We start from the raw sequence: 57209 nt of genomic DNA, 5'->3' as shown, positions 1-57209 counted from the left end.
GTCCCTGCCCTTTCGCCCAGCGTCCGTTTCCGTCCATGATGATCGCAACGTGGCGCGGCAGCCGTTCCCAATCGATTCTTTCAAAGAGCGGGGAATCCGCCGCAGGGATCTCAAAGGCCTTATCCCCCCTGCTGAAAATCCGTCTCCACATATTCCTTACCCATTCTATACAAAATAAGCCCCTCCTGCAGCTTCCAAGGAGGGGCCGTTCATCACATCAAGGAGCCTCGATTGCAGAAACCGGGCAGCCCGCTGCGCACGCACCGCATTCAACGCACTTTTCGGGATCGATCTCGTAGTGCTCTGCGCCCTCGCTGATCGCCTCAACGGGGCACGTAGCGGCGCACGAGCCGCATGAGATGCAGTCGCTTCCAATCTTGTAAGCCATTGTGTTTCTTTCCTCCTCTAAGATACGTCCTTTCTCACCTGCTTGCAGGCAACGGTGAGTGAGACTACGGCATCGCGTACACATTCACGAATGACGTAAGGCCTCGTTTCATCTATTTTGAAATAACCACGCACAGGGCGTGTCACTTCCACGTGATAGTTCGCACCGGCCTCTTTCAGGCGGCGTTCCGCCTCAAAAAGCGGGATTCCAACAACATCCGGCGCCATCAGACTTCCATGACCTCTTTTTCCTTCGCCTGCTTCGTCGCATCGATGATCCTGACATACTTGTCGACGAGTTTCTGCATGGATTCCTGTCCCTGCTTTGCATCATCTTCGGTGATCTCCTTGCCCTTTTCGAGCTTCTTGATCGCCTCGTTTCCGTCGCGGCGCACGTTGCGCAAGGCGACCTTCGCCTCTTCCGCCTTCTTGCTGACCGTCTTGACGAGTTCCTGGCGACGCTCCTGTGTGAGTGCAGGGATCGCGAGGCGGATTGCCGTGCCGTCCGAGTTCGGCGAAAGGCCGAGCTCCGACTTCATGATCGCGACTTCGATCTCGTGAAGCATCGTCTTCTCCCACGGCTGGATGCGTATCATGCGCGCCTCGGGAACGGTGACCTTCGCGATCTGATTGACCGGCGTCGACGCCCCGTAGTAGTTGACCATGACCTTATCGAGGAGCGAAGGCGTCGCACGGCCGGCACGCAGCGAGGCATACTCGTGCTTGAGCGCCTCGATCGTCTTCTTCATGCGCTCCTCATTCGACGCCAGTATATCCTTTACCATCACGCTTCTCCTCCCACTGTCGTGCCGATGTCCTCGCCGAGGGCTGCGCGCACGATGTTCTCATGATCGTCGATGTTGAACACGACGAGCGGTATCTTGTTGTCCATGCAAAGGCTCGTCGCCGTCGTATCCATGACCTGCAGGCCGCGGTTCAAGATCTCGATGTAGCTCAGCGTATCGAATTTCTTCGCATTCGGATTCTTGTTCGGGTCGCTGTCGTAGATGCCGTCCGTTCCCTTCTTCGCCATGAGGATCACGTCGGCCTCGACCTCCGCTGCGCGGAGCGCCGCCGTCGTATCCGTCGAGAAGTACGGATTTCCCGTGCCGGCGCCGAAGATGACGACGCGCCCCTTCTCCATATGGCGGATCGCCTTGCGGCGAATGTACGGCTCCGCCACCTGGCGCATCTCGATCGCCGTCTGCACGCGCGTGTCGACGCTCTGCTTTTCCAGCGCATCCTGCAACGCGAGCGCATTCATGACCGTCGCCATCATGCCCATGTAATCCGCTGCTGCACGATCCATGCCCTTTGCCGAGCCAGACAGTCCGCGCCAAATATTGCCCCCCCCCACGACGATCGCGACGTCGATGCCGTAATCACGCACTTTCCGAACCCGCAAAGCGATGTCCTCGACAACCGCAGGATTGATGCCGAAGCCTTGATCGCCCGCCAGCGATTCCCCGCTGAGCTTCAGAACGACGCGTTCGTATTTTGCTGTACTCAAAGCATACTCCTCCATGCAGCCCAGGTTATCTTTTCTCTTTCGTTTCTGATACACTATGGTTCATTATACACTATGTTGCACGAAAAGAGAATCACTTTAATGGATGGATAATCTTCTGCCTTTACTGCGCGAGCTGCCGACGGCTCATCTCTTTGACAAGCTCGACGGCGCCCTTCCCCATGCCCGTCTGACGTGAGACTTCCTCGACGGGAATCCCGCTCAAAAGAAGCGCGCGTGCCCTGTCGGCCGTCGTCGCTTCATGCGGCCCCTCCGCTGTTTTCGGTGCGGGCGCCTCCATGCGAGGCGGGACCGGCGCCGGTTTGATCCCGCGCGGCGCAGGCAGTGCTTCTGCCCCCTTCGCTTCCTTCGCTTCCTTCGCGTCTAAAGGCGGTGCTGACGGGGGGGACACGATTTTTTCCGCTTCGCGCACCTGCCCAATCGTCGAAGCCAGCGGCGTCTTTGAGGTCTCTTCCCCGACCGCATCGCGCTCGATGGAGTTTTGGAGGACCGCAGCGAACTCGGCCGCATCTTCTCGCTCCGTTACGGTTGGGGCAGGCTCCGCAGCGGGCGCGCCTCCCTCGTACGTCGCCGCAGCGCCCATCGGGATGGGCGGTGGTGGCGGAACAAAAGGCACGCCCTGCGCCGGCAAAGCCTGCACCACACGCTCCATGGAACGGATCTGCGCCGCCGATGCCTCCTGCTGCTCACGAAGCTTCTGTACCGTTTCGCGCGCCGCCTGCAAACTCGCTTCGAGTGCCTTGCGGTTCTCCTCCGACTCGCGCAGGAGCGCCTCAAAGACGGAATTCTTCGCGTCCGCCTCTTGGAGCATGCCATCGAGCTGCTCGACGTGCTCTTCCATGCGGGCAACGATAACATCGGCGGAACGCGAAAGCTCTTCCTTGAGCCGCTCCGTCGAAACCACGAGGTTTTCACGCTCTTTTCGCTCCTGTTCGGGCTTTGCCTTGCGGTGCGCGTAAAAGCGTCCAACGAATACGAGAACGGCGCCGACGAAAATCAGCGCCGCCAAAAGTTCTGTCACCATAGTTACTCCATATCGGCGAAACCTGCCGTCTGTCTTCCTAGTTCATGCTGCGCGGGCACGTCCGCATCAGCCGCTGATATCGAGGAGATGCCCGCGCGAGGGGTCCGTTGCAAGGTGCATCGCGGGTTCTGGCTGCGCATCGTCTTTCGCGCGGCCGTGCCTGCCGCCGCCAGCGTAGCCACCCTGCTTCTTGCGCCGGTCGGGATCGTCCTTGATGCGCCCGTCTTCCGGGTTTTCCTTGCCCCGCACCTGGCTCTGCTTGCGTTTGTCATCTGCCTTCTGTTCCAGTGCTTGGAAATCCTGCTGCATGTTGATGGCTTGGTTCATATTGCTCTGCGTCTGCGCTACTTCTGCCGAGCGCGGCACCATCATCTGCAAACTCATCGGACTTACATCCATAAGGAACCACCTCCCAATTAAGCTTTGACGTACGGGGATACATCGAGCACGTTGTCCTTGATCGTGACGAGCGTCGCGGGCATCTGGCGCTCCGCCGTATAGCGCAGCGAGCGAATGGAAAAACACGTTCCTGCATAAACGCGGTCGAGAACGAGAATGCGGCCCGCGCCCGCCCGCTTGATGCGATCCTCCGCCTCGCTTAGCATATTCTCCTTTCGCTTGATGTCGCCTGCGAGCGCGTACTGCTCGTGCGTCATCTTGAGGAACCGTTCCGCGCGGTCCGGCGGCAGCGAAGCGATCTGCCTATGGTCTAGGGACTTCAGCGCCTGCGCGAGACGCTGGAGCTCCCTCTTCATTTCCTTCAGTTCCGCCCGCAGCTCGCTCCGCAGCCGTTCAGCCAGCGGATCGACGCCGACAGCGACTGTCGTCCGCACCGAGCCCGCATTGCCCGTGCTGTTCGCACGGATGAGGACACTCGCCGTTACCGTGCCGCCGATAATCATGCCGCGCTTCTCGACGCAGAGCAGGCTGCCGCCTGCATAGATCTCCGAATGAAGGATCGCGTCGCGGATGTAGATGTCGCGTCCCGCCTCGACAGTCCCATTCGTCGTGAAGAGCGCGCGCACGTCTTCTTTTGCCGTGACCTTGCCGAGTCCCTTCTTCATCGCGCTTCCGCCGACGCCGCCGCTGATGCCGCCCTCGACGAATACGTTGCGCCCTGATACTTCTGCCGCGTCGATGAATCCCTTGATCGAGATATCCCCCGTCGCCTTCACGGCGAATCCACGCGTCACGTCGCCGCCGATCTCGACGCTGCCGTCAAAATCGATATTGCCCGTGCTGACGCCGACGCTTCCTTTGATGACGAGGCAGGGATCGACTTCGATCTTCTTCCCCATATCGACGATCTGTCCGTTGATCGCGGCGCGAACGGTATTCTCCCCATCCGTCTCCGTGTTCTTTCCCTGCGGGAGCGGGCACGGCTTTCCCTTGCGCGGCGCGACCTCCACGCCAAAAACATTGCGCCCCGGCGTGCCGTCCGTCTGCGGGATGCGCTCGGCGAGCACATCGCCCGCTTTCGTGAGCGTGAAGAGATTGAGATCCTTGAAATCGGCACGGTCAAACTGATCGATCTTCGGCCTGCCGCGCACGCCGAGATCGAACTTTCGCTCGATGTAGGCGTCTTCCCCCTTCACAGGCCGTTCCCCGCGCGCCGCGATGAACGGCACGAGGCTCTTTGTCGCGGCACGGATCGCCTCATGGTCAAGACCGAAAGAGATGTCTTTTTCCTTGAGTGCCTCGAGGATCTCTTCTTCCGTCAAGGCATGTGTGCCGTTCGTCGTATCGAAGCTCACGCGAGCTTCCATCTTGTCCGACGAAACATCGACCTTGATGACCGCCTTCTGTACCTCTTTCTCGTTCCGCTTTGTGTTATCGTTATCCGCCATGTTCTTCCCTTCAAACGAGACTTGCCTTCATTCGTGCGAGGTAGCCACGCATGCGGAAAACCGCCTTCGTGTGCAGCTGCGAGATACGCGCCTCGGATAGGCTCATCAAAATACTGATCTCTTTTAGCGTGAGTTCTTCGTAGTAGTACAGCTCGACGACGCGCCGCTCCTTTTCCGGCAGGCGCTCGATCGCCGATGCCAAAGTCTCCTTGAGCTCCTCCTTCTCAAGGCGCTCGGATGGGCCGTCCTGCGTCTCGACAATCGTGTCGGTGCGCAGGTAATCGTCAAGGGGGATAATCGTCGCCGCGCTCGCCTTTTTCTCGATGTTGGCAAGCTCTTCGAGCGACACGCCCATCTTTTTTGCGATCTCCTCATTCGTCGCTGCCCTGCCCGAAGTACCCTCGACTTCGGAGACAGCCTGCTCATAGCGGCGAATCTTCTGCCGAAGCGCCACGGGAAGCCAGTCCTTCGAACGCAGGTAGTCGAGGATCGCACCGCGCACGCGCACGCCCGCATAGGTCTCGAACTTGTTTTTTCGATCCATATCGTAGCGGTCGATCGCATCCAACAGGCCAAAAAAGCCGCTCGACAGGAGATCGTCGCGGTCGACGTGCTGCGGCAAGCTGATGGCGAGCCTGCCCGTCACGATCCGGACAAGCGGCAAATAGTATTCCGCAAGCAGATTGCGCACTTCGATGCTCCGGTTCGCGCGATATTCCACCCAAAGGGACTGGACATCCACGTCGCCACGATCCTCTTCCGTCTGCCCCACTGGACGTCCCTCCTTCCTCCTTCAGGTGAAATTTCTTAGGATTCCGACGGTGTCTCCATGCGGCGCACCCCATCGGCAAGAGGCTTAAAGCCTTCTGCTTCCCGCTTCTCGTCATCCGGCTTGGATGGCGATTCGTCCTTTGCGCTAGAACCGGCCTCTTCTTCCCCGCCTTTCGCCCCTGCCCTAGGCGTCTCGTCGTCCTCAGGCGACTCGCCGCCCTTGGAAGGCTCCGGCATCTCAATATTGGAATCGAATCCGACGATCTGCTTTGCCTCCAGGACCATGGCAACGAGCCATACGACGATGCCTGCGACAAAGAATCCGCCGATGCAGCGCAGGAGGATCGTTCCAATGCGCGCATCGCTGACGAGTCCCGCGATGAATATGACGAGCGCAGCAATCGCTCCCGCGACGAGGGACATACCGAATTTGAACAAATTGCCTCACCTACAAGTTTCAATCGTGTGCTTAGATTTCCTTCTCGCCCTTGTTGATCGTCTTGACCGTATAGACGCCATTTTCGAGGTTGATCTGGACCGTGCGGCCGTAATTCGCGCCCGTATCCTCCGCGATGAGGCGGATGCCGAGCTCCTTGAGCATCTTCTTGGACGCTTCTGCGTTGCGCGCGCCAACGCGCATGATGTCCGTCGAGTTCGCGAATGCAAACATCTGCGCACCGCCCGCGATCTTCGCGACGATACGGCTGCGGACCGCACCGAGTTTCATCACGTCATCGAGCATCAGCGGGATGCCCGTGTCTGCAAACTTCGCAGGATTCTCGCTCTGCTTCGCCTGTTTGCTGTCGGGAAGCATGATGTGCAGAAGCCCGCCCACCTTCGTCTGGGGATCGTACATGGATATGCCGATGCAGGAGCCCAGACCGTAGCTGATGATGGTTGCAGGCGCGCGGCCGACTTTGTAGTCCGCCATGCCCACTCGAATCATTTCTGCCATATTAGTCCACTCCTACTGCATTCATAATCGTTCCCAAAGAACCCGGATCCGGCACGAGGAAGAAATGCCCATTGATGCCGTCGTCCTCTGAGAGGAACTCCGTCTCGATGACGAGAGCCTGATCCCCCATCTGCCCGAGCTGGACGAGAACGACGTTCAGGATAGCGCCTGCCATGTCCATGGCAAGCGCGGGAATCGATGGGAGCATTGCCAGTCCCGTGAAGGTAAAGAACGCGTTGAGGTATGCTCCGGAGAGAATGTTTCCAATCTCCATGAGCGCCGACTCATCCATGAAATCAAGCTGCTGCGTCGTCCCGGGCGGGCGCCCCATCAACGTATCGACGAGATAGAAGGCGCTGTGCTGCGGGAGCAGGAAAAGGATGTTGCCGGGTGCCTTGCCGTAGACGCGCAGGAAAATGCCGACGACGATCGCATCCGGTCCGCCGACGAGATCCGGCACGTCCGTAATGGGCACGAGGTCAACCTTCGGCACATTCATGTCAATGCGCCGATTGATTACCTGCGACAGGGCCGTTGCCGAATTGCCTGCACCCACATTGCCTATTTCACGCAGGGCGTCGAGCTGGTTTGGGCTAAAATCCAGTTCACTTTTTTCTGCCATGTTCTTCTGACTCCTCATTCATTTACGCGAACGGGACGTGCCGATTGAACACGTCCGGTTTTTCCTATGTCGTTTTATTCCTGCGGCAGCCCGACGATTTCGGGGAGGTTCAGCATGATGATGAGCCTGCCGTCGATGTTTCCGATGCCGCTGAGGAAGCGGGAACCCTCTTTGCTGTTGATCGCCTTCTTCGTATCGACCGGGCGATTCTCGAGCGTCAGGACCTCCGTGACCGCGTCGACGAGCATGCCGACGTGAAGGTCGTCGATCGTGACCGTCACGATGCGCGTGCTGTCCGTGTACGGCGTCTCCGCAAGACCGAGCCGCTGCTTGAGATCAATGACTGGGAGGACCGATCCGCGAAGGTTAATGACGCCTTTGATGAAGTCGGCGGAAAACGGCACGCGCGTGATATCCGTCAAATTGCGGATCTCCTGCACGTTCAGGATGCTGATGCCGTACTCCTCGTCGCGCAGCTTGAACGCTACGACCTGCATGTCATCGATGATCTGCTGCTTCGTATCTGTATTTGCCATCGTTCGTTCCTCCTCTTACTGCATCATCGTAGCGACGTCGAGAATGAGCGCTACGCGGCCATCGCCGAGAACCGTCGCGCCGGAGAACATCTTGAGCCCGGCAAAGAGATTGCCGAGCGTCTTGATGACGATCTCCTGCTGTCCGATGAGGTTGTCGACAACGATGCCGGCCTTTGCCTCGCCCGCGTGGACAACGACGACGAAGAGCTCGTCCGAGTCCTTGACGTGCGGCACCTGGAACGTTTCCTCCATGCGGATGATCGGGATGATCTCGCCGCGCAGGACGATGACCTCCTTGTTCTGAACCGTCTTGATATCCGTCGGCTGGATGTTGATCGTGCTGTCGATCGAGCCGAGCGGAATCGCGTACATCTCTTCCTGGATCTTGACGAGCATCGCCTGGATGATCGCGAGCGTGAGCGGAAGCTTGATCTTGAAAATCGATCCCTTGTCGACCTGCGTCTCGACGTCCACGTGCCCAGAAAGCGACTCGATCTTGCTGCGGACGACGTCCATGCCGACGCCGCGTCCCGAAATATCGGTGATCTGTTCGGCGGTCGAGAAGCCCGGCAGGAAGATGAGGCGAACGGCATCCGCATCGTCGAGCTTGTTTGCCTCGTCCTCTGTGATCATGCCCTTCTCAACGGCCTTGCGGCGGATGACGTCGGCATTGATGCCCGCGCCGTCATCCGTGACCATGATGACGACATTGTTCCCTTCGTGGCGCGCGATGAGCCCAACCTCGCCCGTGCGCGGCTTGCCTTTTTTCTCGCGGTCGTCCGGGTGTTCGACGCCGTGGTCGAGGGAGTTGCGCAAAAGGTGCATCAGCGGATCGCCGATCTCGTCGATAACGGTACGGTCAAGCTCGGTCTCCTCGCCTTCGATCGTGAGGTTGATTTCCTTATTGAGTTCCTTGGATACGTCGCGTACCATGCGCGGGAACCGGTTGAATACCGCGCTTACCGGGACCATGCGAACCTTCATGACGATGTTCTGCAGGTCCGTCGTCACGCGATCCATCTGCTCGAGCGTCTCGGTGAGCTCCGCGAGGCGGTGCGTCTGTCCGATCTGTTCGAGGCGGACCTTGTTGATGACAAGCTCGCCCATGAGATTCATGAGCGTATCGAGTTTCTCGATGTCGACGCGAACCGACTGGCTCTGGTGGTGGGTCTTCTTCTGCGCGGGCTTTGCTGCAGGCTTTTTCGCCGCAGCCGCAGGCTTTGCCGCGGCTGCAGGCGAAGCTGCGGGCTTTGCCGCAGGCGCCGCGGCAGCGGGCGCTGCTGCGACAGCCGGCGCCGGCTGCGCATCGGGATCGACTTCCTCGCACTCGACCTTTTCGATCTCCGAAATCGACAGGATCGCGTCCTTGATCGCCTTCGGTTCCGCATCCGTCACGACGAGCACGTCGAAGCTGTTCTCGAACTTCTCCTGCTCGAGGTCTTCTGCCGGCGGGACCGACTTGATGACATCGCCGAGTTCGTCGAGCGTGTTCATGACCATATAGGAGCGAGCCGACTTCAGCACGCACGCTTCCGTCAGCGTGACCTTGACATGGATGCCCTGAAGCCCGCTCTTCTTCGCCTGGCGAATGACGTCGCGGTCGACGTCTTCAAGCTCGATGCCATTCGCCGCCGCTCCGTCTGCTGCAGGAGCAGCGCCCGCTGCCGCGGGCGCCGCATCGGGCACAGGCTCGCCTTTGGAGATCGCGCTGAGCTTCTTGACGAGATCGGAAACGTCTACGAGATCCTCTGGGTCGCCGTTGCCGACGTTGTCGACCATCTGCTCGAGGGAATCGAGGCACTTGAAGAGGATATCGATGATGTTCTCGTCGAGCTTGAGCTGTTCCTTGCGGATGAGATCGAGGACGTCCTCCATCTCGTGCGTAAGCTCTGCGATCTTGTTGTAGCCCATCGTCGCGGACATGCCCTTCAGCGTGTGCGCATTGCGGAAAATATCGTTGACGACCGATACATCGTCCTTGTTTTCCTCCAGCTTCAAGAGACCTTCGTTCAGGGACTGCAAATGTTCGTGTGATTCATCCAAGAACATTTCCATGTACTGATTTTCCATTTATATTCCCCCTAAATAGACGTTACAGCCTTATACATCCAGCCCCTTCGCGAGATCTTCTCGCTGGACTTCAAAGATATAATTGACCACCTTGTTGCTGACGGAGCGCGAGAGATGCTGGAACTCCGCCCCGACATGGTAAATGTAGAGGTCCTCATCGAGATCGAGCGGTATGCGGGTAACGCGTGCGATCCTGCACATGACCTCAAGCGTCCCGAGTCTCGGAATATTATCGATCTCGATGCCCGCCTGCGAACCGACAAGCACTTCATGGGACAGGACGAAGCAGATGCCCTTGCCGCTGAGATCGATCGTCCGCGTAGCGATCAGATCCCCGATCTTGCCCTGCAGATCGACGAGGCGGACACGAATCGGAAGATTGATGTGCACGCGCACGAACTCACGGTTCTGATGGCGTTCGACCGTACCAGGCTTCGTGACATGCCAAACCGGGATGCGTCCATCCTGCCTCGCCGCCCCCTTGAAAACGGTGAAGAAGCGATAGCGGCACTGCTTGCCGACTGCGAGCGTGTAGATGCGCTCCCCCTTGCGCGGGATAACCGGCACGCGCTTGCTGTCGACGGGCATCGCGAGGACGAGAGAATCGTTCGTGATATCCTCGATGCGGCTCGAATAGCGCGTGTCACTGTCCTCCGTGTAGAGTTCGATGCGCTGTCCAACCTTCAGGACTTCTTTCGCTTGTATAATTTCGCCCGGCATGAAAAAGTTCCTCCATGTTTAACATTAAAATCTAAAAATTTGCTTCAAAAATCCTTTCCAGCCGCGTTTTACGGTCATGCGGCTTCCGTACAGCACGCTGTTTGCTAGGCCTTGAATGCAGCGCGCTGCGACGGAATGGGGCTGTACTGCGACAAACGGCTTCTGCTGGCGCACCGATCGCATGACGGCACTGTCCTCAAAGATGTAGCCGAGGCATTCGAGCGGCATGCCCAAGAACCGGTCCGCCGTCTGCTGCAGCTTCGCGACGACCTCGCGGCTCTCCGCCTCGTCGTAGACGCGATTCACGACGAGCTTCAAATTCTTCGTCGCCGTGTACATGCTGTACGCCTTCATGACGGCATAAGCATCCGTGAGCGCCGTCGGCTCCGGCGTCGTGACGAGCACGACCTCGTCGGCAGCGAGAATGAAATCCATGACATTCTTTCCAAGCCCCGCTCCCGTATCGACGAGAATGATGTCGGCGAGCTCCGCGCAAGCCGAAAGCTTGCCCATGAGGCGCTGCCGCTCTTCGTAGGTAAACGCCGCCGCCTTCTCGATGCCGGATCCGCCCGAGATGTAGCGCACGCCGTACGGTCCCTCCTGCAGGACATCCGATAGCTCCGTGCCATCCTCCAGCAGGTTGAGCAAATGTGTTTTGGATCGGCTGCCGAGCACGACATCGACGTTTGCCATGCCGAGATCTGCGTCAACGACCAGCACGCGGCTTCCAGCCATGCCGAGCGCGATCGCGAGGTTGACCGTCAGATTCGTCTTGCCGACGCCCCCCTTGCCGCTCGTCACGGCGATGACGCGTGTACAGAAATTGCCGGCAGACACCTTCTGCGGCACATCGTATTGCTCGTTCCGCGCCATCCCCGGTTTCGCTCCGACCATCTGCCGAAGCCTCGATGCCTGATCTGCCATGTCATTCCCTCAGTAAAACAGCCGCGAGCTCCGCTGGCCCTGCCGGCACGATATCATCTGGTACGCTCTGCCCCGTCGTAAAGTACGAGAGCGGCAGCTCCCGCTTCGCGAGCAGGTTCAAAATAAGCCCGACGCTCGACGTCTCATCCGTCTTCGTGAAGATCACGCGCGTCGGATCGCAGACAGCGAATTTCTCGATGATTTCCGCCGCATCGCGCTCCTTCGTCGTCGCACTGAGGACGAGATGGCGCTCCATATTGGCGTAGACGGCGAGGAAATCCTGCAGTTCCTTCATCTGATAGGCATTGTGCTGGCTTCTGCCCGCTGTATCGATGAGAATGAGATCCTTGTCGCGGTGCTTGTGGATCGCGACCTTCAGCTCATCGGGCGAGTAGACGATCTCGATCGGCAGGCCGAGTATGTCGGAATACGTCTTAAGCTGCTCGACGGCAGAGATGCGGTACGTGTCCGCCGTGACGAGCGCGACCTTGATGCCGCGTTCGAGGACGAAACGCGCCGCGATTTTCGCGAGCGTCGTCGTCTTGCCTACGCCCGTCGCACCGATGAGCGCGGCGACGCGAACGCCGTGCTGGTTCAGTTCGATGCCATCCGAAAAATGCATTTTCCTCGCGAGGTAGTCCGCGACGACCCCATTTGCGCGGTCGTCGAGACTGTCGATGAGCGTGTCGCCCGCAGCGAGTGTCGCCGCCATGTCTTTCAGGATATCCTCACTTACTTCCTGACGCCGCAGCGCCTCCTGCACGGAGACCTGCCCCGGCTCCACATCCTTGCTCATGACCTGTGCGAGGAGCGTCTTCATCTGTGCAAGCTCCTGCTCAAGGCGATGGATCTTCTCGGTGTCTTCCCGCTTTTTTTCCTGCATGGGAGTCTCTTCCTTCCCGTTCTGCTTTGCCGCGCCATCGTCCGCCGTCTCTTCACCGTTCGGCGAAAACGCGGGCACGGGCGCAGCAGGCTGCGAAAAGTTCGGCGGCGAGATCGGCATCTTGGCCATGCGCACGCCCTCTTCCGTTCCATTCGTCCGATACTGCGCGAGGACGCTCGCCGGCTGTGGCGCGAGCTTTACGGGCGGCGCCTCCTCAACCGTTCGCCCGGCGCGCGATGCCGTCGCATCCGGCTCGTCCTCGACGGCTGCCGTGACCTCGACGACCTCCTGCTCGGCTCCCATGCCAAGGATGCCGTTTTTCTCCTTGTATCGTTTCGTATGAAGGATAACGGCGTCTTTTCCGAGCTCATACTTGACTTGCTCCATTGCCTCTTTCATCGTCGGCGCTTTGACTACTTTGATCTGCACCTTATACCTTCACCACCCCTAGGATCTGAATCTCGACATTCTGGTCGATTTCCGCCTGCGACAGGACGATGAGCCCTGGCACGGAACGCTCGACGAGCTTGCGGAAGTAAAGCCTTACGGCAGGGCTCGTGAGCACGATCGGCTGATAGCCCATATTCGTGAGTTTCTCAAGCTCCGTATTGAGCGTTGAGACGATCTGCTGCATCGAATCCGGGTCGAGGCTCACGTACGAGCCATGGTCCGTGCGCTGCACGGCGCCCGCAATGCGGTTTTCGAGTGCCGTATCGAGCGTGACGCACGGCAGGACACCGTTCTGCACGTACATCTGCGTGATCTGGCGCGCCATCGCATGGCGCACGTACTCCGTGAGGATCTCCGTGTCCTTCGTCGCGCGGCCGTAGTCGGCGAGCACTTCGAGGATCGTCGCCATATCGCGGATCGAAACGCGCTCGACGAGCAGGTTTTCGAGTATCTTTTGGATCTCGCCGACAGAGAGCAGGTCGGGCACGACCTCCTCGACGAGCGACGGGTTCGTCTTCTTGAGATTGTCGATGAGGTTCTGCGTCTCCTGCCTGCCGAGGATCTCCGCAGCGTGCTGCTTGATGACTTCCGTGAGATGCGTCGCGAGCACGGAGACGGCGTCGACGACCGTGTAGCCGTTGAGCTCCGCCTGCTCGCGCTCCGCCTCCGGGATCCAAAGTGCCGGCAGGCCGAATGCCGGCTCCTGTGTCTCGATGCCCGGCACTTCCTCGAAGACCGTGCCCGAATTCATCGCGAGGTAGTGGTCGAGCATGAGCTCGCCCTTCGCGATTTCGATGCCTTTGAGCTTGATGATGTAGGCATTCGGTTTGATCTGGATATTATCGCGGATGCGGATCGTCGGCACGACGAGACCGAGCTCGAGCGCGCACTGGCGGCGGATCATGACGATGCGGTCGAGAAGATCGCCGCCCTGCCCCGTATCGACGAGCGGGATGAGCGAGTAGCCGATCTCGAGTTCCATCGGATCGACCTGCAGCAGCGAAACGACGTTTTCCGGCGTCGTCGCCTGACGCTTCTCCTGAACCTTCTTCTCCGTTTTCTCCGACTCGACCTGCACCTCGTTCCTGCGGCGCAGGCTCCAGCCGATAAAGCCGCACAGCACGGAGAGCACGAGGAACGGCACGCCCGGAAGCCCTGGCATGAGTGCCATGAAGACGAGGATCGCGGCCAGGATGAAGAAGATGCGCGCGTTGTGAAAGAGCTGCTTGACGATGTCGCCGCCGAGGTTGCCCTCCGCCGCGCTGCGCGTGACGATGATGCCCGTCGCCGTCGAGATGAGGAGCGCGGGGATCTGCGAGACGAGACCCTCGCCGACGGTCAGCAGCGTGTACTGCTGGAGCGCCTGCTGGGCGTCGAGCCCACGCTGCACCATGCCGATGACGAAGCCGCCGGAAATATTGATCAGGATGATGATGATTGCGGCGATCGCATCGCCCTTGACGAACTTGGACGCGCCGTCCATTGCGCCGAAGAAATCCGATTCGCGCTGGATCTTTTCGCGGCGTTTCTTCGCCTCCGCATCGGTGATCGCGCCTTGATTGAGGTCGGCGTCGATCGCCATCTGCTTGCCGGGCATCGCGTCGAGCGTGAATCGTGCCGAAACCTCTGCAACGCGCTCCGAGCCCTTCGTGATTACGATGAAGTTGATCGTGACGAGGATCGCGAATATGATGATGCCGACGACGGCGTTGCCGCCGACGACGAAGTTGCCGAACGCCGTGATGACCTCGCCCGCGTAGCCCTCCAGCAGGATGAGACGCGTCGAGGAGATGTTGAGCGCGAGGCGGAACAGTGTCGTGATCAAGAGAAGCGACGGGAACACCGACAGATCGAGCGCCTCGACATTGTAGATTGCCGACATCATGACGAGCAGGGCAATCGTGATGTTCAGGCAGATCAACAGATCCAAAAGAATCGTCGGCAGCGGAATGATCATCATGATGACAATCGTGACGATTGCCACGGCGATGAGGACATCGCTGTATCTCTGGATAAGAGAACCGCCGCCGAGCGGGGCGGCAGCCGCCTGTGGTGCAGCCATAAATCATGCTCCTTTTTGGTCTTTTGACAACGATTTGGCATCGATCACGCACGCCTGCGATGTTTGAGGCGGTAGACGTACGCGAGGACCTCGGCCACGGACTGGTAGAGTTCCTGCGGCACGGCATAGCCGATTTCGACCGTCGCGTAGAGCGTGCGCGCGAGTGGCTTGTTTTCGACGATCGCGATGCGGTGCTCCCGCGCGATCGCCTTGATCTTCTGCGCGACGAGATCCTGCCCTTTTGCCACGACGACAGGTGCCGCCATGCCTTTTTTGTACTGGAGCGCGACGGCGAAATGCGTCGGGTTCGTGACGATGACATCCGCCTTCGGGACTTCCTGCATCATGCGCGCCATAGCCATCTGTCGCTGCTTCTGACGGATCTTGCCCTTGATCTGCGGATCGCCTTCCGACTGCTTCATCTCGTCCTTGACTTCCTGCTTCGTCATCTTGAGATCCTGCGTCGTCTGCCATTTCTGGTAGGCGTAGTCGAGGATCGCGATGACGAGAATGACCCCGATGATCTTGAACGCCATCGTGAAGATGATATCCGCAATCTTCGCAAGGCTCGTGCCGAGATCGTAGTAAATGAACTGCGGAATCGTCAGAAACTCATGTTTCAGGACGACGTACAGGAACCCGCCGATGATGAGAATCCTCAGAAGCGACTTCACGAGCTCGACGAGCGACCGCTTCGAGAAGATGCGCCCGATTCCGTTGATCGGATTCAGGTTGCTGAGCTTCGGTTCGATCTTCTCCGTGCTGAAGATGAGCCCGACCTGGAAGAAATTGATCGCGAGCCCTATGAGCATGATGCCGATCATGATGGGAAGCGCCGTCTTCGCGAGAACCGTCACCATGCCGATGAAGAGCCGGACGACGGTCTCCGTGTCGACCGTCTGGTTCATATTCGAGAAGATGTACATCGTGTAGTCGGCGATGCTATGGTATATGTAGTCCCATAACACCTTGAGCGAGAAGAAGCCGACGAGCAGGACGAACGCCGTGTTCATCTCCTGGCTTCTGCCGACCTGGCCTTTCTTCGCCGCGTCGGCACGCTTCTTCGCCGTCGGCTCCTCCGTCTTGTCCCCATCTGCAAAGAGCTGGAGATCGAACGGGAAGCGTGGGCGTCCCAGTGCCTCGCTACTGCAAGGCGCTGAGGGCGATCCGGATATTTCCATACATCTCATTGAACAGCACATCCAAAAAAACGACATAGAACGGCAGCACCATCGAGAGCGTGAGGACGCCGATGGCAATCTGCAGCGGCAGGCCGACGACGAAGATGTTGAGCTGCGGCATCGTCCGCGCGAGGATGCCGAGCCCGACGTTCGTCAAGAGGATCGCAAACGTCACGGGCATCGCGACCTTCATGCCCGTCACAAAAACGCCCGAGACGAAATTCGACAGGATGAGCGGCAGCGAGAGGCTCGGCTGCATCGTCAGGATCGGAAGCGTCCGAAAACTCTCGACGAGCGTCGCGATGAGCATGTGATGCCCGTTGACGGCAAGGAAGACGATGACGCTCAGATTATAAAGAAAGCTTCCGATGAGCGGGATCTGCTGGCCAGATGTCGGATCCATGACGTTGACCATCGCGAACCCGACCTGCATGTCCATGACCTTGCCTGCGAAATGGACGGCAGAGAATGCGATGTACGCCACAAAGCCGATGAGCCAGCCGATGAACAGCTCTGCGAGGACCGCTGCGCCGTAGTAAGCGAGCCCCGAAGGCGGCGTCCCGATGCCGGTCGAATCAACGACTGGAAAGAGCACGGCCGCCATCGCGAGTGCCGCGCCCGCACGGAAGTAGACCGGGATATTCATGCTGCCAAAGAACGGCGAAATGACGAAAATCCCGCTCACCCTAGTGAGGAGCAGGAGAAATACCGCCCAGTGCTCGGCGAGGAGGTCGTAGAAATCCATGCTGTCTCACCCCCTAGCTGATGTACGAGGGCAGGTTCACCAGTATATTCGTCAGGTACTCGACCATGATGCGAAGCATCCACGGGCCGAATATGAGAATGGCGACGAAGACGGCGATGATCTTCGGGATAAACGCGAGCGTCTGTTCCTGAATGGACGTCGTCGCCTGAAACACGCTGACGAGGAGGCCGACGATGAGTCCGAGCCCGAGCATCGGCGCCGAGACGAGCATGACAATCCAAAGAGCTTGCTGCCCGAGCTGAATGACGAGATCGCCTGACATGACTTCCTCCTGCTGCTTGCTACTTAAAGCTGACGATGAGCGACTTGATCAGAAGATGCCAGCCGTCGACCATGACAAAAAGCAGGATCTTGAACGGCAGGGAAATCATGACCGGCGGCAGCATCATCATGCCCATCGACATGAGCGTGCTCGCGACGATCATATCGATGACGATGAACGGGATGTATATGAGAAACCCGATCTGGAACGCCGTCTTGAGCTCGCTGATGAGGAACGCCGGAATGAGCGTGAACGTCGAGACGTCCTCCTGCGACTCCGGCCGCTCCGCATCGGAGAGATTGACGAAGAGCGCGAGGTCGGTCTCGCGCGTCTGCTTGAACATGAACTCGCGAAGCGGCGCGACCGTATTGGTCAGCGCCTCCTCCTGCGTGATCTCGCCTGCGAGATACGGCTGGATGCCCTGCTCATTCGCCTCGCCCCAGTACGGTGCCATGACGTAAAAGGTCAAAAACAGCGAGAGCGCGATGACGACCTGATTCGGCGGCACGTTCTGCGTCGAGAGCGCGTTGCGCAAAAAACCGATGACGACGACGATCCGAACGAATGACGTCGTCATGATGAGGATGGACGGAGCGAGCGAGACGATCGTGAGAACCGCCATGACCTGCAAGGTCACCGCGACGTCCTGCGGGCCGTTCGCCGAGCCGATGCCCACATTGACCGATGGGATAAGCGGCGCTGCCTGTGCAGCATGCGGCAGCAAGACGGCTGCGAGCGCTCCGATGATCGCAAGCGCTACATTGCGGTAAGGCAACGACATGCCACTCCTTCCCCCCAAATACTTCCCACCCTGCCGCTCACTTCCGAAACAGCGGCGGCAGCTTCTGTGCAAGCCCCGAAAGCGCACCGAACTGCTTCGAAAAGACGTCGGGCGCGAGCGGCGAGGCATCTGCCTCGCGCTCAAGCCGCACGATCTCCTGCGGATCCGTGACCTCGGAAAGCAGCGTGATCGAGTGCTCCGTCACGCCGAGCAAGTAGACGCGTCCCGCCATGCGCACGGTGCAGACCGAGCGCCCCGGACCGAGCGGCAGGTGCGTCAGGATGCGCCCGCCCACGGCATTTCCCTGCTTAGCAAAACGACCGCCCAAGAACCGTGCCGCCAAATATGCCATTCCCACCACGAAGGCAAAAATGACAAAAAGGCTGGCAAGGTAAGCAGCGGTCGACCACCAAGAAATCGAGGACGGACGTGGATCTGCATTCTCATATCCGGCAAGATACCCGCCCTGAGCAGCCTCTTCAGCTGCCCGTGCGGGCTCTGCGCCAAGCAGGATGAAGACGGCAAAAGCCAAAAAGCCAATCGACAGAAGTCTTTTTGTATTCATTAGCCTACTGCTTTGCGGACAGCCTCCAGGACGCGGTCAGCCTGGAACGGCTTGACGATAAAGTCGCGCGCGCCGGCTTGGATCGCCTCGATGACCATGGCCTGCTGCCCCATGGCGCTGCACATGACGACCTTTGCATTCGGATCGACTTTCTTGATCTCCTTGACTGCGCTGATCCCATCCATCTCAGGCATCGTGATATCCATCGTGACGAGATCGGGCTTGAGTTCCTGATACTTCTCGAGTGCCTTCATGCCGTTCTCCGCTTCACCGACGATCTCATAGCCGTTCTTCGAAAGAATGTCCTTCACCATCATGCGCATGAATGCAGCATCGTCAACGACCAAAACACGTGTTGCCATCTTTACATCTCTCCTTGTGTCCAATGAACTCCATCAAACAATCCAATTCTCTAGTAAATCATTATATAAGAAAACGTTCCGCGTTACAAGCTGTCTTTTCAGATAAGTCCCTGCTTAGCAGGTGTTTTCCGCATGCAGCACGGCTTACGAAAGGCGCGCCGCACGCTCGGCCGGACTCGCGATCTCCGTGATGCGGACACCGAAGTTCTCATCGATGACGACCACTTCGCCCTTGGCGAGGAACTTGCCGTTGACATTGATGTCGACAGGCTCGCCTGCGAGCTTGTCAAGTTCGACGATCGAACCGTTTGTGAGCTCGAGGATCTCCTTGATCGACTTCTTCGTGCGGCCGAGCTCGACCGTGACTTGCAGGGGAACATCGAGGATCAGCCCGATGTTCGCGTCGTTGACCTGCACGGGCTGCGTGCTGAGCGGTGTGAACTGTGCAGGCGATACTGGCACATTCGTCGCAACGTGCGGTTGTGCAGCCATTCCATAACCCCCTTGCGGCATTGGTGCAGCCTGCTGCGGTGCAGGCGCTGCAGCAGGTGCCGGTGCAGGTGCTGCGGCAGGCGCCGGTGCAGGTGCCGCAGCAGGCGCTGGCGCTGCCACAGGCTCCGGCTCTTCCGCCTGCCCGCTGGCCGTCAGCGATTCCACCATTTCCTTCGCGACATGAACGGGAAGGATCTGCATGATCTCGCTGTCGATGAGCCCATCGACCTCCATGCGGAACGAAATCTTGACGATCGTCTCGTCGTTCCCGACGATTTCCGTGACCTTGTCCTCAGAGCCAAGATCGATGAGATTGACGCGCGGGGGCGAGATATCGATCTTCTTGTCGAACATCGTCGAGAGCGATGTCGCGACAGCGCCCATCATCTGGTTCATCGCCTCGCCGACGGCGCTCATTGCGATCTCGCCGATCTCCGAATCGGGGTTCGAGCCGTCTCCGCCCATCATGAGATCCGCGATGATGCCGGCATCCGATGCCTGGATCGCGAGGATATTATTGCCATCTATGCCGATCGTATAGCCGACCTCGACGATGAGGTACGGCATCGGGTACTGATCCTTGATGGCGCTCATCGTCGCAAGCGAGACGTTCGGCGTCGTGATGTTTACCTTGTTCCCCAAAAGCACGGAAAGCGTCGTCGCGGCGCTTCCCATCGAGATGTTGCCGATTTCCCCGAGCGCATCCTTCTCCATGTCCGTGAGCGCATTCGTATCAATCTGAGATGCATCCGCGGCAGAGGCGTCCGCCGATGCATCGCCTTTCGCTGCTGCGGCGTCCGCATCCGCAGGGGCATCGCCTTTCGCTGCTGCAGCATCATCGCCGCCGCCGTTTAGCAAGGCGTCAATCTCCTCCTGCGAGATCATATCGTCACTCATCCGTTCCTTCATCTCCTTCTTCTATTGTCCGTGTAATCTGAACTGCCATCTTCTTGCCCGATACGCCGGGGCGGCAGTAGAACTTTGCGCGCTTTCCCACGCGGCAGAGAAGCTCGTCCTTCACGCCCGTGTCAAGCTGGAGCACGTCGCCAAATCCCAAGGTCAGGAACTCGTTGATCGAAATGTGGATCTCGCCCATCTCAACGACAAACGGCACATGCGTGCGCTCGATCTTCCGCTGCAGGATCTTGATCTGCTCCGGATCGTCATCCTTCGTGACCGATGCCGCAACCCAAAACGTCGTCGTGAGCTTCGACATGATCGGTTCCAGGACGAGGTACGGGATGCAGATGTTCATCATCCCCTCGACTTCGCCGATCTTCATCTGGATCGTGATGATGACGACCATATCGCTCGGCGGCACGATCTGCGTGAACTGCGGATTCGACTCCGTCGCCTCGATCGACGGATTCATCTGGACCACGTTTGACCACGCCTCGCGGAAATGCTCCATTGTCGTTTCCATGAAGCGCTTCATCACGGCTTCCTCGATCTCCGTCAGCGTGCGCGGCTTGATCGCCGTCTTGCCCTCACCGCCGAACACGCGGTCAATGAAGGCGAACGCGATGCCCGTATTGACCTCCACGATGATGTTGCCCTTGAGCGGCGGCACGGCGAGCACGCTGATAACCGACGGGTTCGCGAGCGACTGGATGAACTCCTGATACGTGAGCTGCTCGACGGATGCGACCTCGACGCTGACCACCGTGCGCAAATGCGTCGAGAGGTAGGTGTTGAGTCCCCGTGAAAATGTCTCATGCAGCATGAACAGCGTGCGGATCTGATCCTTTGAGAACTTGTCCGGCCGCTTGAAGTCGTAGACTTTGACTTTTTTTTGCTCCTCATCCGCTTTGACTTCTTCTGCGGAAACCGATCCATCTGAGAGAGCGGATAGGAGCTTGTCTATCTCAGATTGGGACAGTACGTCTTCTGCCAATCTTCATCCTCCTTCCTTCGAGGTAAGCGCCTCGGGGGTTACTGGAGCATGAAGCTCGTGATGTAGACATCGTAGACCGAGCCTTGCCCGAGTTTGTCGTTCAGCTCGTCCTTGATGCGCTTCTTGAGCTGATCCTGCTTCGTCGCGTCGAACTCGTCGAGCTTCGAGCTTCTGAGGATCTGGATCGTCGTGTCGAGAATCTTCGTCTCGGCCATCGGCTGGAGCTTCCCGTCGAGCATGTTGTCCTTCTTGCCGGGGTTCATCTCGAGAACGATGCCCGCCTTCAGGAACTTGCCCGCTTTCTGCCCGCCTACATTGACAAGGATGCCTTCCTTTGGATCGCCCAGCTTGACGAAGACCCCCGCATCATGATGCTCGCTCACGGCCTCCTTGCTGCCCGTGTCCGCCATCATCTTCGTCGTGATGAAGAACGAAATGCCTGCCGCGAGCACAAGCCCTACGAGCACGAGAACGACGACCAGGATGATCGGGGACTTCTTTTTCTCCGCCGCTTCCTGTACTGCTGGAGCGTCTTTTTTCTCATCCGCCATAAAGTAATCCCTCCATATAATGTTCCATTAACCATTATACCAACTGTTTGGGAAATGTCTACCTGTAAATCCCATCAAAATTGATGGAGCGCCCGACGGTACTTCATGACGCGGCGGACAATTTCATCCATCGGCTCATCGACGATGAGCTTCTTTCCGTTCGTCAGGGTCACGACCGTGTCCGGCGTTTCCTCGATCGTCTCGATGATCTCCGCATTGAGGACGAACTCACCCTTTTGATTGGTCTTCGAGTTAAACTTCGTCAGCATGATCATTTCGCTTGCATCTCCCTGCTATCGCAATTTATACCGTCTACACTTTATTATATGTTCGTCAGGTCTCGCCAATTTCCTTTATTTTTTTAGTGGAATCGAAAAAATTCTTAAAAAAGAAATGAAAACCTCCTTGTGAAATGAAAAAACCTCCCTGAAGGGAGGTTTCAGATCCAAACGCAACCGTTTAGCGCTTCATGCCGATGACGGTCTCGAGCATCTCGTCGTCGACCGTGATGATCTTCGAGTTCGACTGGAAGCCGCGCTGCGTGATGATCATGTCGGAGAACTCGTTCGCGATATCGACATTTGACATCTCGAGCGCGGACGGCGTGATCGAGCAGCCGAGGTCGGACGCCGTCTTGATATTCGCGACGCCGGAGTTGTTGGACTCCTGGTAGAAGTTGCCGCCGGTTTTCGTGAGACCGGACGCGTTGTTGAACTGCGCGATGGCGACCTGCGCCTCGTTGCGCTTGACGCCGTTCGTATACGTGCCCGTGATGATGCCGGACGCATCGACGGAGACTTCCTTGAGCGTGCCGGCCGCATGCCCGTCGGAGTCCGCCTTCTGCGTGTTGCTGCCACTGTACTGCGTGAGGGAGGAGAGATCGACGGTGGCCGTCATCGAGGAGTGGATCGTCGCCGCGCCGCCGCCGGGCGACACGCTTGCCGAGCCCGCGCCATTCGTGAGCGTGAGCTCCGGCGAGCCGCTGCCGCTGACGTACTTGCCGTTGTAGTCAAACTGCAGCTCGACGGGCGTCATCGAGACGGTCGTCGTCGAGCCGTCGGCCTCCTTGATTTCCGTCGCGCCGAGCGACACGCGCCACTTGTCATAGGAGTTCGGCGGCGTCGTTGCCGAGGGAACCTTCTCGAAGTTCAGCAGGACCTTGTGCAGGTTTCCGAGGCTGTCGTAGACATTGGCAATCGTCGTCGCGGGGACACTGTTCCCCTGCTTGACTTCCATTTTCGTCGCCGAGGCAGGGGTGGAATCATACGTGCCCGCAGTCACCGTCCAGGTCGAGCCGTCGGAAAGCGTCAGCGTGAGCGGATTGGTTGCCGAGGCCGTCTGCGAACCGCTCTGCGCAGTACCTGCAGCATTCTTTATCCCCGTTACCTTCAGCGAACTCGTCGAAGAAGCTGGAGCGGGAGTGACAGTGGCCGGCGTGTACGTCACACTCGCATTCTTCGTCGTGATGGTCGTCGTCGTCCCATCGGAGAGCTTCAGCGTCAGCGAGGTGACATTCGTCCCGTCAACTGCCGTCGGAGCCGTGATGGTCTTGCCGTTTTGATCCTTCATCGAGACGATGGTCGGCGTGGAGGAATTCAGATTGCCGTTATAGGAAATCTTCGTCGTCGCAGCCGCGTCCATCGCCTTTCCGGACGGGATCTGGATCGTGCCCGGCGTGCTCGCCGTCGTCAGCGTGCCGTTGGCATCCGCCATCCAGCCTTGGACAAAGCCGCCGTTGCCGTGCATGACGTAATTGCCGAGCGCATCAAAGGTGAAGTTGCCGTCGCGCGTGTAGTACTGGCCGCTGTTCGTCTTGACGACGAAGAGGCCGTTGCCGCTCAGCGCGAGGTCGGTATTCTTACCCGTCTGCTGCGCGCTCGCATCGTTGAAGATGAGGTCCGTCGAGGCGACGGAAACGCCGAGGCCAATCTGCTTCGGGTTCGTGCCGCCCAGGTTGCCCGTCGGCGCGGAGGCGCCTGCCTGCGTCTGCGAGAGCATGTCGGCAAACGTCGCGCGGCTCGACTTGAAGCCGTTCGTATTGACGTTTGCGATGTTGTTGCCGATGACGTCCATGCGCGTCTGATGGGACTTTAGCCCAGAGACGGCAGAGAAAAGGGAACGCATCATAATGAATCTTCCTTTCCTTTATGGCAGAAGAAGTTATGATGCAGCAAATGGGAAGCCGTCTGTCGTTCGGGCTTCCGTAGGATCTCCATTTGGTCCAATCCTATAGTATTGCTGCACTGTCGATGTTGGTAAAGATACTCTCCTTGGCACCTATGCCATCCATGGCGGTTATCACCGTTCGATTGGGAACGCTCACGATGAGCGCGGCATCATGCAGGCAAACGAGCGATTCCTTCGCGCCTTTTGCCGCCATTTTCTCCACGGCTGCGTCGAGCTGCATGAGCTCGCCCTCCGTGAAGGCAATGCCGCGCTCATTTAGCCGCTGCACCGCGTGCTGCGAGAAGCGGACGTATCTTTGCTGTTCCTTTTCGAGCACGCTCGCAAAGGAGCAGCTTGCCGCCGTCTTTCGCTCCTCCGGCAATCTGCTTGCCGCCTGGTGATCTTGGATGGGCAGGAGAGGCTGTGTACCAAGGAATAATTTCCCAGCCTGCATGTTCTGCTCCTTTCCATTCGGTTATGCTGTTGTCAGGGGGCAGGCGCCGTCATGCCCTGCCCGATGCGGTCGAGGTCGCTGATCCTGACCTTGTACGACTTCCCGCCGGACTCGGCCACGATCGACGGCTGTCCGTCCGAAATGCTGACGCCTTTGATCCTGCCTTCGAATACTTCTTTCGATGTCTTCGGCCTTCCCGCCGCGTCGAGGACCGCCTTGCCGTCCCCGTCCAGGACGTTCGTGACCTTCGTCCACTGGACTTCCTTGCCGATCATCGTGCTGAGCTGTCCGACGAGCACGGACGTATCGATGTTGCCGACGAGGCTCGAGACCTTCGAGAGGCCTTCCGAGACATTCGTCATCTGCTCGAGTGCCGAGAACTGCGCGAGCTGCGACAGGTACTGGCTGTTGTCCTGCGGGTCAAGCGGATCCTGATACTGCATCTGCGTGACGAGAAGCTGCAGGAATGCGTCCTTGCCGAGCGCGTTCTTCTTCGCGGCATTCGTGATGCTTGCTGCACTCGCGGCATTTGCCGACGCGCCCTGCATGTTCATCTTGCCGTAAGTCTCGGCATCGTAGGTGACGCCGTTTACCGTGATCGTGTTGAGTGAATTTGGCATAGCTGCCTCCTTATCTTGCTCTTGGACTCAGATTCGATAGTCTACGCCCTGCGTCAGGCCGTGCGGTGCCTGCGCACGATCCGCGCCCAATGCCTGTGCGGCTGCTGCCGCTGCGAGTGCATCGGCTTCGTCTGCGTAGTTCTCGGCATCCATGCCATGGCCTTGGCTGCTTTGCGCGCCGCTGCCTGCGTGTCCCTGCGGATCCTGGTATGCCTGTCCGCCTTGCCCCTGCGGAAGTTGATCGCTCATGCCGGAGAATACTTCGACGTTGTCGACCTTGATGCCCTGGTTGTTGAGATCCTGCCGGAGCTGCACGAGCGAATTCTCGATCGCGGCGCGTACCTCCGCATGCGGGCTGTGGAACGAGGCGCTTACCGCGCCGCCTTCCGAAACGGAAATCCTAAGCGTAAGCTCGCCGAGGTGTTCCGGCTTCAGCTTGATGACCATTTCCGTATCCGCCGCACGGCGGATGAGACGTGCCTGATCGACGATCTGACGCGGGATATCGTAGTCTGCCTGCGGCTGTTGCGGCGGTGCCTGCCGCGTGCCCATGATGCTTTCGTGGAGCGTCTGCTGGAATGCGCTCGGCGCGACCGCCGTGCTCGTCCGAGGCTGCACCTGCGCCGGCGCGTCTGCGCTCTGTGCGCCGCTCCGATCCATGGGAGCCGCATCGCGTTTCGCTTTTTCAGGTGCTGCCTGTGCAGGCGCACCGCCCTGCTGGTCCTGGCTTCTGTCCTGCTGGCTCTCCTTGCCCGCTCCCTGTCCGCCATCCTTTGCGGCCTGCGGGGCGGGCGCGATCGGTGCGGCACTCTGCTGCACGCTTTGTGCGGGCTGCTGCACCTCAGTGCCTGCGCCCTGCTCGCTCGCCTTCCCGGCTTGCTGGATCGGTGCTGCAGCGTGCTGAGCAGCGTTTTGCTGCGCAGCCTGAAGCGGCGTTGCCGCCTGCGCTGCCATGCCCTGCGCATCCGGTTCGACGGCCACGCCCGTGACCATCGCTGCGGCAGGCTGTGCCTGCACCGCTTCGCCTTCTGCTGAAGCGGTCTGCATGGTGCTCGCCTGTACGGCGACATGCGGTGCGGCGTTCGGCATGGGCTGTAGGAGCGCATCGACCGTCTCGCCCGCCTGCGCGAGTCCTGCTTCAAGCGGCGTTGCCGCTTGCACGGACGGCGTCTCCTGTGCCTGCCCTTTCACGGGCTGCATCCAGGCTGGGACTGCTTTTCCCTGCGCCTCCTGCTTGCCCGCGTTTTTGAGCTGCTGCCCGGAAAGCATGGCGAGGAAATCCTGGCTCTTCGCCTGTGCTGCGGCATCCTGCGGCATGAGGCTTTGAAGGCCTGCCTGCGGCGCTGCGGCCTTTGCCGCCGCATCCTGCAGATCGCCTGCTGCGGCAGGCGGATCGGATCCGTCCTCTGCCGCCTTCGGCTTCTCTTCGGTCCTTGCGCCCTGCACCATGGCAGCGGCTTCCGTTGCGACCGCGTCCTCTGCTGCGTCTGCTGCATCGGATGGGCCTGAGTCCTTGCTTCTCGCGGCGGACTTCACATTGCTTGCTGCCGCGTCGTCCTTCGCTGCCTTTACGTCCCTGTCCGTCCGGTCAGCCTTGGCATCCTTCACATCCTTCGTATCCATGCGGCTGCTCCGTGCGCGGCTCATCGCCGCGTCAAAGCTTTGGTCGGTGCTAGCTTTCACGCCAGTGCCCATCGCCCGCGCAGCAGGTTTCGGCGCCTGCCCGTTCGCGCTTGCCCCTGCCTGTGCCTGCGTGGGCTGAATTGTATGTTCCATGCTCTCACCTCCCTTCATTATGTTATCGGATGAATCCAACCATTCCTTAAATAAAAGTTACGCGTTTTCTCAAAAAGAAAAAGCACGGCATGGAGCTATGCCATGCCGTGCTTCGGTTCCTTATTGGTTCTGTGCACTGGCGGATGCGTCCTGCCCGGCGCCGCCGTTTTCCGCCGCTTGTTCCTCCTGCATCTGCTTTTCGATGTCGGCTGCCGTGAGCACGCGCTTTTTCGTTCCCTCATAAAGCATCTGCGTGAGGCGCGCCGTCTTTTGCGGCTCAAACTGCGTGAGAACCTTCGCCGCGTTGCTCTCGTCCATGCGCTGCAGGATGAGCAGGATAAGGTCGTCGTCCAATGGATCCATCGCTGCCGCCGCATCCTTCGGCTTCATCTGATTGTAGAGGCGCGCGAGCTTCGAGACGCGCTTTTTTTCCGCCGCCTCGCGCTCCTTCATCTGTTTCTCGATCTCTTCCTTCGTGAGCGTGAGCTTCTTGGACTTGTCTTTCTTGTCCTTCGCTTCGGGCCTTGCGTCCTCGATCGGCTGGTTCTCCATCTCGTCCTGCGTCGGGGCAGGCTTTACGAAGTATTCGCCGATGATCGGAAGCTTGTAGAGACCGAGCGATTTATTTGCCGCCTGCGCGTCGAATATGCGCAGGTAGATGCCGATCGCAAATCCGCCGATTATGAGCACGAGCAGAAGGAACAAGATCAATACGACCTTGACGATCTTCTTTCCCTTGCCGCTTTCCTGTTCTTCGTCCATCGTATTCCTCCTGCCCTGCTACGTTATCGCATCCATACGGCTTACTGATAAATGTCGAGCACCTTGTTGACGTAGTTCTGCGTCTCGCGGTACGGCGGAACGCCGCCGTAGTCCTTGACGGCCTGCGGCCCCGCGTTGTACGCGGCGACGGCCTTTTTCACGTCGCCGCCGAAGGTATCGAGCATCTCTTTGATATACTTCGCGCCGCCCTCGACGTTCTCCCTTTCGTCGTAAGGGTTGACGCCGAGCCCTGCTGCCGTCTCCGGCATGAGCTGCATGACGCCGACGGCGCCTGCGCCCGAAACGGCATTCTGGTTGCCGCCAGACTCGACTTCTGCGACGGCGGAGACGAGCTTCGGGTCGACGCCGAACTTCGCCGACGCTTCGCGCACGAGGTCAGCAAGCGGCTTGTCGGCGATCGGAAGAGCTTCCGTCGTGCCCTTCGCGCCCGCCGCCCGCAGTGCCTTAGGGGCGGCGTCCTGCGCCGCATCGCGGTGCGCCGCTGCTGCATCTGCACCGCGCACGCCCCTCGCTTTCTCGATCTCGCTGTCCAGCTTCCTTTGGAACGGCATACCCGGCACGCCGAACTGCTCCTGTATCGCGGCGATGCGCATTTGAACCTGTCGAATCCCAGCAAAGTCTATCATAGCGTCTCCCCTGCTTTCCTCGCCCGCATCGTAAGCTGCAGGCCGATCTCATCGAGCACTTTCTGCTCCTCGCGGAACGCTTCCTCCCTGTATTCCTGAAAGCGTTTCCCACGAAGCTGCTCGATGCTCTTTAGGTAGCTCATGGCTTCCATGAGTTCTTTTCGTTTCTTCTGGCGCTGGCCCTTCGTGTGGAGGATCATGGTATTTTGCAGTTCGATCTGCTCGCGCTTCCACGCGAAGAACTGGTTGAACTGCATGAGGCGCAAAACGGTCACGCGCTTGCCCTCGCGCGAGATCGCTTCGTAGTCGCGCTGCCACTGCTGGAGTTCCTTCAGGAGCATCTCCTTGTGCCTGCGCTGATCCTCAAGCTTGCGCGAGAGCTCGGCGAACTGCATCTCGATATCCTCTTTTTTCATGCGCGTGACCTTAAGCAGCGTCTCAAGCTGAAATTTGAACTTTTTCACGAGAAATACGCTCCATTGCCATTCGCCTAAACGCCCTTAGCCGGAAATCCCGACGAGCTTCCGTTCCGTCTCCTCGTAGCCGTCGGCTTCGTAGATGCCTTGGCAGAGGAATTCGTTGATGCCGTCGATCTTCGCGATCGCTTCATCGATCTTCGCGCTCGATCCCTTCACATAAGCGCCGATGTGGATGAGATCCTCGGCGTCGCGGTAGACTGCCATGAGCTGCCGCATCTGCTGCGCTGCCCTGAGGTGTTCGGGGGACACGACTTCATTCATGACACGGCTGACGCTTGTCATGACATCGATCGCGGGGAAGTGGTTCTGCGCCGCGATGTGACGCGAGAGCACGATGTGTCCGTCGAGGATGCTTCGCACGGCGTCTGCGATCGGCTCGTTCATGTCGTCACCGTCGACAAGCACGGTGTAGATGCCCGTGATCGAGCCCTTCGCGCTCGTGCCTGCGCGCTCCAAGAGACGCGGCAGCATCGCGAATACGGACGGCGTGTAGCCGCGCGTCGCCGGCGGCTCGCCGATCGTGAGCCCGACCTCGCGCTGTGCCATCGCAAAGCGCGTGACGGAATCCATCATGAGGACGACCCTGCGTCCCTGGTCACGGAAGTATTCAGCGATCGCCGTTGCCGTCATCGCGCCCTTGATGCGCACGAGAGCAGGTTGGTCGCTCGTCGCCACGACGACGACGGAGCGCTTCATGCCCTCTTCGCCGAGGTCGCGCTCGATGAAGTCGCGCACCTCGCGCCCGCGTTCGCCGACGAGTGCAATGACACTGATATCCGCTTCGGTATTGCGCGCGATCATCGAGAGCAGCGTCGACTTGCCGACGCCTGAGCCCGCCATGATGCCGATGCGCTGCCCGTCGCCCATCGTGATCAGCCCATCGATGGCGCGGACGCCGACGTAGAGGTTCTCGTGGATGCGCGGGCGTTCGAGCGGGTCGGGCGGCGGTGCCTGCAGCGGGTATTCGGTATGCGAGAGGATCGGACCCTTGCCGTCCATCGGATTGCCGAGCCCGTCGAGCACACGCCCTAGCAGCTCATCGCCGACTTTGACTTTGAGCGTTTTCTGTGCGGAGACGACTTCACAGCCAGGGCCGATGCCCTGCATCTCGCCGACGGGCATGAGCATGACGTAGCCCTCGCGGAAGCCGACGACCTCCGCCGGAACGGGCGGCACATTCGAAAAATGCGAGCTCACGTAGCAGAGCTCGCCGACGCTGACCGTCGGTCCCTGCGACTCGATGACGAGCCCGATGACCTGCGTGACCTTGCCCGTGAGCTTGACAGAGGAAGCCGCGCGGATCGCGTCCTTGAATTTTTTCACGTTGACGCGAAACGGCTCTCCCGGTACGTATTCGTCCATCATAGCATAACTTCCTTGACCGCCTGACGGACGAGCTCGATCTGCGTCGCAAGGCGCGCATCGACACTGCCGTTCGGCGTCTCAATGACGCAGTCGCCGGGGCGCAGGCTCTCGTCCGATTCGACGAAGAGCTCCGCATTTGCCCCGATGAGGACGCTGCGCAGCTCATCGCGCGCCATGAGCACGAGGTCGTAGGCATCGGGTGCGACGCGAACCGTGAGCTCCTTTTGATCCTTGACCTTCAGGAGTGCCTCGCGCACGAGCGGCAGGACGACCTGCGGCACGTCGATGAAGTGCTGTGGCAGGATCTTTTCGACTGCCGCCATCGCGAGCGAGACAATGTCTTCCTCCGCGCGCTGGACGTAGTCGCGCGTCGCAGCCTGCGCGTCGCGAAGCGTCTTTTCCGCTTTCTCGTTCGTCTTCTTGATGAAGTCTTCCATCTCTTCGCGAACGAGCTTTTCGCCTTCCTCGCGTCCGATCCTTAGCCCTTCCTCATGCCCCTCCTTCTGCGCTTCCTCGCGCTCCGCGTCGATCTCATGCGCGACGGTCTTCTTCATCTGCTCGCATTCGGCCTGCGCCTCCTGCTTGAGGATCTGCGCGCGAATCTGTGCATTCTTGAGCATCTCGTTCGCGCGGTCTTCCTTGGCGCGGATTTCCGCCATCATGCGCGCCTGCGCCCCTGCATCGAGCACAGGCACCGCATCCTGCGGCGGGGGTGGAGGCGGCGGTGCCTCAATGGAGCATGCCTCGTCGTTCCAAATGGCTGCCTTGATAACCTTAGACAATCATCTCGTCCCCATTTCCACGCGAAATGACGATCTCGCCTTTCTCCTCCAGTGTACGGATGACGGCGACGATCTTCTGCTGTGCTTCCTCGACGTCGCGGATCTTGACCGGTCCCATGAACTCGATCTCTTCGCGGAGCATGTCGGCTGCACGCGTCGACATGTTCTTGAATACCTTGTCGGCGACTTCCTGCGGCGCCGCCTTGAGTGCGAGGGAGAGATCCTTCTGATCGACCTCGCGCAGGACCATCTGCAGTGAGCGGTCGTCGATCTGGACGACGTCCTCGAACACGAACATGCGGCGCTTGATCTCTTCGGCGAGCTCGGGGTTGTCGACTTCGAGCGTCTCGATGATCGACTTCTCCGTCGTGCGGTCGACGCGGTTGATGACCTCGACGAGGGCATCGATGCCGCCGACCGTCGTGAAGTCCTGCGAGACGAGCGACGAGAGCTTGCGCTCCAAGACGCGTTCGACGTCGCGGACGACTTCCGGCGAGGTGCGGTCCATGATGGCGATGCGCTTCGAGACGTCGACCTGCGACTCTGCGGGAAGCGAGCCGAGAACGACAGCCGCCTGATCCGGTTCGAGGTAAGCCATGATGAGGGCGATCGTCTGCGGATGCTCGTTCTGGATGAAGTTGATGAGCTGCGACGGATCGGTCTTCCGCAGGAAGTCGAAGGGGCGCACCTGCAGGCTCTTCGTGAGGCGGGAGAGAATGTCCATCGCCTTTTCCGCGCCAAGCGCCTTCTCGAGGACGCTCTGCGCATACTCGAGGCCGCCTGTCGAGATGTAGTCTTTCGCCATCGCCATCTGGTAGAACTCGCTGACGACGGCGGCTTTCTGCGCAGCAGACACCTGCTTCTGACTCGCGATCTCAAGCGTGATCTCCTCGATTTCCTCATCGTCCATATGCTGGAATAGCTTTGCGGAGTATTCCGGTCCAAGCGCGATGAAGAGGATGGCGACCTTCTGTCTGATGCTCAGCTCCGAACTGGAGCCGTATAAATCCTTTGCCATTTCTTACTCGTCCTCCGACAGCCACGTCTTGATGAGCATTGCCACTTCGGCAGGCTTTTGGTCGATGAGTCCCTGCAGTGCCTGTTTCTCGTCGAGATGGCGCTGCTCCTCTTCGGTGAGTTCCCCCTCGTCGACCTCTCCCGCTTCGAGTGCGGCTGCACGCTCTTCCGCTTCGCGCTCCTGTTCCAGTGCGGCAAGGCGCTGCTGCTCTTCGAGTGCCTCGCGCTCCTGCTGCTTCTTGCGGCGGTACATCATGATGCCGCCGATGATGAGCGCGAGCACCAGGAGAACGCCTGCAATCTGCATGTAGAGAATGCGGTCTTCCTTGTCCTTTGCGGCTTTCGCCTCTGCTGCGAGGCGGTCGCGCAGCTCCGTCGAAAGCGGCAGCGGCTCGACGGAAATCGTATCGCCGCGGTCGGTATTGATGCCCGCTGCGTTTGAGACGGCGCGCATGATGCTGTCCTGCTGTGCCCCGCTGACGTCGTCATTGACGAGGACGGCGACGTTCAAGCGGCGGATCGAGCCCGGCGAGGAGACGACTTTCTGTTTCTCCTCGTTGATCTCGTAGTTCTTCGTCGACTCTTTCTTCTCGTAGTCGGCGTTCGCATTGGTGTTCCCGGCGACGTAGCCGGGGACGTTCGACTGCACGCCGGCAGGACCTCCTGGATTGGTCGAGGTGCCGCTGTACGTCTCGCTCGTATCCTGCTGGCTGCGGACGATGCCGGAGTCATCGACGACCGGCGTGAATGTCTGCTTGTCCGTCTGCCTGTCGTCGAAGTCGAGCTCGACGCTGATGCGCGCGTAAGCCTTGCCTTCGCCAAGCGCTTGGTCGAGGAGGCTTTGGACGTTCTTCTGGATCCGGTCCTGGACCTTCTTCGTCATTTCGAGCTGTGTGAGCGTGCGTGCGCCGACGCCCTTCTCATCCTGATCATCGGGATCGTTTAGGATCTTGCCCGTCTCATCGACGATCGTGATGTTCTCGGGCTGCAAGCCTTGGATGCTGTGCGCCGCGAGGTTGACGATGCCCTTGATTTCCTTTTTCGTGAGTTCTGCGTTTGGCTTCAGACGAAGCATGATCGACGCCGTCGCAGGCTTCTCGTTTTTCTTGTAGAGGCTATCCTCCGGCAGGACGATGTGGACGCGTGCCTTCTCGACGGCATCGATCTGCTCGATCGTGCGCGTGAGCTCGCCCTGAAGTGCCTGCAAGTAATTGACCTTGTTCTGGAATTCCGTGACGCCCAGCTTGCTGTCATCAAAGATTTCAAAGCCCTTCTGTCCGTGCGGCAGGCCTTTCGTCGCGAGGTCGAGACGTGCCGTATGAACATTCTTCGAAGGAACGAGGATCGTCGTCCCCTGCTTGTTCTCCTGCACCTCATACGCGATTTTCGATTCCTTCAACTGAGCCGCTACCTCGCCGGCGTCCTTCGTCTCCATGTTCGTGAACAAAGGCACCATATCCGGCTTGCTGCCGTACCACACACTGACGCCGACTATGGCAATGAGCACGGCCAAAGCAGCGCCAAGCATGATGTAGCGCTGACGCTTGCTGTACTTGTTCCAGAGGTTCAGGTAGCGCTCTTTCCAGTCTCCCATGATCTCAATCCCTTCAACAACTCATTCTACGGAATCCGTGCCGATCAGACCTGCATGCGCATGATCTCCTGATACGCGGAAACCGCCCGGTTGCGAAGCTGAAGAGTGAGCTGCAAGGCAATGTCTGCCTTCTGCGCCGCGACGACAACCTGTGAAACATCTTGTATCTGCCCTGCGGCTAGCAGGGCATTCTCATGGTCGGACTTGAGCTGCAGTGCATTCGTCTCGGCGAGAGCGTCCTTCAGATAGGATCCAAAGCTCTTCGTCTCCTCCTGTGGCTGCGTCTCTCCGAGATGGCTCTCGGCGCTCATCTTGACCGGCGTCATGCCAAGTGCTGCTATCTCCATGCCAATCTCCTATCCCACTTACTTGCCAATCTCCAATACCTTCATCGTCATCGCCTTTGCGGCGTTGATCGTCGTCGCGTTCGCCTCGTAGGCGCGTGATGCCGTGATCATATCGACCATCTCCGTCACGATGTTGACATTCGGACGCTCGACGTAGCCGTCTGCGTTCGCATCGGGATGCCCGGGGTCATAGACGAGCGGTCCCTGCTCATTATCACGCTCAATGCGCACGGCGCGGACGCCTTCGCCCGTCGCCATCTGCGTCGCTTTCCGGAAGATGGTTTCGAACGGTTTGCCGCCCGTCTCACGCGGCTGGAACACGACGTAGCGGCGATGGTAGGCGCCGCCCTCCCTCGTGCGCGTCGTATTGGCATTTGCGATGTTGTTGGAAATGACGTCCATGCGCAGGCGCTCCGCCGTCAGGCCGGATGCCGCCGCATCGATCCCTAAAAACATGCTCATCGTCTGTCACCCAGCCTTTCCTTAGCCCTGTGTGCTCGTGATAACGCCCTTGAGGCGCGATACGTAGCTTCCCAGCTCCGTCGCCATCGCATTGTAGTAGAGCTGGTTCTTCGCGAGGCTCGCCATCTCGATGTCGATATCGACGTTGTTCTTGTCGACGCGCATCGTCGTCTGGCCATCTTCTTCCACGATCGGCCGTGCCGTTCCAATCGGCCGGATCGGCAGGTGGCGGTCATGCGTACGAACGACCTGCATGCGTCCGCTGCCATCATCGAGAGCAAGCTCCTTCGCGAGCATATCCTCGAAGCGCACTTCGCTGCGCTTGAAGTTCGGCGTGTTGACATTCGCCATGTTGTTGCTGATGACTTCCTGCCTCAGCGAAGACGCCGCCAGCCCGCGCGCAAGGTACCCGATAGACGGTCCGTTTACAAGCTGTTCGAGCAAGCCAATCACTCCCTTTGTCCACTCTTTTCTATCGAAATCAATTTCAGGGCATATTAAACTCAGTTATTAGTTTTCTACACGCTCTACACAATTCCTCTAAATTCTATCACTTTTTTTATGAAATTAGAAGTTCTGAATCATATTTTCTTAAAAAAATCAGCAGGCATGCGAATGCTCATCTTCAAAAAACCATTCGCATGCCTGCATTTCCATCGCAAATCCCTATTCGTCTTTGAGCTTTTGCACCTCGTCGAGCAGGTACTCGTTGAGCACTTTGATGTACGTGCCCTTCATGCCGAGCGACTTTGACGAGATGACGCCTGCCGACTCGAATTTTCGAAGCGCGTTGACGATGACGGAGCGCGTGATCTGCACCTCGTCGGCAATCTTCGATGCGACGAGGAGTCCCTCTGGCGCGTTGAGCGCCGAAAGGATCGCGTATGCCGCCTTGCGCTCGGAGAACGAGAGCGTGTTGATCGCGATCTGCACCGTCGTCTTCTTGCGCATCTCGATCTCGATCTTCTGCGCGCGGTCACGCAGCATCTCCATGCCGACGACGGTCGCCCCGTACTCGCAGAGCAGGAGGTCGTCGTCCGTAAACTCCTCGTCGTATTTCGCGACAATCAGCGTGCCGATGCGTTCCCCGACGCCGTAGATCGGTACGATCGTCGTATTCTTCCCATGGAACAAGCACTTTTCCTCTTCGTCATAGGCGCACATGCCCGTCTTCGAGCGCAGGTTTGCGTTCGTCTCGTCAAGGCGCATGAGCCACTTGACGTAGTGCGCGGGAAACTGTCCCTGATCGATGACCTTGTCGATCATAAGATCGCACTCAAAGTCATCGACGAAGGCATAGCCGTAGATCTTCCCCTTTTGGTTCGTGATGTAAACATTCGCGTTCAGCACATTGCTGAGCACGCGTGAGATGCCATCATACACCACCGTCTCCGAGCGCTGGAGCAAACGATTGATCTTTCGTGTCTTTTCCAACAGCGTTGCCATTGTGTTCCCCTCCTTTGGCCTATTGCCATGGCAGTCCAGTCATGTTACGGATTCCTTCAATCCTATTTTATCATACTTTTCAAAATTATCATAGCTGGTTTTTGGAAAACAAAAAATTTTTTGGAACATTTCCCGCATAAAAAAGCCTCCCTTTCGGGAGGCGCAGGACAGGCTGCAAGCACAGCCATGCATCAGAGAATGAACTGCGAGAGATCGCGGCTGCCCGCGATGTCGGCAAGGCGCATATCGACGTAAGCGGCATCGATCACAATGTGCTTTTCCTCCATGTCGGGCGCGTCAAAGCTGACTTCTTCGAGAAGCTTTTCGAGCAACGTGTGAAGGCGGCGGGCACCGATGTCCTCCGCCTGCTCATTGACGCGCTCGGCGAGCTCGGCGATGCGGCGGATCGCATCGGTGCAAAACTCGACCGTCACGCCCTCCGTTCCGAGCAGCGCCTCGTACTGCTTCAGGAGCGCGTTTTTCGGCTCGGTTAGTATCTTCTCAAAGTCCGCACGAGTGAGCGACTTGAGTTCGACGCGGATCGGGAAGCGCCCCTGAAGCTCGGGGATGAGATCCGACGGCTTTGCCATGTGGAACGCCCCTGCCGCAATGAAAAGGATGTGGTCGGTCTTTACCGGCCCGTACTTCGTCGAAACCTGGGATCCCTCGACGATCGGCAGGATGTCGCGCTGCACGCCCTCGCGCGAGACGTCCGCGCCCGAGCTGCCGTTCTTGACGGCGACCTTGTCGAGCTCATCGAGGAATACGATGCCGCTGTACTCCGTGGCGCGCAGTGCCTCCTCGGCAACGGCGTCCATGTCGATGAGCTTCGCCGCTTCTTCCTGTGCGAAGATCTTTCGCGCCTGCGCGACCGTCACGCGGCGCTTCTTGCGGTGTTTCGGGATGAGGCTGCCGATCATGTCCTGCAGGTTGTCCCCCATGCCCTCAAGCGACGACCCTGAGAACATGCCGACCATGGGCCTTGCGCTCTCTTCGACGTCGATCTCAATCATTTCCTTCTCGAGCTCTCCCGATGCGAGGCGTTTGAGGGTCCAATCGCGCCCCGCCTGATACTTCGGCGCCTCTTCCTTCTTCGCCTCTTCCTCCTCGGCGTTGCCGAAGAGCTTGCCGAGCGGGTTCTGCGATCGCTTCGATTCGGGCACGAGGACGCCGAGAATGCGCTCTTTTGCGAGCTCGTCCGCCTTCTCCCTGACGGCGCCCATGCGCTCGCGGCGCACCATGCGCACGGCGTTTTCCGTGAGGTCGCGCACGATCGACTCGACGTCGCGGCCGACGTAGCCGACTTCGGTGAATTTCGTCGCCTCGACCTTGATGAACGGCGCGCGCACGAGGCGCGCGAGACGGCGCGCGATCTCCGTCTTGCCAACGCCCGTCGAGCCGATCATGAGGATGTTCTTCGGGATGATGTCCTCCTTCATCGCGCCCGTGAGCTGGCGTGCGCGCCAGCGGTTGCGCAGCGCGATCGCGACGGAGCGCTTCGCCTCGTCCTGCCCGACGATGTACTTGTCAAGCTCCGCAACGATCTCGCGCGGAGTCTGCTCGTTTACGCCGATCGACCCAATCGTAGTTTCCTTGTCCATTTCCTCCATTACGCAAGCTCCTCCACGTTGATGTTGTGATTTGTGTAGACGCATATGTCGGCAGCAATCGTCAGCGCTTCCTTCGCGATCGCTGCCGCGTCCATCTCCGTATGCGCGGCGAGCGCGCGCGCTGCCGCAAGCGCATAGAAGCCGCCCGATCCGATCGCCGCAGCCGCACCATCCGGCTCGATGACCTCGCCGCTTCCCGAGATCATGAGGATGCGCTCCTTGTCTGCGACGAGCAGCAGCGCCTCGAGTTTCCGGAGCACGCGGTCCGTGCGCCACTCCTTCGCAAGCTCGACGGCGGCGCGCTGGAGGTTGCCGCTGTAGCTTTCGAGCTTCGACTCGAACTTCTCAAAGAGCGTAAAGGCGTCGGCGACCGAACCCGCGAAGCCCGCGAGCACTTTGCCGTGGTAGATCGTGCGCACTTTGCGCGCATTCGCCTTCATAATCGCATTCTGTCCGAACGTGACCTGTCCATCGCCTGCAATGGCGGTCTTTCCGCCCTTCCTGACGGCGCATATCGTCGTTGCGTGAAACTGGGTCTCCATATCTCTCGCTCCTTTCGGAATCGGTGGTTGCGGGTGAATCATGGCAGAAGGATCGGGCAAAAGGCATCGATCGCCGCGAGCGCGCGCGCGGCGAGCATCGCCTTCTTCTCCTTCTTGCCGCAGATGCGCCTGCCGTTTGCATCGCGCACCGCCGCGGGCGGCAACAGGCCAAAATTGACGTTCATCGGCTGGAAGCGCTTCGCCTCGCTCGTCGTAATGTAGTGCGCGAGCGCACCGTGGCACGTCTCTTCGGGAAACGTGAGCGGCGCTTCTCCTGCCGCCATGCGCGCGGCATTGATGCCGGCGACGAGTCCAGACGCCGCCGACTCGACATAGCCCTCGACCCCCGTCATCTGACCGGCAAAGAAAAGATGCTCCTCACCGCGGAACTGGAACGTCGGCAGAATATGGCGCGGCGCATTCAAAAACGTATTGCGGTGCATGACGCCGTAGCGCAGGAACTCCGCATGCTCCAGCCCCGGTATCATCGCGAAAACGCGCCGCTGCTCCGGCCAGAGGAGATGCGTCTGAAAGCCGACGATGTTGTAGAGCGTCGCGTTCGCATTGTCCTGGCGAAGCTGCACGACAGCGTAGGGGCGCACGCCCGTATCGGGGTGCTCGAGCCCGACGGGCTTCAGCGGTCCGTACCGAAGCGTGTCCTTGCCGCGGGCCGCCATGGCCTCGACGGGCATGCAGCCCTCGAAGAATTTCTCCCTCTCGAAGTCTTTCGTCGGCGTCTTTTCCGCCGTCACGAGCGCTTCCCAAAACGCTTCGTACGCCTCTTTCGTCATGGGGCAGTTGAGGTATGCCGCCTCGCCTTTTCCATAGCGCGAGGCGCGGTATGCCTTTGTCATGTCGATGGAATCCGCGCTCACGATCGGCGCCGCCGCATCGTAGAAGTAGAGCGAGTCGCCGCCCGTACGCCGCGCGATGTCCTCGGCGAGCGCGCCCTCCGTGAGCGGGCCGCTCGCGATGACCGTAATGCCGTCCGCCGCAAGCGGAATCGCCTGCACTTCCTCGCATACGACCTCGATATTCGGATGATTTCTGACGCGCTGCGTGATGTAGTCGCTGAACCCGCAGCGATCGACGGCGAGCGCGCCGCCTGCCGGCACGCGCCGCGCGTCCGCCGCTTCCATCGTGATCGAACCGAGGCGGCGCATCTCCTCCTTGAGCACGCCAGCCGCATTCTCCATCCCCGCACCGCGCAGCGAGTTGCTGCAGACGAGCTCGGCGAATCCTGCCGTCTTGTGCGCTGGCGTCATCTTCTTGGGACGCATCTCGAAGAGACGCACATGTACACCGCGCCGTGCTGCCTGCCACGCCGCTTCTGCGCCCGCGAGCCCTGCGCCTACGACCACGATCGCCTTCATGCGTCCGCCGCCTTCGCCTTGCGCGCGTGCTTCGCCTTCACGCCTGCCTTTTCCCCTTCTGTCCCCTTCGCCTTCGCTTCCTTTGCTGCGAGGCGTTGGCGAATCTTTTCCAGTTCCTTGTTGATCGGATGATCGATGCGCGTCTCACACGCATCGTTGCTGCAGTAAATCATGCTGCGCCCGTTTTTGAAGCGGTGCTTCAAGAGGAATGCGCCGCACTTCCCGCATGTCTCCTTCTGCGGCGTATCCCATGTCGTGTAGTCGCAGTCCGGGTAGTTCCCGCAGCCGTAGAACGTGCGCCCACGCCGCGTGCGCCGCTCAACGATCTCGCCGCCGCACTTCGGGCATTTGACGCCCGTCTTCTTCAAGATCGGCTTTGTGTTGCGGCATTCGGGGAATCCGGGGCATGCGAGAAACTTTCCATAGCGTCCCTGCTTGACGACCATCATGCGGCCACAAAGCTCACACGGCACGTCGGAGACTTCGACGGGGAGCTCGACGTGGCCGATCGCCTCGTCTGCCGCCTCGAGCGTAGCCTCGAAGGGACCGTAGAACGACTTGAGGAGCTCGTTCTTCTCGACCTTGCCCTCGGCGATCTCATCAAGCTCATTCTCAAGTTCGGCGGTGAACGTCACATCGACGATCTTATTGAAGTATTCCTCGAGCATATCGACGACAACAAAGCCGAGTTCCGTCGGCCGGAAATGCTTGTCCACGCGCTGCACGTAGCCGCGTGCCTGTATCGTCTCAATGATCGGCGCGTACGTGCTCGGCCGTCCGATTTCCTTCTCTTCGAGCGTCTTGACGATCGAAGCGTCGTTGTAGCGCGGCGGCGGCTCGGTGAAATGCTGCTGCGGCTCGGAGCGCGCGAGCGTCAGCACGTCGCCCTCTGCGAGATCGGGCAGCACGACGTCCTTTTCCTTTTTGTCGCGGTCGCTTCCTGCGTAGACGGCAGTGAAGCCTGCAAAGCGGAGTTTCGAGCCAGCCGCGCGAAGTTCGAGGCGCTCGCCTGCGCGAATCGTGACGCGCATCGTATCGTAGACCGCCGCCGTCATCTGGCTCGCGACAAAGCGCTGCCAAACGAGGGTATAGAGGCGGAGCTGGTCGCGGCTTAGGTATTTCTCGATGCTGTCCGGCGTGCAAAGGACGCTCGTCGGGCGAATCGCCTCGTGCGCATCCTGTGCCTTCTTGCCTGCCGCGTAGACATTCGGTCTTTCTGGCGCATAATCCGCGCCGTACACCGTGCGGATGTGTTCACGCGCTTCGTCCTGTGCGAGTGCTGAGATACGCGTCGAGTCCGTGCGCATGTATGTGATGAGGCCAGTCGCGCCGCGGCGGCCGAGGTCGAGCCCTTCGTAGAGCTGCTGCGCAAGCATCATCGTCTTGCGCGAAGTGAATCCGAGCTTGCGTGCGGCATCCTGCTGCAGGGAGCTCGTCGTAAACGGCGCGGCTGGCTTTCTCTGCCGCTCGCTCCGCTTGACGCTGCCCACCGTGAGATCCGACGCCGCAAGCTCCGCCGCAAGTGCCTTTGCCTCGCGATCGCTATGGAGTGCAACGTTCTTGCCGCCGTCTTCGCTGACGGCGAGCTTCTTGCCGTCAACGAGTGCGAGCTCCGCCGCGAACATCGGCGACTTCCCCTTGCGGAGCTTCGCGCCGATTGTCCAGTACTCCTCCGACTGGAACGCCTCAATCTCCTTTTCGCGGTCACAGATCAGTCGCACCGTCACCGACTGCACGCGACCCGCCGAGAGTCCCTTGCGCACCTTGCGCCAAAGGAGTGGCGAGAGCTTGTAGCCGACGATTCGGTCGAGCATGCGGCGCGCCTGCTGCGCATCGACCTGATCCATATTGATGGAGCGCGCGTGTCGCACGGCTTCCTTGATCGCGGGCTTCGTGATCTCGTTGAAGACGATGCGGCAATCATTCTTCGGGTCGAGTCCCAAAATATAGGAGAGGTGCCATGCGATCGCCTCGCCTTCGCGATCGGGATCGCTTGCGAGCAAGACCTTTCCGGCGTTCTTCGCATCCTTTTTGAGCGCGCGGATGAGGTCGCCCTTGCCGCGGATGTTGATGTACTTCGGCTCGAAGCCGTGCTCGACGTCAATGCCGAACTGGCTCTTCGGCAAGTCGCGCAGATGCCCCATCGAAGCGCGCACCATGTACTTCCTGCCGAGGTACTTCTCGATCGTCTTCGCCTTTGCAGGCGACTCGACGACAACAAGCGTCTTCTTCTCCTGTGATTTCCTCGCTTTTGCCTTGGCTTTCGGCTTTGCCGCGTTTTTCTCTTTGGATACAGCCAACGGTTCACTCCCTCTCCGCACGCCGATATGCGTGCCATTCATTCTCTATGACCAAGCCTTTTAGCTCCATCTGCAGCAGCAGGAAGGCAAGATTCGCAATTTCCCCGTCTGGCAGGCTCATGAGGATCTCGTCCATCGTAAGCGGATGGTCGAACGAAAGCACCTGATAGATCTTGCGCTCCTCGGACGAAAGCGATTTTCGCGCGCCGCGCGGTGCCTTTGTCCCAAGCCCGAAATCCTCCAGGATATCCCCAGGGCGAGCGGTGAGCTTCGCGCCCTGCGCGATGAGCGCATGGCAGCCCTCGCTCGTCGGCGAGAGCACGCTTCCAGGAACCGCATAGACATCGCGTCCCTCGCTGAGCGCAAGCTCCGCCGTGATGAGCGAGCCCGAACGGCGCGCCGCCTCGACGACGAGCGTGCCGGAGGAAAGCCCGCTGATGATGCGGTTACGCGCCGGGAAAAAGACGGGAAGCGGCTGCGTGCCGGGCGCATACTCAGAGATGACGGCGCCACGCTCTGCGATTGCGTCAAACAGGCGTCGGTTCTCCGACGGGTATGCAACGTCGATGCCGCAGCCGAGCACGGCGATCGTCTTCCCCTTCGGCGCGCGGAGCGCGCCGCGGTGCGCCGCCGTATCGATGCCGCGCGCGCCGCCGCTCACGACCGTGAGTCCCGCAGCGGCGAGCTTCTCGCCGAATTCGCGCGCAAGCGACGTGCCGTAGGGCGAGCACCTGCGCGCGCCAACCACGGCGACGCGACGCGCCGCGCGTTCGAGCGTCCCGCGAACGTAGAGCACCATCGGCGGGTCAAAAATTTCCTTTAATATAAGAGGATAATCTGAATCTTCCATGACGAGCAGCTCCGCGCCGCACGCCCCGGATGCGCAGGCAATCCGCTCGGGCAGATCCGGCGCCTCGCGGCGCAGGCTGGCGAGCGCGGCGCAGACAGAGGACGGAATGGAGGCGCGCATCGCGAGCTCCGCCGGATCCATGTGCCATAGGGCTTTGGCATCCGCAAGTGCGAGGAGCGTGGCGAGACGCCGCGCACCGAGGCCGGGGCAGCGCGCGAGCGCCGCCAGGAAAAACCGCTCTTCTCTCTCCACGACGTGCACCTCCTGCCCATTGTTTCAATCTTATCGAAAACTTCAGCATTATGCAATACATTTCCAAAAGAAAAAGCTCCCCTCGCTTTCACGACAGGAGCAAATACTTTGGGAAGCGCGGCCAAAACGAGGCTGCCTGGATTTAGCGTACGCCGGGATTGGCCTGCGCCTCTTCCTCGTTTTCCGCAGCCAGGTCATGCTTGTTCCTCATGCGGCGCGAGAGGATATTCGCCGCGATCGATCCCGAAATGTTATGCCAGACGCTGAAGATCGCGCCCGGAATCGCCGCCGCTGCGCCGAAGTGCAGGAGTGCGAGCGATGTCGCAAGACCGGAATTCTGCATGCCGACCTCGATCGAAATCGCCTTTGTCTTCGCCATGTTCATGCCGAGACTCTGTGCGAGCACGAAGCCGAGCGCGTAGCCGAAGAGGTTGTGGCACATGACGACAGCCATGATGAGCAGCCCCGTCTCCATGATGCGCGCCGAGCTCACAGAGACGACGCCGCCGACGATGAGCACGATCGCGATGACCGACACGAGCGGCAGGAGCTCGACCGCCTTCTGCACCTGCGCGCCGAAAAAGGAATTGAGCAATAGGCCTGCGGCGATCGGCACGATGACGACCTGCACGATCGAGACCATCATCGCGCTGAGCGGGATGTCGACCCATGCGCCCGCGAGCCACCACGTGAGCAGCGGTGTCACAATCGGTGCGAGGATCGTCGTCGTCATCGTCATCGAGACGGAGAGTGCGACGTCGCCGCGCGCGAGATACGTCATGACGTTCGACGACGTGCCGCCCGGGCAAGTCCCGACGAGGATAACGCCTGCCGCGAGGTCGGCGGGCAAGTCAAATGCCGTCGCGAGGAGCCAGGCGAGCCCTGGCATGATCGTGAACTGTGCAATGGCGCCGACCGCAACGTCCTTTGGTCGCTGCAGCACCATCTTGAAGTCCTGAACGCGCAGCGTCATGCCCATGCCGAACATGACGATGCCGAGCATGAGCGCAATGTGCGGCGCGACCCACTTGAACGTCCACGGCTGGAAGAGTGCGATGGCAGCGACGAGAATGACGAAAACCGCCATATACGTCGAAATGAAGCGGCTGAGCTTCTCCAAGAATTTCATAAAAAGTCCCCCTTCTGATAGCACATCATGATACACACTTCGGGAACTTTTGTCAAATTGCAGACCGCTCAGCCTTCGCCCGGATTCTCCTCGCGTATCGCTTGCCAGAGATCGCGCACTTTTTCAAAGAGTTTCTTCTCGTTCTCACGCAGGCTTTTGTCGCCCATAAGCTGCGAGAGGAACGGGATCGCGCGGTCGATATCGTGCATGCGATAATAGATGACGCCCGACAGGAACGTCGCCATGTTGTCCGTCATCGTGCCGATCGGATAGCGCTCCCGCATGACCGACTGTTCGTAGAGGTGCGCGGCGTGCCCGAGCGCGCGCATCTCCTTCTCCTCGTTGCCCGTCTCGCGGTAAGCCCATGCCCAATGCAGGTAGAGCCCTGCCTGCTTCGCGAGCGATTCGTCCGTAAGCTGCGCGTAGAACAGCGCGAGCATGAACGAAATCTCCGCATCGCGCTCCGTGCGCTCAAGCGAAAACGGAAGCGGCGATGGCCTTCCCGCGACAAAGCCGAGGATCTTATCCTTTTTGCGGTCGGGAAACACCTCGGCAAACGTCTTCTCATCCGCTGCAAAGCTGCAGTGCTCGCAGACCCAGATGTGATAGAGGCTCGCCTTCACCTCCTTGTAATGGACGCAGAAATCTTCGTCCGTCTTTTCGACCGAAAGCCTTGCCTTCAGCTTCGCGACCTGCGTCTCCTCGCCGCAGACCGGGCATTTCTTTTGGACCGCATAGGTAAATCCGCTCATAAGCTGCTCCCATTTATCGCATCGAAACCTTTTTGCTTCATTATAGCACAATAAATATAGAATAAGAATTTTTTCCACAAAAAACGCCATAGAAGCACCTTGCCTCTACGGCGTTTCGATTACGACTTAAAGAGATTTTTGAGATTGTCGAGGAAGCTTTTCTGCTCGGGGTTGACCTTGTCGCCCGAAAGCTCACCGAACTCGCGCAGCAGCTCTTCCTGCCGCGCGCTGAGGTTCTTCGGCGTGAGCACCTTGATGACGACGTGCTCGTCGCCGCGTCCCGAAGAACGCAGGAACGGGATGCCCTTGCCCTTGAGGCGAAGGATCTGCCCGCTCTGCGTGCCTGCCGGCACCTTCATGTCGACCGTGCCCAAAAGCGTCGGCACCTGCACCGTCGCGCCGAGCGACGCCTGCACGAAGGAAATCGGCACCTCGACGATGACGTCCGTTCCGTCGCGCTTGAAGATCTTGTGCGGCTTGATGAAGACGTAGACGTAGAGATCGCCGCTTCCGCCGCCGTGCGTGCCCGCATTGCCGCCGCCCGGCACGCGCACGCGCGTGCCGTTGTCGACCCCTGCGGGGATGCGCACCTTGACCTTGCGGCGCACGCGCTTCTGCCCTTTTCCGCCGCACGCGGTGCACGGCTTTTTTACGACCTTGCCCGTGCCGCCGCAGCGCCCGCACGTCGTCTGATTGACCATGCGGCCGAACGGCGTATTCTGCACCTGCTGGCGCATGCCGGTGCCGTGGCAGTCGGGGCACGTCTCAGGGCTGGTGCCCTTCGCTGCGCCCGTGCCATGGCACTCGCTGCACTCCTCCGTGCGCGGGATATCCAGCCCGATTTCCTTGCCACTTGCCGCTTCCTCGAACGTGACTTCAAGGTCGTAGCGGAGATCGGAGCCGCGCTGCGCGCGCGGTGCGCCGCCTCGCCTGCCGCGTCCACCACTGCTGCCGAAGAACATGTCGAAGATATCGCCGAAGTCGCCCGCGCCTCCGCTGCTGAATCCGCCGAAGTCGCCAAACCCGCCGAATCCGCCGGTGCCGCTTCCGCCGCCCATGCCGCCTTCAAATGCCGCATGTCCGTACTGGTCGTAAGCCGCCTTTTTCTGCGGGTCCTTCAGGACTTCGTACGCCTCGTTGACTTCCTTGAATTTTTCCTCTGCCGTCTTCGGGTCGTCGCGGTTGAGGTCGGGGTGATATTTGCGCGCCATCCTTTTATAGGCCTTTTTGATTTCCGCATCCGAAGCGCCCTTTTGCAGCCCGAGCACCTCGTAATAATCGCGTTTCTCGCTCACCTTGCACCATCCTTATTCGATCCGTATCGAAAAACCACCGACCGAGCGGGCGGCAAGCCGCCTGCCAATCAGTGGTTTCACCCAATCCACGCTTCTTATTTCTTGTCGTCTTTGACTTCCGTGTACTCAGCGTCAACGACGTTGTCATCTGCCTTCTGCTCGCCCTGCGCCGCTTCCTGCTGCTGGCCGGGTGCTGCACCTTCCGCAGCGCCCGCTGCAGCACCAGCTGCCTGCGCCTGCTGGTACGCGGCTGCACTCATCTCGTAGAGCGGCTTTTGAAGTTCTTCCGTCGCCTTCTTGATGGCATCGGTGTCCGTTCCCTTGAGCGCTTCGCGAAGCTTCCTGACCGCGTCCTCGACCTTTTCGGCCTGCGCCTTATCCGCCTTGTCGCCGAGATCCTTGATCGTCTTCTCCGCCTGATAGGCGAGCGCCTCGCCCTGATTCTTGGCGTCGACGGCTTCCTTCTGCTTCTTATCCTCGGCGGCATGCGCCTCGGCTTCCTTCACCATGCGGTCAATGTCTTCCTTGCTCATGCCGCTGTCGGACTGAATCGTAATCTTCTGCTCCTTGCCCGTGCCGAGATCCTTTGCGGAGACGTGCACAATGCCGTTCGCGTCGATGTCAAACGAAACCTCGATGCGGGGAACGCCGCGCGGTGCAGGCGGGATGTCGGAAAGCTCGAAGCGTCCGAGCGTCTTGTTGCCCGCAGCCATCTCACGCTCGCCCTGCAGCACGTGGATGTCAACGGACGGCTGATTGTCGGCTGCCGTCGAGAAGACTTGGCTCTTGTGCGTCGGGATCGTCGTGTTGCGCTCAATGAGCTTCGTGCAGACGCCGCCGAGCGTCTCGATGCCGAGCGAAAGCGGCGTGACGTCGAGGAGCAGGACGTCCTTGACTTCGCCGACGAGGACGCCGCCCTGAATCGCGGCACCGACGGAAACGCACTCATCCGGGTTGACCCCCTTCGACGGCTCCTTCGAGAGCGACTTGCGAATCGCTTCCTGCACGGCAGGAATACGGGACGAACCGCCGACGAGGATAATCTTGTTGATGTCGCTGCCCGAAAGCTCCGCGTCTGCCATCGCCTTGCGCGTCGGCTCCATCGTGCGTTCGACGAGGTCTGCCGTCATCGCGTCAAACTGTGCGCGCGTGAGCGTGAGGTCGAGGTGCTTCGGCCCAGAAGCGTCCGCCGTGATAAACGGCAGGTTGATGTTCGTCTGCGTCATGCTGGAAAGCTCGATCTTTGCCTTCTCCGCCGCTTCCTTAAGACGCTGTGCCGCCATCTTGTCCTTTGAGAGGTCAATGCCGTTTTCCCTTTGGAACGACTCGACCATCCAATCCATGATTTTCTTGTCGAAGTCATCGCCGCCGAGATGTGTGTCGCCATTCGTCGCGAGGACTTCAAACGTGCCGCTCGAAAGCTCGAGAATCGAAACATCGAACGTGCCGCCGCCGAGGTCGAAGACGAGAATCGTCTCGTCGTCGTCCTTGTCGAGGCCGTAGGCGAGCGCCGCTGCCGTCGGCTCGTTGATGATGCGCAGGACCTCAAGTCCTGCAATCTTGCCCGCGTCCTTCGTTGCCTGGCGCTGGCTGTCATTGAAGTACGCCGGGACGGTGATGACCGCCTGCGTGACCGTCTCGCCGAGATACGCCTCCGCATCGCTCTTGAGCTTCTGCAGGATCATGGCCGAGATTTCCTGCGGCGTATACGACTTGTCGTCAATCTTCACCTTGTAGTCGCTCTCGCCCATGTGCCGCTTGATCGATGCGATCGTGCGGTCGGGGTTCGAGACCGCCTGCCGCTTTGCAAGCTGGCCGACGAGACGCTGTCCGTCCTTCGTGAAGCCGACGACGGACGGCGTGATCCGACTGCCTTCCGGGTTCGTGATGACGGTCGGCTCGCCGCCTTCCATAACGGATACGACGGAGTTCGTCGTGCCTAAATCAATGCCAATTACTTTCGACATAATAAAATCCTCCTCCATGTATATAACAGTTGATATGCACGGTATTCGCTGTATTAATTGGAAACGACCTGCACCATGCTCGGACGAAGCACACGGCCGTGTGCCGTATAGCCGCGCTGAAGCTCCTTGACGATCATCTCATCTTCGAGCTCGGGATCTGCGACGCGCATGACAGCTTGGTGGAAGTTCGGATCGAACTTCCTGCCCTCGGTCTCGATAGGCTCAAGCCCGTTCTTTTTCAAGATCTCGCCGAACTGCGTGTAGATCATCTCGACGCCTTTTTGAAATGCTTCGCCATCCGTCTTTTCGGCGGCCATCGCGCGCTCGAAGTTGTCAACGAGCGGCAGCATGTCCTTGAGAAAATCCTGCTTGACGACGTCCGCCAGCTCGATGCGTTCCTTGCTCACGCGGCGGCGGAAATTTTCGAAATCCGCCTGCAGGCGAAGCACGCGGTCTTCTTTTTCCTTGAGATCGGCGGTGAGCCTTTCGACCTCGGCGCGAAGCGTTTCCGCTTCCTCTTCCGGCGTCTCTGCCTGCGCTTCCTCCTGCGCGTCCGCTTCGTCTACAGCTTCTTCCTCAGCCGTTTCATCCGCCTTCAGATTCGCTTCAGCCTCGTCGATTTCGCGCTGCATCTCTTCCATCTTCTGTGCATCCTTCTTCTTTTCTTCTTTCATAAATGATGGCAATCCTGTCACCTCTTTCGTCGAAATCGCGCCGCTACAGTTCGAGACGGCTGATGACATTCGTCAGATTCGCATTCATGTATCCGAGGAGGCTCATTGCCTTCGCATACTCCATGCGCGTCGGGCCGAGGACGGCAATCGTCCCCAAAAGCTCGCCGTTTAAGTGGTACGTCGCCGTGATGACGCTCGAATTCTTGAAATGGCTGTCCGCATTCTCCCTGCCGATCGAGACGGCAAGCCCATCGCCCATGTGCGCGTGCAGGAGATCCTTTACAAGCTCTTCCTTTTCGAGGACGAGCAGGAAATCCTTGATGCGCTCTGCATCGCGGAACTCCGGCTGCCCAAAGAGCTCCCGCGTTCCACCGAGGTAGAGCCGCTCCTCTTGGCTCTCGTCGAGCGCACGATGGATGACGGAAAGCGCCGCCTCGTAGAGCGACTCGTCGCCGATCTCTGCGCGCATCTGCGTCAGCAGATGCGGCTGGATGTCGGCGAGCGTGCACCCGGAAAGGTTCGCGTTGATGACGCCCGCCATGCGCTGGAAATCCGCAAACGAAGCCCCTGCTGGGATGCGCACGATCTTGTTCTCGACAAAGCCCGCGTCCGTCATGAAGACGGCAACCGCGCGCGCTGCGTCAAGCGGCAGAAACTGCAGGCAGCGGAACTGCGTGCCTGCCATCTGCGGCGCGAGCACGATCGCGACGTTTTTCGTCACGCGCGAGATGATGCGCGCCGTCTCCTGGAAGACCTCGTCGATGCGCCGCACGCGCGCCCGATACCAACGGTTGATCTGTGCCTTTTCCGCATCGCTGACCGGCTTCGGCGGAATAAGCCCGTTGACGTAGAACCGATAGCCTTTCGAAGAGGGAATGCGCCCCGATGACGTGTGCAAATGCTCCAAGTAGCCGAGCATCTCAAGATCTGCCATCTCGTTGCGTATCGTCGCGGGACTGACGCCGAGATCGTACTTGCGCGCAAGCGTCCGCGAGCCGACCGGCTCCGCTGATGCCACGTAGTCGTCGATGACCGCTCGCAGCACGCGTTCCTTGCGCGCGTCCAGTTCCCCTGTCACAAGCATCTCTCCTCTCCGAAGTTGTTAGCACTCGCCTTGACTGAGTGCCAGCCTCGAATCTATAAAAAATATACACCGTAAAAAGCAAAAAGTCAACAGCTAAAATGTCAAAAAGTCAAAGTTTTTTTGATGGACATACAAAAACCGCTCGGAAACATCCGAACGGTTTTTTCTGTCTTATGCCTGTACGTCGATATTGGTGCCGAGATTCGGATCGAGGCTCCCTGTCATTTCGCCGAGAAGCTCTTCCGTGCCCTGCGTCGACGCTGCCATCGCCATCCTCAGCACGCCGACACCGAAATCCTGCGCGGCTTGCTGCTGGCTGCTTACGACCGACATGGCCGCGATGCTCATATCCATACGCTCACCTCCATTGCAGCCTCTTCCTATCGAGAATATCGATGCTTTGCCTCCATCGCTTAAATCAAATGAATCCAATTGTCTTGGCGGCGAAAATCCAGCCAAAGACCGTCACGCTCGCAAACAGCGTCGTGGCGATGACGCAGCTACCCGCAAGCATGGCATCGCTTCCCATCTGCTGCGCCATCGCAAAGCCCGCGACCGCGCACGGCGTCGAAAAGATGGAGAGAATGGTCACGAAATCGACGCCGCGAAAACCGAGGAGCGCCGCAGCCGTGAGCATGACGGCAGGCACGACGACGAGGCGTGCGACAGTGCAGAACGCGAGCTGGAACGGCTCGGCCTTCACCCCGTCGAGGCGGATGGACGCGCCGAGCACGATGAGCGCGACGGGCGTCGTCGCCATCGCGACCTCATGGAGCGGGGCAAGGATGGGATGCGGCAGGGGAAGCCCGACGACGCGGCAGAAAAGCCCCAAGAGCGCGCCGCGGATCATGGGATTGCGAAGAACGCTTGCCGCGATGGGGATAGGTGCGATAGGCCCGCCGCGGAAGACCTCGAGTATGATGACGCCGAGCACATTGTAGAGCGGCACGACGACGGGTATCAACGCCATCGGCACGGCGACCAGCTCCTGCCCGTAGATGTTGGCGACAAGCGGCACGCCGAGCAGGACGTAATTGCTGCGGTAGATGGCCTGCACCATCGCGCCGCGCCGAAAATCCTGCTTTTCCACAAGGCAGACAACGGCAATCGCTACGAAAAACAGCCCCAATATCCCGAAAAAGGCAAAGCACATGAGCTGTGGCCGGAACGTCTTGTCGAAGTCCGCCGTATAGATGTTGTAGAACATCATGCAGAAAAAGAAAATCTGAAAGACCATCGCATTGACGTTTCGGATCTCCGCCTCCGTCAGGAGATGGCGCAGGCGCACCGTCACGCCAATCCCGACGAGGACGAAGATCGGCACGACCGCGCCGAGCGCCACGAGAAAATGATCAAGCAAAGAAACAGCCTCCCCTGCGTGCAAAAGTCATCCTTATCAAAAGTCATTCCTATTATGACACAAATCACAGAAAAGAGAAACTGCCGCATACGAAAAAACTATCCAATAACCTCCGATATACGGTATAATAAAAGGAAACCGATTTTAGCTGGAGGGAATATATGACTGACACGAACCACGGCCCGCATGCGGCAAAAGGCAAGTATGACACAAAAGCAAAAGCCCAAGTGCTGTACGAAAAGGCGATCCATGCGCTTGGGAATGACGATATGGAAGCCTATGTCACGCTTCTCAAGAAGGCGGCTGCGCTCGGAGATGCGTCTGCGATGAATGGACTTGCCATGCTCTATCTCGGTGCCTGCGATCCCGCCGACCCAGCCAGCGCGGAAGCATGGGCCAAAAAGGCTCTCGCAGCCGGCAGCACCGAAGCGCTCTTCACAGTCGGCGTCGCCTACGAAGCGCAGGGACGAACCGAGGAAGCACTCGATTCATTCCGCAAGGCAGCAGAGCACGATGACGACAGGGCAATGCTCGCCCTCGCTGCGTTCTACCGAAACGGCGAATCCGTCAAGCAGGATCTCGGCGAATCGTTCCACTATATGCTGCGGGCAGCAAAGCTCGGCAACGTACTCGCGATGAACTCCGTCGGCACGCTCTACAACGAGGGCATCGGCGTCGCGCAGAATCTCGAAAAGAGCGCCGCTTGGTATCGGCGTGCGGCGGAACTCGGCGACCCGACCGGCATGAGCAACCTCTCCTTCTGCTACGAGTCCGGCGACGGCGTCCCGCTCGATAAGGCCGAGGCGCGGAAGTGGCGCCATCGCGCGGCAAGCCTCGGCGACGGCCCCGCGATGTGCCGCACGGGCGAAATCGAGTTGGAAAAGGCCCACTTCAAGAAGGCTGTCTTTTGGTTCAAAAAGGCAGCAGTCGCAGGCGACGCCGATGCGATGAGCTATTTGGCGAATGCCTACCTGACAGGCGAAGGCATAAAGAAGGACGTCAAAGCCGCGTTCTCGTGGTACCAAAAATCTGCCGAAGGCAGCTCGATCGACGGCATGTACGGACTTGCCATGTGCTACGACGAAGGCTACGGCACGCCGCCGAACGCGGAGCTCGCCGATCTGTGGTACAACCGCGCCGAAGCGCTCAACCCGTACCCGGACGAGTACGACGACTGAATGCGAAACGGATAAGGAGTCCCATCATGCCAGCAGGCGAAGAACCGGACCGCATCTTCGGCAAGGCGCAGCAGACGTACCGCTGGAGCAGGCTGAAGAACATGGCGCCCGCCACGCAGTTCCGCCTCGTGAAGGAGGAAGTCTTCCCGTTCATCAAGAACCTGCACGCCGACGGCGCCTCCTACGCGCGCTTTTTCTGCGCATCCTGAAGCGCGGCGAACGGCGACCTCGCCCCACAGGATATCCCGAAGAAAACGGCATTCGCAGGCGTCACGAATATCCAGCAAATCTTTCACGGCAGGATTCAGGACGCACAGCGCATCATGGAGAAGGTACGCGAGGTCAGCGCAAGCAGTACGGACATCGCGTAGCCGTCTACGCGAATCGCCTTGACATCGGATTCCGACGGGTGCTATTCTAAATCTGTCTGATTCTACTATGGAAGGGATTTTTCGATGGAACAGGAAAAAAGCTCAAATGGAGCAAAGAAAATCATTCTTTCAGGCATTCAGCCGACGGGCACGTTTACGCTCGGCAACTACCTCGGCGCGGTAAGGAACTGGCAGAAAATGCAGGAGGCGTATGCCTGCTACTACTTCATCGCCGACCTCCACTCGCTCACGGTGCATATCGAGCCGGCAAAGCGCCGTGCGCAGACACGGGAGGCGTTCGCGCTCCTGCTCGCCTGCGGCATCGACACCGAAAGAAGCCTTGTCTTCGTGCAGAGCCACAACCGCTGCCACGCGGAAATGGGCTGGATCATGGACTGCTGCTCGCCATTCGGCGAGCTCTCGCGCATGACGCAGTTCAAGGACAAGGCCGAAAAGCATCCCGACAACATCAACGCGGGACTCTTCACCTACCCCGCGCTCATGGCAGGCGACATCCTGCTCTACCAAGCGGACTACGTTCCCGTCGGCGAGGATCAGACGCAGCACCTCGAATTCACGCGCGACGTCGCGACGCGCTTCAACCACACCTACGGCGAGACGTTCAAGCTCCCGGAGGGCTACTTCCCGAAGGCAGGCGCACGCGTCATGAGCCTGCAAGATCCGACGAGCAAGATGAGCAAGTCCGACGAAAACCCGAAGGCGACGATCTCGATCCTCGATGAGGAAAAGGCGATTCTCAAGAAGTTCAAGAGCGCCGTCACGGACAGCGAAGCATGTGTCTGCTTCCGCGCGGACAAGCCCGGCGTCAGCAATCTCATGACGATTTATTCTGCCGTCACGGGCAAGACGATGGAGACCATCGAGACGGAATTTGCGGGAAAAGGCTACGGCGACTTCAAGGCTGCCGTAGGCGAAGCCGTCGCAGACGAGCTGCGCCCCATCCGCGAGAACTACGCGCGCCTCATGGATGACCGCGCCTACCTCGAAGCCGAGATGAAAAAAGGCGCCGAGCGCGCAGAATGCATCGCACGCAGGACGCTGGCGAAGGTCAAGAAGCGCGTCGGGCTTCTGCTCGACTAACCAAAGGAAAACGGTTGCATTTCCTTATAAAATGGTGTAGACTGTAACTCATTAACTGTTACACGTTTACACCATTTTATTATTTTGATATACGATTGTTGCACGGAGGAAATTATATGTCTATATCGCGTTGCAAGCTCTTGCTGCTCGCGTCTATCTGCCTGCTTGCCCTTGTGCTCTCAGGCTGTGGGCTTGGCAAGATGGCGCGTGAGCACCAGCAGGCGAATGGCGGACCCATCGATCTGAAGCTCGCCTATCACCTGCCGGAAAGCCACTATCTCGCGCAGGGCATGGAGCGATTCGCCGCGCGCGTCAACGAACGAAGCGACGGGGCGATCCGCATAAAGACTTATCCGGCAGGACAACTGTTCACGGATAAGAGCATGAACGATGCCATTCTTTCCGGTGGTCTCGATATGGGACTCAACTCAACGGCGATGTGGACGACCGTTGTTCCCGCACTCAATGTGCTCGACGTGCCGTTCGTGCTCCATTCCTACGATGCCGTCGCGCGCGCAATGGACGGCAGTCTCGGCCGCACGCTCACGAATGAAATGGACAAGAAAGGCGTCCATCCGCTCATCTGGGTCGACTACGGCTACGTGCAGTTCTGCAACAACGTGCGCCCGCTCAAGGAGCCCGAAGACTTTGGGGGACTCGAACTTCGCGGCTACGGGCAGATCCCGGCTGAAACGATCAAGGCGCTCGGCGCGTCCCCCGTCACGATGAGTTCCGCCGAAGTCTACATGGCGATGCAGCGCGGCACAGTCGACGGACAGACGTCGGGCACGACGGCGATGTACCAGCGCAGGATCTACGAGGTCGGCAAGTACCTCACGATGACAAACCACGCCTACTGCGAGTTTGTGCTCGCAATGAGCGGCGCGGCATGGGACCGCCTGACGGAGAAGCAGAAACAGCTCATCGAACAGGCTGCTGTCGAGACGCGCGACGAGATCCGCCAGCAGGCAAAAGAAGAAGACCTCGCAGCGATGGAAAAGCTCAAGGAAGCGGGCATGGAAGTCTACACGATCCCGCCGGAGGATATCCCGAAATGGCAGGCAGCGACAATGTCCGTCCGAGAGAACTTCATCCGCCAGCTAGGGGATCTCGGGCGTCAGCTCGTCGACCAGTGCCTCGCGGCAAATTGACTCTTCGACCAAAGCCGAAAGGAATGACGGAAATGAAACCATTCTTACTGCAGCTCGACCGCTTGCTCACCTTTCTGACGCATCTCGCCGCTCTGCTCGCCGGTCTCTTCATCCTCGCAACGGCGCTCATCATCGTTTACGAAGTCATCATGCGCGGCCTTTTCCATGCACCGACGGAATGGGTTCTCGAAGTCTCGACGTACCTCATCATCATGGCAGGTTTTTTGGGACTCGCGATCACATTCCGCGAGAACGCGCACGTCCGCGTCGACCTATTGGCGGCACGCCTAAAGGGCAAGACACAACGTTATCTGAACCTCGTGACGGACTTCCTCTCGATCCTGCTCTTTCTTGTCTTCCTGACGGAAAGCGCCGATCTCGTAACGGCAAGCTACGCCTATGGCAAGCTCTCGCCGTCCATTCTGCGCTTTCCGCTCTTTATTCCGCAGCTCGCGCTCGTCCTCGGCTCGGCACTGCTCCTCGGCGAGCTCGTGCGCCGCTTTCTTTTTGACCTTTTTTGCATCGAAACGCAAAGGAAAAAGAAGGAGGGCGCCGCATGATTCCCGTATTCGCCCTCTTTATCCTATGCCTCATGCTCGCGGGCATGCCCGTCGCCTTCGCCCTCATGCTTGCGGGCGTTCTCGGCATGCTCGCATTTCTCGGCGGTCCTGCCGCTTTTACGCAGATCCCCGTCATCGCCTACAAGACGCTCGACGACTTCGTTCTCGTCGCCGTGCCGCTCTACATTCTCATGAGCCAAATTCTCCTTGCAGGGAAGATCGGGAACGGGCTGTTTGAGCTCGCCAGCAAATGGCTCGGCCATCTGCCCGGCGGTCTCGGCGCGGCGACGATCCTATCCTGCGCGATCTTCGCCGCGATCTCGGGTTCGAGCGTCGCAACGGCTGTCACGATCGGCGCGATGGCCATCCCCGAGATGCTGCGCCGCGGCTACAAGCGCGAAACGGTGCTCGGCGCCGTCGCCGCGGGCGGCACGCTCGGCATCCTGATCCCGCCGAGCATTCCGATGATCCTCTACGGCTCGATCACCGATGCGAGCGTCGGCAAGCTCTTCCTTTCGGGCATCTTGCCGGGCGTGCTCCTCACCGCATTCTTCATCCTCTACCTCGTGTTCCGCTGCCGCAATATGGAGCGTCAACCCGCCGCAAGCCTGCACGAGCGCCTGCACGTCCTGCGCGAAAACATCTGGGGGCTTTTCCTCCCGATTCTCGTCGTCGGCGGCATTTACACGGGGCTTTTCACCCCGACTGAGGCGGCGGCAGTCGGCACGGTCTACAGCCTGATCATCACGTTCTGCGTCTACCGCTCCATCCGCCTCTCGGATATGCCTGCGGTGCTCATATCGACAGTCAAGACGACGTCGATGATCTTTGCCATCATGATCGGCGCGATGCTCTTCGGCTTTATCCTGACCGTCCTGCAGGCGCCGCAGGAACTGCTCGCACTTGTGACCGAGTCGGAGGTCAACCGCTGGCTCGTCTTTGTCGGCATCAACCTCGTCCTGCTCCTCCTCGGCTGCGTGCTCGAAACGGTATCGATCCTCCTCATCACGCTTCCGATGCTCTGCCCCGTCATCAAGGCACTCGGCTTTGACCTCATCTGGTTCAATGTCGTCATGCTCATCAACATGGAGCTCGCGCTCATCACGCCGCCCGTCGGCATGAACCTGTTCGTCATCAAGGGAATCAGCCCGACGAGCACGATCGAGCAGATCATCCGCGGCTCGATTCCATTCGCCGTTATCATGGCGCTCGAAATCGTCCTGCTCGCATTCGCTCCCGGCATCGCGACATGGCTTCCGTCGATCCTGCAGTAATGCAGTAAATGCGAGGAAGAGAACACGCCTCTGCAGACCGGACTGCCGATCCAGTTTGCAGAGGCGTGTCTACGGATAGGGAAGACGCCCCGGCATAGCGAATCGCATGGGGGAGAACGGATGGGCGCCCTTTCTCGGAAGCTTCCCGACAGGCAGGCATATCTTATTCGAACTCAATTGTAGCAGGCGGCTTTCCCGTACAGTCGTACAGCACGCGGTTGACTCCCTTGACTTCGTTGACGATGCGCCGCGTGGTGTTTTGGAGCACGTCCCACGGGATTTCCGCGCATTCCGCCGTCATAAAGTCGCTCGTCCTCACGGCGCGAAGCGCGATCGCGTAGTCATAGGTACGTCCGTCCCCCATGACGCCGACGCTGCGCATATTCGTGAGCGCAGCGAAGTACTGGCCGAGGTTCTTGGCGAGGCCGGCGCGCTTTACTTCCTCGCGGAATATCGCATCGGCCTCTTTTAGGATCTGCACTTTTTTCTCCGTGACATCGCCGATGATGCGGATGCCTAGCCCAGGTCCTGGGAACGGCTGGCGGTTGACGAGGAAATCCGGCAGGCCGAGTTCGCGCCCTGCCGCCCGCACTTCATCTTTGAAGAGGAGGCGAAGCGGCTCGACGATCTCCTTGAAGTCGACAAAGTCGGGCAGGCCGCCGACATTGTGGTGGCTCTTGATGACGGCAGACTTGCCGAGGCCGCTCTCGATGACATCGGGGTAGATCGTGCCCTGCACGAGGTAGTCGACCTTGCCGATCTTCTGCGCCTGTTCCTCGAACACGCGGATGAACTCCTCGCCGATGATCTTGCGCTTCTGTTCGGGATCGGTCACG

General features: G+C 59.5%; 62 protein-coding genes (2 of these 62 cut by a window edge). 6 read left to right on the top strand and 56 right to left on the bottom strand.

Annotated features, from left to right (window positions below; translation table 11 throughout):
* From uppS to HMPREF1985_RS00845, 55 genes are all read right to left on the bottom strand, one after another.
* Positions 1–151, bottom strand: partial view of a polyprenyl diphosphate synthase gene (gene uppS, locus HMPREF1985_RS01120; protein WP_021770575.1) — the start only. The gene continues 641 nt to the left of window position 1, outside the view; the window shows 151 of its 792 coding nt (coding positions 1–151); the start codon lies at positions 149–151; the stop codon falls past the left edge of the window.
* Between the two features lie 66 nt (positions 152–217).
* Positions 218–388, bottom strand: coding sequence for a DUF362 domain-containing protein (locus HMPREF1985_RS01115; protein ID WP_021770574.1), 171 nt, complete (start codon positions 386–388; stop codon positions 218–220).
* Positions 389–614: 226 nt separating this feature from the next.
* Positions 615–1172 carry a ribosome recycling factor gene (gene frr, locus HMPREF1985_RS01105; protein WP_021770572.1) on the bottom strand — a complete coding sequence of 186 codons (558 nt, stop codon included), beginning with the start codon at positions 1170–1172 and terminating at the stop codon, positions 615–617.
* A complete protein-coding gene (pyrH, locus tag HMPREF1985_RS01100) occupies positions 1172–1912 on the bottom strand; it encodes a UMP kinase (protein WP_021770571.1) in 741 nt (246 codons plus the stop codon). Before pyrH ends, frr begins: the two co-directional genes overlap by 1 nt.
* A 106-nt stretch (positions 1913–2018) precedes the next feature.
* Positions 2019–2939: a hypothetical protein gene (locus HMPREF1985_RS01095; protein WP_021770570.1), complete on the bottom strand. Its 921-nt coding sequence runs from the start codon at positions 2937–2939 to the stop codon at positions 2019–2021.
* Positions 2940–3005: 66 nt separating this feature from the next.
* Positions 3006–3338, bottom strand: coding sequence for a hypothetical protein (locus HMPREF1985_RS01090; RefSeq protein WP_021770569.1), 333 nt, complete (start codon positions 3336–3338; stop codon positions 3006–3008).
* A 17-nt stretch (positions 3339–3355) separates the two neighbouring features.
* Positions 3356–4786 (bottom strand): FapA family protein, encoded by a 1431-nt coding sequence (locus tag HMPREF1985_RS01085; RefSeq protein ID WP_021770568.1) that lies wholly within the window; start codon positions 4784–4786, stop codon positions 3356–3358.
* Positions 4787–4796: 10 nt separating this feature from the next.
* Positions 4797–5558, bottom strand: a complete 762-nt coding sequence (locus HMPREF1985_RS01080; RefSeq protein WP_021770567.1) for a FliA/WhiG family RNA polymerase sigma factor — start codon at positions 5556–5558, stop codon at positions 4797–4799.
* Positions 5559–5593: 35 nt separating this feature from the next.
* Entirely contained in the window at positions 5594–5995 is a 402-nt protein-coding gene (locus HMPREF1985_RS01075; RefSeq protein WP_040636649.1) for a hypothetical protein, read from the bottom strand.
* Between the two features lie 31 nt (positions 5996–6026).
* Positions 6027–6512, bottom strand: a complete 486-nt coding sequence (locus HMPREF1985_RS01070; protein WP_021770565.1) for a chemotaxis protein CheD — start codon at positions 6510–6512, stop codon at positions 6027–6029.
* Position 6513: 1 nt separating this feature from the next.
* Positions 6514–7134 carry a chemotaxis protein CheC gene (locus HMPREF1985_RS01065; RefSeq protein ID WP_040636647.1) on the bottom strand — a complete coding sequence of 207 codons (621 nt, stop codon included), beginning with the start codon at positions 7132–7134 and terminating at the stop codon, positions 6514–6516.
* A gap of 74 nt (positions 7135–7208) precedes the next feature.
* Positions 7209–7670, bottom strand: coding sequence for a chemotaxis protein CheW (locus HMPREF1985_RS01060; RefSeq protein WP_021770563.1), 462 nt, complete (start codon positions 7668–7670; stop codon positions 7209–7211).
* A gap of 15 nt (positions 7671–7685) precedes the next feature.
* Complete coding sequence (locus HMPREF1985_RS01055) at positions 7686–9740, bottom strand: chemotaxis protein CheA (protein WP_021770562.1); 2055 nt, start codon at positions 9738–9740, stop codon at positions 7686–7688.
* 30 nt (positions 9741–9770) lie between these two features.
* On the bottom strand, positions 9771–10460 hold the full coding sequence (locus tag HMPREF1985_RS01050; protein ID WP_021770561.1) for a flagellar brake protein: 690 nt from the start codon (positions 10458–10460) through the stop codon (positions 9771–9773).
* A gap of 24 nt (positions 10461–10484) precedes the next feature.
* Entirely contained in the window at positions 10485–11384 is a 900-nt protein-coding gene (locus HMPREF1985_RS01045) for a MinD/ParA family protein (RefSeq protein WP_021770560.1), read from the bottom strand.
* A gap of 1 nt (position 11385) precedes the next feature.
* Positions 11386–12696 carry a flagellar biosynthesis protein FlhF gene (gene flhF / locus HMPREF1985_RS01040; protein WP_021770559.1) on the bottom strand — a complete coding sequence of 437 codons (1311 nt, stop codon included), beginning with the start codon at positions 12694–12696 and terminating at the stop codon, positions 11386–11388.
* Between the two features lies 1 nt (position 12697).
* Complete coding sequence (gene flhA / locus HMPREF1985_RS01035) at positions 12698–14779, bottom strand: flagellar biosynthesis protein FlhA (RefSeq protein ID WP_021770558.1); 2082 nt, start codon at positions 14777–14779, stop codon at positions 12698–12700.
* Between the two features lie 44 nt (positions 14780–14823).
* The gene (gene flhB / locus HMPREF1985_RS01030; RefSeq protein ID WP_021770557.1) at positions 14824–15960 is read right to left on the bottom strand and encodes a flagellar biosynthesis protein FlhB; all 1137 of its coding nucleotides are present in this window, start codon (positions 15958–15960) and stop codon (positions 14824–14826) included.
* Positions 15923–16705 (bottom strand): flagellar biosynthetic protein FliR, encoded by a 783-nt coding sequence (gene fliR, locus HMPREF1985_RS01025; protein ID WP_021770556.1) that lies wholly within the window; start codon positions 16703–16705, stop codon positions 15923–15925. Before fliR ends, flhB begins: the two co-directional genes overlap by 38 nt.
* Before the next feature lie 13 nt (positions 16706–16718).
* Positions 16719–16988, bottom strand: a complete 270-nt coding sequence (gene fliQ / locus HMPREF1985_RS01020; RefSeq protein WP_021770555.1) for a flagellar biosynthesis protein FliQ — start codon at positions 16986–16988, stop codon at positions 16719–16721.
* A gap of 19 nt (positions 16989–17007) precedes the next feature.
* Complete coding sequence (fliP, locus tag HMPREF1985_RS01015) at positions 17008–17769, bottom strand: flagellar type III secretion system pore protein FliP (protein ID WP_021770554.1); 762 nt, start codon at positions 17767–17769, stop codon at positions 17008–17010.
* Positions 17770–17806: 37 nt separating this feature from the next.
* Positions 17807–18334, bottom strand: a complete 528-nt coding sequence (gene fliO, locus HMPREF1985_RS01010; RefSeq protein WP_021770553.1) for a flagellar biosynthetic protein FliO — start codon at positions 18332–18334, stop codon at positions 17807–17809.
* A complete protein-coding gene (locus HMPREF1985_RS01005; protein WP_021770552.1) occupies positions 18334–18696 on the bottom strand; it encodes a response regulator in 363 nt (120 codons plus the stop codon). Before HMPREF1985_RS01005 ends, fliO begins: the two co-directional genes overlap by 1 nt.
* 144 nt (positions 18697–18840) lie before the next feature.
* Entirely contained in the window at positions 18841–20085 is a 1245-nt protein-coding gene (gene fliY / locus HMPREF1985_RS01000) for a flagellar motor switch phosphatase FliY (protein WP_040636644.1), read from the bottom strand.
* Entirely contained in the window at positions 20078–21082 is a 1005-nt protein-coding gene (fliM, locus tag HMPREF1985_RS00995) for a flagellar motor switch protein FliM (RefSeq protein WP_021770550.1), read from the bottom strand. The genes fliY and fliM overlap by 8 nt, the downstream gene beginning before the upstream one ends.
* A 38-nt stretch (positions 21083–21120) precedes the next feature.
* The gene (gene fliL / locus HMPREF1985_RS00990) at positions 21121–21633 is read right to left on the bottom strand and encodes a flagellar basal body-associated FliL family protein (protein ID WP_021770549.1); all 513 of its coding nucleotides are present in this window, start codon (positions 21631–21633) and stop codon (positions 21121–21123) included.
* A gap of 74 nt (positions 21634–21707) precedes the next feature.
* Positions 21708–21908, bottom strand: coding sequence for a flagellar FlbD family protein (locus HMPREF1985_RS00985; RefSeq protein WP_021770548.1), 201 nt, complete (start codon positions 21906–21908; stop codon positions 21708–21710).
* A 184-nt stretch (positions 21909–22092) separates the two neighbouring features.
* Positions 22093–23760, bottom strand: a complete 1668-nt coding sequence (locus HMPREF1985_RS00980) for a flagellar hook protein FlgE (RefSeq protein ID WP_021770547.1) — start codon at positions 23758–23760, stop codon at positions 22093–22095.
* Between the two features lie 100 nt (positions 23761–23860).
* Entirely contained in the window at positions 23861–24253 is a 393-nt protein-coding gene (locus HMPREF1985_RS00975) for a TIGR02530 family flagellar biosynthesis protein (protein WP_021770546.1), read from the bottom strand.
* Between the two features lie 32 nt (positions 24254–24285).
* Positions 24286–24873: a flagellar hook assembly protein FlgD gene (locus tag HMPREF1985_RS00970; RefSeq protein WP_021770545.1), complete on the bottom strand. Its 588-nt coding sequence runs from the start codon at positions 24871–24873 to the stop codon at positions 24286–24288.
* A gap of 27 nt (positions 24874–24900) precedes the next feature.
* The gene (locus HMPREF1985_RS00965; protein ID WP_040636642.1) at positions 24901–26649 is read right to left on the bottom strand and encodes a flagellar hook-length control protein FliK; all 1749 of its coding nucleotides are present in this window, start codon (positions 26647–26649) and stop codon (positions 24901–24903) included.
* 120 nt (positions 26650–26769) lie between these two features.
* Complete coding sequence (locus HMPREF1985_RS00960) at positions 26770–27411, bottom strand: magnesium transporter MgtE N-terminal domain-containing protein (RefSeq protein ID WP_021770543.1); 642 nt, start codon at positions 27409–27411, stop codon at positions 26770–26772.
* A gap of 41 nt (positions 27412–27452) precedes the next feature.
* A complete protein-coding gene (locus tag HMPREF1985_RS00955) occupies positions 27453–28058 on the bottom strand; it encodes a lytic transglycosylase domain-containing protein (RefSeq protein ID WP_021770542.1) in 606 nt (201 codons plus the stop codon).
* Positions 28055–28522, bottom strand: coding sequence for a flagellar export protein FliJ (locus HMPREF1985_RS00950; protein WP_021770541.1), 468 nt, complete (start codon positions 28520–28522; stop codon positions 28055–28057). Before HMPREF1985_RS00950 ends, HMPREF1985_RS00955 begins: the two co-directional genes overlap by 4 nt.
* 36 nt (positions 28523–28558) lie before the next feature.
* Complete coding sequence (fliI, locus tag HMPREF1985_RS00945; protein ID WP_021770540.1) at positions 28559–29902, bottom strand: flagellar protein export ATPase FliI; 1344 nt, start codon at positions 29900–29902, stop codon at positions 28559–28561.
* A complete protein-coding gene (locus HMPREF1985_RS00940) occupies positions 29899–30684 on the bottom strand; it encodes a FliH/SctL family protein (RefSeq protein WP_021770539.1) in 786 nt (261 codons plus the stop codon). Before HMPREF1985_RS00940 ends, fliI begins: the two co-directional genes overlap by 4 nt.
* A complete protein-coding gene (fliG, locus tag HMPREF1985_RS00935) occupies positions 30677–31702 on the bottom strand; it encodes a flagellar motor switch protein FliG (RefSeq protein WP_021770538.1) in 1026 nt (341 codons plus the stop codon). The genes HMPREF1985_RS00940 and fliG overlap by 8 nt, the downstream gene beginning before the upstream one ends.
* A gap of 3 nt (positions 31703–31705) precedes the next feature.
* Complete coding sequence (fliF, locus tag HMPREF1985_RS00930; RefSeq protein ID WP_021770537.1) at positions 31706–33295, bottom strand: flagellar basal-body MS-ring/collar protein FliF; 1590 nt, start codon at positions 33293–33295, stop codon at positions 31706–31708.
* Between the two features lie 44 nt (positions 33296–33339).
* Positions 33340–33642: a flagellar hook-basal body complex protein FliE gene (fliE, locus tag HMPREF1985_RS00925; protein WP_021770536.1), complete on the bottom strand. Its 303-nt coding sequence runs from the start codon at positions 33640–33642 to the stop codon at positions 33340–33342.
* Between the two features lie 18 nt (positions 33643–33660).
* Positions 33661–34104, bottom strand: coding sequence for a flagellar basal body rod protein FlgC (gene flgC, locus HMPREF1985_RS00920; RefSeq protein WP_021770535.1), 444 nt, complete (start codon positions 34102–34104; stop codon positions 33661–33663).
* A gap of 21 nt (positions 34105–34125) precedes the next feature.
* Positions 34126–34548, bottom strand: a complete 423-nt coding sequence (gene flgB / locus HMPREF1985_RS00915; protein ID WP_040636639.1) for a flagellar basal body rod protein FlgB — start codon at positions 34546–34548, stop codon at positions 34126–34128.
* 222 nt (positions 34549–34770) lie between these two features.
* A complete protein-coding gene (codY, locus tag HMPREF1985_RS00910; protein WP_021770532.1) occupies positions 34771–35550 on the bottom strand; it encodes a GTP-sensing pleiotropic transcriptional regulator CodY in 780 nt (259 codons plus the stop codon).
* Positions 35551–35741: 191 nt separating this feature from the next.
* Positions 35742–37133, bottom strand: a complete 1392-nt coding sequence (hslU, locus tag HMPREF1985_RS00905; RefSeq protein WP_155943501.1) for an ATP-dependent protease ATPase subunit HslU — start codon at positions 37131–37133, stop codon at positions 35742–35744.
* 26 nt (positions 37134–37159) lie between these two features.
* Complete coding sequence (hslV, locus tag HMPREF1985_RS00900) at positions 37160–37702, bottom strand: ATP-dependent protease subunit HslV (protein ID WP_040636637.1); 543 nt, start codon at positions 37700–37702, stop codon at positions 37160–37162.
* 38 nt (positions 37703–37740) lie between these two features.
* Positions 37741–39075, bottom strand: coding sequence for a methylenetetrahydrofolate--tRNA-(uracil(54)-C(5))-methyltransferase (FADH(2)-oxidizing) TrmFO (trmFO, locus tag HMPREF1985_RS00895; protein WP_021770528.1), 1335 nt, complete (start codon positions 39073–39075; stop codon positions 37741–37743).
* On the bottom strand, positions 39072–41417 hold the full coding sequence (gene topA / locus HMPREF1985_RS00890; RefSeq protein ID WP_021770527.1) for a type I DNA topoisomerase: 2346 nt from the start codon (positions 41415–41417) through the stop codon (positions 39072–39074). The genes trmFO and topA overlap by 4 nt, the downstream gene beginning before the upstream one ends.
* Positions 41380–42477, bottom strand: a complete 1098-nt coding sequence (gene dprA / locus HMPREF1985_RS00885; RefSeq protein ID WP_040636635.1) for a DNA-processing protein DprA — start codon at positions 42475–42477, stop codon at positions 41380–41382. Before dprA ends, topA begins: the two co-directional genes overlap by 38 nt.
* A 142-nt stretch (positions 42478–42619) precedes the next feature.
* Positions 42620–43606: a bile acid:sodium symporter family protein gene (locus HMPREF1985_RS00880; protein WP_021770525.1), complete on the bottom strand. Its 987-nt coding sequence runs from the start codon at positions 43604–43606 to the stop codon at positions 42620–42622.
* A 68-nt stretch (positions 43607–43674) separates the two neighbouring features.
* Positions 43675–44358, bottom strand: a complete 684-nt coding sequence (locus tag HMPREF1985_RS00875) for a DUF2225 domain-containing protein (protein WP_040636633.1) — start codon at positions 44356–44358, stop codon at positions 43675–43677.
* Positions 44359–44477: 119 nt separating this feature from the next.
* Positions 44478–45653, bottom strand: coding sequence for a molecular chaperone DnaJ (dnaJ, locus tag HMPREF1985_RS00870; RefSeq protein ID WP_021770523.1), 1176 nt, complete (start codon positions 45651–45653; stop codon positions 44478–44480).
* A gap of 95 nt (positions 45654–45748) precedes the next feature.
* Positions 45749–47620, bottom strand: a complete 1872-nt coding sequence (gene dnaK, locus HMPREF1985_RS00865) for a molecular chaperone DnaK (RefSeq protein WP_040636631.1) — start codon at positions 47618–47620, stop codon at positions 45749–45751.
* A 53-nt stretch (positions 47621–47673) separates the two neighbouring features.
* Positions 47674–48294 (bottom strand): nucleotide exchange factor GrpE, encoded by a 621-nt coding sequence (gene grpE, locus HMPREF1985_RS00860; protein ID WP_021770521.1) that lies wholly within the window; start codon positions 48292–48294, stop codon positions 47674–47676.
* A 43-nt stretch (positions 48295–48337) separates the two neighbouring features.
* Positions 48338–49372 carry a heat-inducible transcriptional repressor HrcA gene (gene hrcA / locus HMPREF1985_RS00855; protein WP_040636629.1) on the bottom strand — a complete coding sequence of 345 codons (1035 nt, stop codon included), beginning with the start codon at positions 49370–49372 and terminating at the stop codon, positions 48338–48340.
* A gap of 177 nt (positions 49373–49549) precedes the next feature.
* Positions 49550–49732, bottom strand: a complete 183-nt coding sequence (locus HMPREF1985_RS00850; protein ID WP_021770519.1) for a YjfB family protein — start codon at positions 49730–49732, stop codon at positions 49550–49552.
* A gap of 64 nt (positions 49733–49796) precedes the next feature.
* Positions 49797–50738, bottom strand: coding sequence for an AEC family transporter (locus HMPREF1985_RS00845; RefSeq protein WP_040636628.1), 942 nt, complete (start codon positions 50736–50738; stop codon positions 49797–49799).
* Positions 50739–50899: 161 nt separating this feature from the next.
* Between HMPREF1985_RS00845 and HMPREF1985_RS10735 the strand changes: the two genes are divergently transcribed.
* From HMPREF1985_RS10735 to HMPREF1985_RS00815, 6 genes are all read left to right on the top strand, one after another.
* The gene (locus HMPREF1985_RS10735) at positions 50900–51916 is read left to right on the top strand and encodes a tetratricopeptide repeat protein (protein ID WP_021770516.1); all 1017 of its coding nucleotides are present in this window, start codon (positions 50900–50902) and stop codon (positions 51914–51916) included.
* Positions 51917–51942: 26 nt separating this feature from the next.
* Complete coding sequence (locus HMPREF1985_RS00835; protein WP_021770515.1) at positions 51943–52125, top strand: hypothetical protein; 183 nt, start codon at positions 51943–51945, stop codon at positions 52123–52125.
* 246 nt (positions 52126–52371) lie between these two features.
* Entirely contained in the window at positions 52372–53388 is a 1017-nt protein-coding gene (trpS, locus tag HMPREF1985_RS00830; protein ID WP_021770514.1) for a tryptophan--tRNA ligase, read from the top strand.
* 116 nt (positions 53389–53504) lie between these two features.
* Positions 53505–54539: a TRAP transporter substrate-binding protein gene (locus HMPREF1985_RS00825; protein WP_021770513.1), complete on the top strand. Its 1035-nt coding sequence runs from the start codon at positions 53505–53507 to the stop codon at positions 54537–54539.
* A 32-nt stretch (positions 54540–54571) separates the two neighbouring features.
* A complete protein-coding gene (locus tag HMPREF1985_RS00820; protein WP_051349023.1) occupies positions 54572–55099 on the top strand; it encodes a TRAP transporter small permease subunit in 528 nt (175 codons plus the stop codon).
* The gene (locus HMPREF1985_RS00815; RefSeq protein WP_021770511.1) at positions 55096–56373 is read left to right on the top strand and encodes a TRAP transporter large permease; all 1278 of its coding nucleotides are present in this window, start codon (positions 55096–55098) and stop codon (positions 56371–56373) included. The genes HMPREF1985_RS00820 and HMPREF1985_RS00815 overlap by 4 nt, the downstream gene beginning before the upstream one ends.
* A gap of 163 nt (positions 56374–56536) precedes the next feature.
* On the opposite strand, the gene guaA is transcribed toward HMPREF1985_RS00815, so the two are convergent.
* A protein-coding gene (gene guaA, locus HMPREF1985_RS00810; protein ID WP_021770510.1) for a glutamine-hydrolyzing GMP synthase crosses the window boundary here: on the bottom strand, positions 56537–57209 show its end. The gene runs 881 nt beyond the window's last position; 673 of the gene's 1554 nt are visible here — the last part of the coding sequence; the start codon falls outside the window, past its right edge; it ends in the stop codon at positions 56537–56539.

This window comes from Mitsuokella sp. oral taxon 131 str. W9106, assembly GCF_000469545.1.
GTDB lineage: Bacteria > Bacillota > Negativicutes > Selenomonadales > Selenomonadaceae > AWVT01.
This window is presented reverse-complemented; position numbering and strand designations above follow the sequence as displayed.

Coding starts and splice junctions, on each gene's coding strand:
- HMPREF1985_RS01115 (WP_021770574.1), bottom strand. CDS start 388: ATGGCTTACAAGATTGGAAGCGACTGCATCTCATGCGGCTCGTGCGCC.
- frr (WP_021770572.1), bottom strand. CDS start 1,172: ATGGTAAAGGATATACTGGCGTCGAATGAGGAGCGCATGAAGAAGACG.
- pyrH (WP_021770571.1), bottom strand. CDS start 1,912: ATGGAGGAGTATGCTTTGAGTACAGCAAAATACGAACGCGTCGTTCTG.
- HMPREF1985_RS01095 (WP_021770570.1), bottom strand. CDS start 2,939: ATGGTGACAGAACTTTTGGCGGCGCTGATTTTCGTCGGCGCCGTTCTC.
- HMPREF1985_RS01090 (WP_021770569.1), bottom strand. CDS start 3,338: ATGGATGTAAGTCCGATGAGTTTGCAGATGATGGTGCCGCGCTCGGCA.
- HMPREF1985_RS01085 (WP_021770568.1), bottom strand. CDS start 4,786: ATGGCGGATAACGATAACACAAAGCGGAACGAGAAAGAGGTACAGAAG.
- HMPREF1985_RS01070 (WP_021770565.1), bottom strand. CDS start 6,512: ATGGCAGAAATGATTCGAGTGGGCATGGCGGACTACAAAGTCGGCCGC.
- HMPREF1985_RS01065 (WP_040636647.1), bottom strand. CDS start 7,134: ATGGCAGAAAAAAGTGAACTGGATTTTAGCCCAAACCAGCTCGACGCC.
- HMPREF1985_RS01060 (WP_021770563.1), bottom strand. CDS start 7,670: ATGGCAAATACAGATACGAAGCAGCAGATCATCGATGACATGCAGGTC.
- HMPREF1985_RS01055 (WP_021770562.1), bottom strand. CDS start 9,740: ATGGAAAATCAGTACATGGAAATGTTCTTGGATGAATCACACGAACAT.
- HMPREF1985_RS01050 (WP_021770561.1), bottom strand. CDS start 10,460: ATGCCGGGCGAAATTATACAAGCGAAAGAAGTCCTGAAGGTTGGACAG.
- HMPREF1985_RS01045 (WP_021770560.1), bottom strand. CDS start 11,384: ATGGCAGATCAGGCATCGAGGCTTCGGCAGATGGTCGGAGCGAAACCG.
- flhA (WP_021770558.1), bottom strand. CDS start 14,779: ATGGCTGCACCACAGGCGGCTGCCGCCCCGCTCGGCGGCGGTTCTCTT.
- flhB (WP_021770557.1), bottom strand. CDS start 15,960: ATGGAAATATCCGGATCGCCCTCAGCGCCTTGCAGTAGCGAGGCACTG.
- fliR (WP_021770556.1), bottom strand. CDS start 16,705: ATGGATTTCTACGACCTCCTCGCCGAGCACTGGGCGGTATTTCTCCTG.
- fliQ (WP_021770555.1), bottom strand. CDS start 16,988: ATGTCAGGCGATCTCGTCATTCAGCTCGGGCAGCAAGCTCTTTGGATT.
- fliP (WP_021770554.1), bottom strand. CDS start 17,769: ATGTCGTTGCCTTACCGCAATGTAGCGCTTGCGATCATCGGAGCGCTC.
- fliO (WP_021770553.1), bottom strand. CDS start 18,334: ATGAATACAAAAAGACTTCTGTCGATTGGCTTTTTGGCTTTTGCCGTC.
- HMPREF1985_RS01005 (WP_021770552.1), bottom strand. CDS start 18,696: ATGGCAACACGTGTTTTGGTCGTTGACGATGCTGCATTCATGCGCATG.
- fliY (WP_040636644.1), bottom strand. CDS start 20,085: ATGAGTGACGATATGATCTCGCAGGAGGAGATTGACGCCTTGCTAAAC.
- fliL (WP_021770549.1), bottom strand. CDS start 21,633: ATGGCGGATGAGAAAAAAGACGCTCCAGCAGTACAGGAAGCGGCGGAG.
- HMPREF1985_RS00985 (WP_021770548.1), bottom strand. CDS start 21,908: ATGATCATGCTGACGAAGTTTAACTCGAAGACCAATCAAAAGGGTGAG.
- HMPREF1985_RS00980 (WP_021770547.1), bottom strand. CDS start 23,760: ATGATGCGTTCCCTTTTCTCTGCCGTCTCTGGGCTAAAGTCCCATCAG.
- HMPREF1985_RS00975 (WP_021770546.1), bottom strand. CDS start 24,253: ATGCAGGCTGGGAAATTATTCCTTGGTACACAGCCTCTCCTGCCCATC.
- HMPREF1985_RS00970 (WP_021770545.1), bottom strand. CDS start 24,873: ATGCCAAATTCACTCAACACGATCACGGTAAACGGCGTCACCTACGAT.
- HMPREF1985_RS00965 (WP_040636642.1), bottom strand. CDS start 26,649: ATGGAACATACAATTCAGCCCACGCAGGCACAGGCAGGGGCAAGCGCG.
- HMPREF1985_RS00960 (WP_021770543.1), bottom strand. CDS start 27,411: ATGGACGAAGAACAGGAAAGCGGCAAGGGAAAGAAGATCGTCAAGGTC.
- HMPREF1985_RS00955 (WP_021770542.1), bottom strand. CDS start 28,058: ATGATAGACTTTGCTGGGATTCGACAGGTTCAAATGCGCATCGCCGCG.
- fliI (WP_021770540.1), bottom strand. CDS start 29,902: ATGATGGACGAATACGTACCGGGAGAGCCGTTTCGCGTCAACGTGAAA.
- fliG (WP_021770538.1), bottom strand. CDS start 31,702: ATGGCAAAGGATTTATACGGCTCCAGTTCGGAGCTGAGCATCAGACAG.
- fliF (WP_021770537.1), bottom strand. CDS start 33,295: ATGGGAGACTGGAAAGAGCGCTACCTGAACCTCTGGAACAAGTACAGC.
- fliE (WP_021770536.1), bottom strand. CDS start 33,642: ATGGAGATAGCAGCACTTGGCATGACGCCGGTCAAGATGAGCGCCGAG.
- flgC (WP_021770535.1), bottom strand. CDS start 34,104: ATGAGCATGTTTTTAGGGATCGATGCGGCGGCATCCGGCCTGACGGCG.
- codY (WP_021770532.1), bottom strand. CDS start 35,550: ATGGCAACGCTGTTGGAAAAGACACGAAAGATCAATCGTTTGCTCCAG.
- hslV (WP_040636637.1), bottom strand. CDS start 37,702: ATGGAGACCCAGTTTCACGCAACGACGATATGCGCCGTCAGGAAGGGC.
- trmFO (WP_021770528.1), bottom strand. CDS start 39,075: ATGAAGGCGATCGTGGTCGTAGGCGCAGGGCTCGCGGGCGCAGAAGCG.
- topA (WP_021770527.1), bottom strand. CDS start 41,417: ATGAATGGCACGCATATCGGCGTGCGGAGAGGGAGTGAACCGTTGGCT.
- HMPREF1985_RS00880 (WP_021770525.1), bottom strand. CDS start 43,606: ATGAAATTCTTGGAGAAGCTCAGCCGCTTCATTTCGACGTATATGGCG.
- HMPREF1985_RS00875 (WP_040636633.1), bottom strand. CDS start 44,358: ATGAGCGGATTTACCTATGCGGTCCAAAAGAAATGCCCGGTCTGCGGC.
- dnaK (WP_040636631.1), bottom strand. CDS start 47,620: ATGTCGAAAGTAATTGGCATTGATTTAGGCACGACGAACTCCGTCGTA.
- grpE (WP_021770521.1), bottom strand. CDS start 48,294: ATGAAAGAAGAAAAGAAGAAGGATGCACAGAAGATGGAAGAGATGCAG.
- HMPREF1985_RS00850 (WP_021770519.1), bottom strand. CDS start 49,732: ATGGATATGAGCATCGCGGCCATGTCGGTCGTAAGCAGCCAGCAGCAA.
- HMPREF1985_RS10735 (WP_021770516.1), top strand. CDS start 50,900: ATGACTGACACGAACCACGGCCCGCATGCGGCAAAAGGCAAGTATGAC.
- HMPREF1985_RS00835 (WP_021770515.1), top strand. CDS start 51,943: ATGCCAGCAGGCGAAGAACCGGACCGCATCTTCGGCAAGGCGCAGCAG.
- trpS (WP_021770514.1), top strand. CDS start 52,372: ATGGAACAGGAAAAAAGCTCAAATGGAGCAAAGAAAATCATTCTTTCA.
- HMPREF1985_RS00825 (WP_021770513.1), top strand. CDS start 53,505: ATGTCTATATCGCGTTGCAAGCTCTTGCTGCTCGCGTCTATCTGCCTG.
- HMPREF1985_RS00820 (WP_051349023.1), top strand. CDS start 54,572: ATGAAACCATTCTTACTGCAGCTCGACCGCTTGCTCACCTTTCTGACG.
- HMPREF1985_RS00815 (WP_021770511.1), top strand. CDS start 55,096: ATGATTCCCGTATTCGCCCTCTTTATCCTATGCCTCATGCTCGCGGGC.